The 57,671-nt window shown below is 63.7% G+C and carries 40 protein-coding genes (2 of these 40 only partly in view); 12 read left to right on the top strand and 28 right to left on the bottom strand.

From position 1 onward, the window contains the following. Positions 1–437 carry the 3' portion of a TetR/AcrR family transcriptional regulator gene (locus tag BLT42_RS01460; protein ID WP_176780195.1) on the top strand. It extends 265 nt beyond the left edge of the window, so 437 of the gene's 702 nt are visible here — the last part of the coding sequence; its start codon lies off the left edge, out of view; its stop codon occupies positions 435–437. Between the two features lie 12 nt (positions 438–449). On the opposite strand, the gene BLT42_RS01455 is transcribed toward BLT42_RS01460, so the two are convergent. Beyond that, on the bottom strand, positions 450–1,274 hold the full coding sequence (locus BLT42_RS01455; protein ID WP_091765659.1) for an enoyl-CoA hydratase-related protein: 825 nt from the start codon (positions 1,272–1,274) through the stop codon (positions 450–452). A gap of 372 nt (positions 1,275–1,646) precedes the next feature. On the opposite strand from BLT42_RS01455, the gene BLT42_RS01450 reads away from it, so the two are divergent. From BLT42_RS01450 to BLT42_RS01425, 6 genes are read left to right on the top strand one after another with little or no spacing between them, the layout of a single operon-like run. Then, positions 1,647–3,464 (top strand): acyclic terpene utilization AtuA family protein, encoded by a 1,818-nt coding sequence (locus tag BLT42_RS01450; RefSeq protein WP_091765656.1) that lies wholly within the window; start codon positions 1,647–1,649, stop codon positions 3,462–3,464. Beyond that, positions 3,461–5,083 (top strand): acyl-CoA carboxylase subunit beta, encoded by a 1,623-nt coding sequence (locus BLT42_RS01445; protein WP_091765652.1) that lies wholly within the window; start codon positions 3,461–3,463, stop codon positions 5,081–5,083. Before BLT42_RS01450 ends, BLT42_RS01445 begins: the two co-directional genes overlap by 4 nt. Before the next feature lie 5 nt (positions 5,084–5,088). Next, a complete protein-coding gene (locus BLT42_RS01440) occupies positions 5,089–5,904 on the top strand; it encodes an enoyl-CoA hydratase/isomerase family protein (RefSeq protein WP_233342251.1) in 816 nt (271 codons plus the stop codon). Further along, on the top strand, positions 5,905–7,932 hold the full coding sequence (locus BLT42_RS01435) for an acetyl/propionyl/methylcrotonyl-CoA carboxylase subunit alpha (RefSeq protein WP_233342250.1): 2,028 nt from the start codon (positions 5,905–5,907) through the stop codon (positions 7,930–7,932). After that, entirely contained in the window at positions 7,929–9,071 is a 1,143-nt protein-coding gene (locus BLT42_RS01430; RefSeq protein ID WP_091765648.1) for an NAD(P)H-dependent flavin oxidoreductase, read from the top strand. Before BLT42_RS01435 ends, BLT42_RS01430 begins: the two co-directional genes overlap by 4 nt. A gap of 2 nt (positions 9,072–9,073) precedes the next feature. Continuing rightward, positions 9,074–9,874, top strand: coding sequence for a TIGR03084 family metal-binding protein (locus BLT42_RS01425; RefSeq protein WP_091765645.1), 801 nt, complete (start codon positions 9,074–9,076; stop codon positions 9,872–9,874). 124 nt (positions 9,875–9,998) lie between these two features. Here the strand turns inward: BLT42_RS01425 and BLT42_RS01420 are convergent, their stop codons facing one another. The 17 genes from BLT42_RS01420 to BLT42_RS01340 form a co-directional block, all read right to left on the bottom strand. Next, on the bottom strand, positions 9,999–11,162 hold the full coding sequence (locus BLT42_RS01420; protein ID WP_143023996.1) for a hypothetical protein: 1,164 nt from the start codon (positions 11,160–11,162) through the stop codon (positions 9,999–10,001). A gap of 30 nt (positions 11,163–11,192) precedes the next feature. Next, positions 11,193–11,642, bottom strand: coding sequence for a hypothetical protein (locus BLT42_RS01415; protein WP_143023995.1), 450 nt, complete (start codon positions 11,640–11,642; stop codon positions 11,193–11,195). A 145-nt stretch (positions 11,643–11,787) separates the two neighbouring features. Then, the gene (locus tag BLT42_RS01410) at positions 11,788–13,053 is read right to left on the bottom strand and encodes a tetratricopeptide repeat protein (RefSeq protein WP_176780194.1); all 1,266 of its coding nucleotides are present in this window, start codon (positions 13,051–13,053) and stop codon (positions 11,788–11,790) included. Then, positions 13,043–14,269, bottom strand: a complete 1,227-nt coding sequence (locus BLT42_RS01405; RefSeq protein ID WP_091765632.1) for an SEL1-like repeat protein — start codon at positions 14,267–14,269, stop codon at positions 13,043–13,045. Before BLT42_RS01405 ends, BLT42_RS01410 begins: the two co-directional genes overlap by 11 nt. Then, positions 14,266–17,394 (bottom strand): FG-GAP-like repeat-containing protein, encoded by a 3,129-nt coding sequence (locus BLT42_RS01400; protein WP_091765629.1) that lies wholly within the window; start codon positions 17,392–17,394, stop codon positions 14,266–14,268. The genes BLT42_RS01405 and BLT42_RS01400 overlap by 4 nt, the downstream gene beginning before the upstream one ends. Then, the gene (locus tag BLT42_RS01395) at positions 17,391–18,146 is read right to left on the bottom strand and encodes a type II secretion system protein GspK (protein WP_176780193.1); all 756 of its coding nucleotides are present in this window, start codon (positions 18,144–18,146) and stop codon (positions 17,391–17,393) included. Before BLT42_RS01395 ends, BLT42_RS01400 begins: the two co-directional genes overlap by 4 nt. Positions 18,147–18,205: 59 nt before the next feature. Then, on the bottom strand, positions 18,206–20,203 hold the full coding sequence (gspD, locus tag BLT42_RS01390; RefSeq protein ID WP_091765622.1) for a type II secretion system secretin GspD: 1,998 nt from the start codon (positions 20,201–20,203) through the stop codon (positions 18,206–18,208). A gap of 140 nt (positions 20,204–20,343) precedes the next feature. Continuing rightward, the gene (locus BLT42_RS01385) at positions 20,344–20,757 is read right to left on the bottom strand and encodes a hypothetical protein (protein WP_143023994.1); all 414 of its coding nucleotides are present in this window, start codon (positions 20,755–20,757) and stop codon (positions 20,344–20,346) included. Continuing rightward, positions 20,747–21,322 carry a hypothetical protein gene (locus tag BLT42_RS01380; RefSeq protein WP_091765616.1) on the bottom strand — a complete coding sequence of 192 codons (576 nt, stop codon included), beginning with the start codon at positions 21,320–21,322 and terminating at the stop codon, positions 20,747–20,749. The genes BLT42_RS01385 and BLT42_RS01380 overlap by 11 nt, the downstream gene beginning before the upstream one ends. Further along, on the bottom strand, positions 21,319–22,284 hold the full coding sequence (locus tag BLT42_RS01375; RefSeq protein ID WP_143023993.1) for a hypothetical protein: 966 nt from the start codon (positions 22,282–22,284) through the stop codon (positions 21,319–21,321). Before BLT42_RS01375 ends, BLT42_RS01380 begins: the two co-directional genes overlap by 4 nt. Continuing rightward, positions 22,281–22,904, bottom strand: coding sequence for a hypothetical protein (locus BLT42_RS01370; RefSeq protein ID WP_091765610.1), 624 nt, complete (start codon positions 22,902–22,904; stop codon positions 22,281–22,283). Before BLT42_RS01370 ends, BLT42_RS01375 begins: the two co-directional genes overlap by 4 nt. Beyond that, a complete protein-coding gene (locus tag BLT42_RS01365; RefSeq protein ID WP_091765605.1) occupies positions 22,901–23,281 on the bottom strand; it encodes a hypothetical protein in 381 nt (126 codons plus the stop codon). Before BLT42_RS01365 ends, BLT42_RS01370 begins: the two co-directional genes overlap by 4 nt. Then, a complete protein-coding gene (locus tag BLT42_RS01360) occupies positions 23,271–23,741 on the bottom strand; it encodes a type II secretion system protein (RefSeq protein WP_267887686.1) in 471 nt (156 codons plus the stop codon). Before BLT42_RS01360 ends, BLT42_RS01365 begins: the two co-directional genes overlap by 11 nt. Further along, a complete protein-coding gene (gspG, locus tag BLT42_RS01355) occupies positions 23,719–24,153 on the bottom strand; it encodes a type II secretion system major pseudopilin GspG (protein WP_091765599.1) in 435 nt (144 codons plus the stop codon). The genes BLT42_RS01360 and gspG overlap by 23 nt, the downstream gene beginning before the upstream one ends. Before the next feature lies 1 nt (position 24,154). Beyond that, positions 24,155–25,393, bottom strand: coding sequence for a type II secretion system F family protein (locus BLT42_RS01350; protein WP_091765596.1), 1,239 nt, complete (start codon positions 25,391–25,393; stop codon positions 24,155–24,157). Further along, positions 25,386–26,978, bottom strand: a complete 1,593-nt coding sequence (locus BLT42_RS01345) for a GspE/PulE family protein (protein WP_091765593.1) — start codon at positions 26,976–26,978, stop codon at positions 25,386–25,388. The genes BLT42_RS01350 and BLT42_RS01345 overlap by 8 nt, the downstream gene beginning before the upstream one ends. A gap of 165 nt (positions 26,979–27,143) precedes the next feature. Further along, the gene (locus BLT42_RS01340) at positions 27,144–36,059 is read right to left on the bottom strand and encodes an Ig-like domain-containing protein (RefSeq protein ID WP_233342249.1); all 8,916 of its coding nucleotides are present in this window, start codon (positions 36,057–36,059) and stop codon (positions 27,144–27,146) included. Positions 36,060–36,468: 409 nt separating this feature from the next. Here BLT42_RS01340 and BLT42_RS01335 point away from each other — a divergent pair, with 409 nt between their 5' ends. Together BLT42_RS01335 and BLT42_RS01330 are read left to right on the top strand one after the other, a co-directional pair. Further along, entirely contained in the window at positions 36,469–37,701 is a 1,233-nt protein-coding gene (locus tag BLT42_RS01335) for an acetyl-CoA acetyltransferase (RefSeq protein WP_091765587.1), read from the top strand. A gap of 4 nt (positions 37,702–37,705) precedes the next feature. Continuing rightward, the gene (locus BLT42_RS01330) at positions 37,706–38,914 is read left to right on the top strand and encodes an acetyl-CoA C-acyltransferase (protein WP_091765584.1); all 1,209 of its coding nucleotides are present in this window, start codon (positions 37,706–37,708) and stop codon (positions 38,912–38,914) included. A 58-nt stretch (positions 38,915–38,972) separates the two neighbouring features. On the opposite strand, the gene BLT42_RS01325 is transcribed toward BLT42_RS01330, so the two are convergent. After that, complete coding sequence (locus tag BLT42_RS01325) at positions 38,973–39,929, bottom strand: winged helix-turn-helix transcriptional regulator (RefSeq protein ID WP_091765869.1); 957 nt, start codon at positions 39,927–39,929, stop codon at positions 38,973–38,975. 348 nt (positions 39,930–40,277) lie between these two features. On the opposite strand from BLT42_RS01325, the gene BLT42_RS01320 reads away from it, so the two are divergent. Further along, positions 40,278–41,081: a DUF1295 domain-containing protein gene (locus BLT42_RS01320; RefSeq protein WP_091765581.1), complete on the top strand. Its 804-nt coding sequence runs from the start codon at positions 40,278–40,280 to the stop codon at positions 41,079–41,081. Beyond that, entirely contained in the window at positions 41,081–42,559 is a 1,479-nt protein-coding gene (locus BLT42_RS01315) for a carotenoid oxygenase family protein (protein WP_091765578.1), read from the top strand. The genes BLT42_RS01320 and BLT42_RS01315 overlap by 1 nt, the downstream gene beginning before the upstream one ends. 75 nt (positions 42,560–42,634) lie before the next feature. Here BLT42_RS01315 and gabT read toward each other — a convergent pair whose 3' ends face one another. From gabT to BLT42_RS01270, 9 genes are all read right to left on the bottom strand, one after another. Further along, positions 42,635–43,909 (bottom strand): 4-aminobutyrate--2-oxoglutarate transaminase, encoded by a 1,275-nt coding sequence (gene gabT, locus BLT42_RS01310; RefSeq protein ID WP_091765575.1) that lies wholly within the window; start codon positions 43,907–43,909, stop codon positions 42,635–42,637. Between the two features lie 20 nt (positions 43,910–43,929). Further along, positions 43,930–45,387, bottom strand: coding sequence for an NAD-dependent succinate-semialdehyde dehydrogenase (locus BLT42_RS01305; RefSeq protein ID WP_091765573.1), 1,458 nt, complete (start codon positions 45,385–45,387; stop codon positions 43,930–43,932). Between the two features lie 105 nt (positions 45,388–45,492). After that, the gene (locus BLT42_RS01300) at positions 45,493–46,689 is read right to left on the bottom strand and encodes an MFS transporter (RefSeq protein ID WP_091765570.1); all 1,197 of its coding nucleotides are present in this window, start codon (positions 46,687–46,689) and stop codon (positions 45,493–45,495) included. Continuing rightward, entirely contained in the window at positions 46,686–48,857 is a 2,172-nt protein-coding gene (locus BLT42_RS01295) for a serine hydrolase (protein WP_091765567.1), read from the bottom strand. Before BLT42_RS01295 ends, BLT42_RS01300 begins: the two co-directional genes overlap by 4 nt. Then, a complete protein-coding gene (locus BLT42_RS01290; RefSeq protein ID WP_091765564.1) occupies positions 48,854–50,422 on the bottom strand; it encodes a tetratricopeptide repeat-containing sulfotransferase family protein in 1,569 nt (522 codons plus the stop codon). The genes BLT42_RS01295 and BLT42_RS01290 overlap by 4 nt, the downstream gene beginning before the upstream one ends. Positions 50,423–50,475: 53 nt before the next feature. Further along, positions 50,476–52,863 carry a TonB-dependent receptor gene (locus BLT42_RS01285; protein WP_233342248.1) on the bottom strand — a complete coding sequence of 796 codons (2,388 nt, stop codon included), beginning with the start codon at positions 52,861–52,863 and terminating at the stop codon, positions 50,476–50,478. Positions 52,864–52,926: 63 nt separating this feature from the next. Then, complete coding sequence (locus BLT42_RS01280; protein WP_091765561.1) at positions 52,927–53,847, bottom strand: carbon-nitrogen hydrolase family protein; 921 nt, start codon at positions 53,845–53,847, stop codon at positions 52,927–52,929. A gap of 133 nt (positions 53,848–53,980) precedes the next feature. Then, the gene (pdxR, locus tag BLT42_RS01275) at positions 53,981–55,852 is read right to left on the bottom strand and encodes a MocR-like pyridoxine biosynthesis transcription factor PdxR (RefSeq protein WP_091765558.1); all 1,872 of its coding nucleotides are present in this window, start codon (positions 55,850–55,852) and stop codon (positions 53,981–53,983) included. Between the two features lie 240 nt (positions 55,853–56,092). Beyond that, positions 56,093–56,842 (bottom strand): metallophosphoesterase family protein, encoded by a 750-nt coding sequence (locus BLT42_RS01270; RefSeq protein WP_233342247.1) that lies wholly within the window; start codon positions 56,840–56,842, stop codon positions 56,093–56,095. 558 nt (positions 56,843–57,400) lie between these two features. Here BLT42_RS01270 and BLT42_RS15200 point away from each other — a divergent pair. Then, positions 57,401–57,671: the 5' portion of a transglutaminase-like cysteine peptidase gene (locus BLT42_RS15200; protein WP_233342246.1), read on the top strand. It continues 203 nt past the right edge of the window; 271 of the gene's 474 nt are visible here — the first part of the coding sequence; the start codon lies at positions 57,401–57,403; its stop codon lies beyond the right edge, outside the window.

Here is a 57,671-nt window from a genome sequence, read left to right as displayed (position 1 = left end):
AAGCGCTGGCGCGCTATCACCTGACCAGCATGATCGAGAAGTGGAAGCTGATCGAACTCGGCTTCTCTATCCGCTACCAGCCGGGCATCAAGATCGGCGATGATCTCGATTTCAAGCGCGCCTATACGGCGGTGTTCGACGAATTGATCGAAAGCGGCATTGCCGTCGGACATATCCAGCCAAAAACCGAGATCTGGTACCTGCGCGACCAATTCTACGGCACGCTGGAATATGCCGCCCGCACCATCATGCTCCACGGCGCCTGCAAGCCCGACATGGATCTGGCGATCGAGCAATTGATGCACACATTCAAGCGCAGCTATGCCGCTACCGAAAACATGCCCACCACTGACCAGGTCGCCAACCTGTCGGACCGGCTTGAAACGGCTGTCGCCCGGCTCGAGGCGCTGGCCAGCACCGATGAAGACGGCGCCTGACAGCGCTCTGCGCTATTCGCCGGAAGCGTCCGGCCCGGCCATTGACTGAAAGACCGCCTCGCGCTTTTCCATCCGCGCGGTCAGGGCTTCGCCAACCTCGGCTGGCGAAAACATGCCGGCATTCCAGTCCGCAATGAAGCGCAGGCCATCGGCCAGGGCGGCGTCGCGGGCATTTTGCAAACTGCGCTTGATGCCCACCGTCATCAGAGGCGACTTGCTGGCAATAGTCTCGGCGATCTCCGCCGCGCGTGCCCGGCACGCCGCATCATCGGCCTCGATCGATGAAACCAGGCCATAGCGCGCCGCTTCCGCCGCCGGCATGCGCCGGCCTGTCAGCGCCATATCGCACATCACGCCATAGGGCAGCGCGTGAACGCCGCGCTGCAAACTGCCGAGGTCGGCGACGATAGCGATATTGGTCTCCTCAATGCCAAAACTGGCATTTTGCGAGCAGACCCGGATGTCGCAGGCCAGGACCAGGTCCAGCCCACCACCCAGACAGGCGCCCTGAATGGCCGCGATAACGGCAAAATTGGCCTGCTCCAGCTTGGTCAGCGTCTCCTGCAGCACCAGGAGGTTGGCGCGAAACTGGAAACGGTCATGGGCGGAATCGCTCTTGCCAAGCGATGTGAACGCGTCGGTATCCATGCCCGAACAGAAATGCCGCCCCTCGGATTCGATCAGCAGGACACGCGTCTGGCCGGCCTGATTGAGGGCATCAATCGCCAACGGGAAGTCACGCCAGAAGGCCGATCCCAGCGCATTGGCCCGCTCGGGGCGCGTCAGGGTCAGGCGGGCAATCGCGCCGTCCTGTACAATGGAAAAAGCGTCGGACATTCAATCCCCCAATTGGGCCCTGGAAGCGGCCGGGCCTTGTCGGCAGAGCATAGCAGGCAAGGGTGCCAGATGTGAAACACCCGACAGCAGACCACCTCACGGCCGACACCCCTCCTGTCCCGCCCCGAAGTGAAGCCGGCGCGGGCCGCACTCAAGGTAGCGCCAGTCGCCCAGGATCAAGCCGAATGAACCGACCTCATCGACTCCCCTGGCTAGCTATCACAGGGTGAAGAGGGCGCACTACAGATCAATAATATTGATCAACCCAAAAAACTGAGTTTAACTCACTCGACAATAACCACGCCTGTCAGATGTCCGAAACGGGCTGCACCGCAGGCGCGCATTCGCCGCCCGAGTTGGCACGGAGATCCGATGACAAAGAATGCGATCCGTATTGGAGGAGCCAGCGGCTATTGGGGCGACAGCGCCATGGCCGTCCCGCAATTGCTGGCGGGCGGATCACTGGACTACCTCGTCTTCGACTATCTCGCTGAAATCACCATGTCGATCCTGGCCCGTGCCCGCGCCCGCGATCCGGGAGCCGGTTATGCGACCGATTTTGTAACCGCCGCCCTCGCCCCGAATATCGACGCTATCGCGGCCCGGGGCGTGCGCGTCATCTCCAATGCCGGCGGGGTCAATCCCGAGGCTTGCGGCGCCGCTGTCCGCGCCTTGATCGAAAAAGCGGGGCTGAAGTTGAAGGTCGCCGTGATCACCGGTGACGACCTCTTGCCTCGCGCGGCAGAACTGGCCCGGGGCGGGTTGACGGAAATGTTCACAGCCGAGGCCTTCCCGCCACTCGACAGGATTGCCAGCCTGAACGCCTATCTCGGAGCCTTCCCCATCGCGGCTGCGCTCGATGCCGGCGCCGATATCGTGATTACCGGCCGCTGCGTCGACAGCGCCGTCACGCTGGGCGCCTGCATCCATGCCTTTGACTGGTCGCGCCAGGATTATGACCGGCTCGCGAGCGGCAGTCTTGCCGGCCATGTGCTGGAATGCGGCCCACAAGCGACGGGGGGCAATTTCACCGATTGGGAGAGCGTCGCGACCGGGATTGCCGAGATCGGCTATCCCATCGCCGAGATCAAACCCGATGGCCACTTCACCGTCAGCAAGCCCGCCGGCACGGGGGGATGTGTCAGCGTCGGCACGGTCTCGGAACAAATGCTCTACGAGATTGGCGACCCGCAGGACTATGCCCTGCCCGATGTGCGTTGCGATTTCTCACAGGTGACGATCGTGCAGGCAGGTCCGGACCAGGTCGTCATCAGCGGTGCCCGCGGCGGACCTCCGCCGGCAGCATACAAGGCCAGCCTGACCTGGCAGGATGGCTGGCGTGCGGGCCTCTATCTGAGCTTTTACGGATTGGATGCCAGCCGCAAGGCGCAGGGTTTCGCCGACGCGGCACTCGCCCGGGCCGGCACCATCCTGCGCAAGTTGAACGCCCCGCCGTTTAGCGAAACCAGTACGGAAATTCTGGGCAGTGAGAGCCAGTTCGGGGCCTTCGGCCGCGGCAGCGATGCGCGTGAGGTTGTGCTCAAGCTCGCAGCCCGGCATGCCGACGCCGCCGGTGCCGGCCTGCTGCTACGAGAAGCCGCCGGACTGGGGCTGGCATCGCCGCCCGGTCTTTCCGGCTTTCAGGGCGGGCGGCCGAAACCCTCACCGGTCACCCGGCTTTTCTCCTGCCTTTGCCCGCGGGAAATGATCGATATCGGCATCGAGCTGGATGGCAAGCCGCTCGACTATGCAGAGCCCCCGCTCACGAAGGCCCCCGCACCAACGCTCGCCCGGCCAGAGCCCCCCGCCAAACCCGGCACCGCGCCGGATATCGTTCGCGTGCCCCTGATTGCGCTGGCCTGGGGGCGTTCAGGCGACAAGGGCAATAACGCCAATATCGGCATTATCGCGCGCGAACCGGCGTTTCTGCCGCCGATCTGGCACGGGCTGACGACGGACATCGTGGCGGAGCGCTTTGCGCACTTCCTCGACGGCCCGGTGGAACGCTTCTTCCTGCCGGGCAGCCATGCGATCAATTTTCTGTTGCACGATGTACTCGGTGGCGGCGGCATTGCCAGCCTGCGCAATGACCCTCAGGGCAAGGGCTATGCCCAGATCCTGCTGGCGACACCGATCGAGATCCCGGTCGAGCTGGCGCAACGCTTCAACCTCACAGAGGCCATGGCATGACAGCTTTCCAGACCAGCACTGATCCGCAACGGCCTGATTTCGCACAGAACCGGGCCGATATGCTGGCCCTGATCGACCGGCTGGAAACCCTGAATGGCCGCGCGGCCATCGCCTCGGAACGACGCCGGGAGCGGTTCGAAAAGCGGGGACAACTCACCCCGCGCGACCGGCTCGCCCGATTGCTCGATCCGGGCATGCCCTTCCTGGCGATCGGCAATCTCGCCGGCTATATGGTCGATACCCAGGACGAGGCGAAATCCATCCCCGGTTCGACGCTGATCGCGGGAATTGGCTATGTCTCCGGCGTGCGCTGCGTCGTCACGGTCGATGATAGCGGCATCCGGGCCGGGGCGATCATGGCCGGCAGCGGCTATAAGCTACGCCGGGCCGAAGAGATCGCCCTGCAACAGAAACTCCCCTTTATTCATCTGGTTGAGAGCGCCGGCGGTGATCTGCTGAACTATGATGTCGGCAGTTTCGCGCTCAGCGGCGCCCTGTTCGCCAATCTGGCGCGCCTCTCCAAGGCCGGCATACCGACCATCGCCATCCTGCATGGCTCCTCGACGGCCGGCGGCGCCTATATGCCGGGCCTGTCCGATTATGTCGTCGCCGTGAAGGATCGCGGCAAGGCTTTCCTGGCTGGCCCGCCCTTGCTCAAGGCCGCGACCGGCGAGATCGCGACCGATGAGGAATTGGGCGGAGCGCAGATGCACAGCGAGACCTCCGGTCTGGTCGAGTATCTGGCGGCCAGTGATGATGAAGCGGTCGCCATGGTCCGCGAACTGGTCGGGCGCTTTGACTGGAATGCCAATTGCCCCGAGCGGCGGCCGGTGGCGTTCGAAGAACCCCGGCTGGATATCGGCGAGCTGGCCGGCATCGTCCCGGTCGATTATCGCAGACCCTATGATGTCCGCGAAGTCGTCGCGCGTATCGTGGACGGCTCGGATTTCTCTGATTTCAAACCGGGTTTCGGTGTCTCGACGGTCTGCCTGCAAGCCTCCATTTATGGCTATCCTTGCGGGATTATCGGCAATAATGGCCCGATCGATCCGCAGGGGGCCAACAAGGCCGCGCAATTCATCCAGCTTTGCGACCAGGCCGCTACGCCATTGATTTTCCTGCAAAACACAACCGGATATCTGGTCGGGCGTGAATACGAGCAGGCTGGCATGATCAAGCATGGGTCCAAGATGATCCAGGCGGTGACCAATGCCTCCGTGCCACGCCTCACCCTGATGATCGGGGCCAGTTATGGCGCCGGGAATTACGGCATGTGCGGGCGCGGTTTCGACCCGGACTTCCTCTTCTCCTGGCCCAATGCCTCGATGGGCGTGATGGGCGGTGAACAGGCGGCGACGGTTATGGGTATTGTCGCAGAGGAGGCTGCCCAGACACGCGGTTTCGAACTCGACCCGGCGATGATGGCCGAGCAATCGAAACAGCTGGCGGAGCATTTCAATCGCCAGTCGGATGCTTTCTACACCTCGGGTCATATGCTCGATGACGGCATGATCGATCCGCGCGATACCCGCAAGGCGCTTGGTTTCATGCTGGGCATTGTTTGGGAAGCGGCTCACCGGTCCTTGCGGCCCAATAGTTTTGGCGTGGCGAGGCTGTGAGAACAATGCGTACAATCAATGAATTACCCCAAACCAGCACGATTGATCAGGAGCTGGAAGGCGGCTGGCTGACGCTCTGGTTCAATACGCCGGACAACCGCAACGCTCTCTCCGCCGAGCTGTCGGCAGAGCTGATGGCGGTGCTCGAAGCGGTACGCCCGAGGCGTGATATTCGCGGCGTAACCCTGCGTGGACGCAACGGAATTTTCTGTTCGGGCGGCGATCTCAAGGGCTTCAGAACCGAGCTGCAGGGCCAGGGTGATCGCGGCGCGGTGATCGAGGCGAGCCGGCAGGCCGGCGCCTTGTTCAATACGGTGAATACGTTGCCGCAAACCGTCATCGTGATCGTCGAAGGGGCTGCCATGGCAGGCGGTTTCGGACTGGTCTGCTGCGCGGATCTGGTGATCGTGACAGCCGATGCGCGCTTTGCTCTGACGGAAACCACGCTGGGAATTCCGCCGGCACAGATTGCGCGTTTCGTGGTGCAGCGCCTGGGTCTGTCAACGGCGCGGCGGCTGATGCTGACGGCGGCTCGCTTCAAGGGGGCCGAAGCCCAAACGATTGGTTTGGCAGACTTTCTGGCACCGGAGGCCAGCGACATCGCGCCTCTGGAAGCCGCGATCCGGGAGCAGGTTTTGCGCTGTGCACCGCAGGCGAATGCCGTCACCAAGGCGCTGGTTCTCGCCACTCAGAACACGCCGCCGGACGCGATGACCCAGCTCGCCGCGGAGGGCTTTGCCGATTGCATGCTGGGCGATGAGGCGCGCGAGGGCATTGCGGCCTTTATCGAAAAACGCAGGCCTGTCTGGGCCGGGGAGTAGATGATGACCGCCTCTCCCTTCCGCTCCATCCTGATCGCCAATCGTGGTGAAATAGCCTGCCGTATCATCGCTACAGCCCGCCGGCTGGGTTACCGCACGATTGCTGTTCATTCGCCGGTCGACAGCTGTTCGCCACATGTCCGCCTCGCCGATGATGCCGTCCTGCTCGGACCGGATGCGGCGGCGCAATCCTATCTCTCGATCGAACGCCTGATCGAGGCCGCCATGTCGAGCGGCGCCGAGGCCATCCATCCCGGCTATGGCTTCCTCTCCGAGAATGCGGATTTCGCCCGGGCCTGCCTCGAGGCCGGCCTGGTCTTCATCGGACCCTCGCCGGAGGCGATTGCGGTGATGGGCGACAAGGCGGTCGCGAAACGGCGCATGGTCGCGGCGGGTGTGCCCTGCCTGCCCGGCTATCAGGACAGTGACCAGTCGGACGAGGCCTTCCTGGCGGCGTCGAGTTCCATCGGCTATCCGATCATGATCAAGGCGGCAGCCGGGGGTGGCGGGCGCGGGATGCGGCGGGTCGAGAATGAGGCGGAGCTGATCGCGGCCCTGCCACTGGCACGCTCAGAAGCGCAGCAGGCCTTCGGGGCGTCGGACCTGATCCTGGAGCGGGCGCTGGACCAGCCGCGCCATGTCGAGATCCAGATTTTCTGCGACAGCCAGGGCCATGCGATCCATCTGGGCGAGCGCGATTGTTCGGTGCAGAGACGGCACCAGAAAGTGCTCGAGGAATCGCCCTGCCCGGCGATGACGGACGCCCTGCGTGCGAAGATGGGGGCGGCCGCCGTGCTCGCTGCGCAATCGGTTGATTATGTCGGGGCCGGCACGGTGGAATACATGCTGGAGGCCGATGGGCGTTTCCATTTCCTGGAGATGAATACGCGGCTCCAGGTCGAGCATCCGGTGACGGAAATGGTGACGGGGCTGGACCTGGTCGAGCTGCAATTGCGCGTCGCCAGTGGTGCGCCGCTGGGCCTCACCCAGAAAGATATCCGGCTCGCCGGCCATGCCATTGAGGCACGGCTCTATGCCGAGGACCCGGCGCAGGGCTTCCTGCCCTGTTCAGGCGATATCGAGCGCTGGATTGCACCGGCTGGCGAGGGCATTCGCGTCGATGCCGGAATTGAATCGGGCAGCGCGGTCTCACCCCATTATGATCCGATGATCGCCAAGATCATCGCCTGGGGCCCCAGCCGCGCCATTGCCTGCCAGCGGCTTGAGGGGGCGCTGCAGGCGACGGGCATTGCCGGGCTGCAGACCAATCGCGATTTCCTGCTCGCCGCCGTGCGCGAACCGGCTTTCCAGTCTGGCGAAGCGACGACGGCCTTCATCGGCGAGATGTTGCCCGGTGGCGAATTCAAACCGGCGGGTCTGCCGGGCGGCGTCCTGGCGGCGGCCGGCGTGCTGCAATTACGGCAGGCCGCGCGCGACGCGCTTCAGACCGCGAATGCCCTGCCCGCTGCGCTGCTGGGCTGGCACAGCGCCGGCCGTCTGACCTCCAGCTTTGCCTATCGGATCGAGGGCATGGATCTACCCGTGACCGCCTCAGCCGTCTCGCTCGGGCGAGACGCCTACCGGGTGCAGCTTGCCGACAATTTCCACCTCGTCGAGATCATCACGGAAAGCCCGGGACAGGCCCGCCTGATGATTGACGGCAAACGCCAGCGAGCCCGTTTCGAACATCTCGACCGGGCACGGATTTTCCTGATGATCGGCGATCACGCCGTCACCCTGGGCAATCAGGTCGGCGCCCCGCAGGCGCGCGGTGAAACGGCGGCATCGGGACAGGTAGCGGCGCCGATGCACGGCCTGCTGGTCGAGATCTGCATCGCTACCGGCGACCGGGTCGCGAAGGGCGAGCGCATCGCCATTCTCGAAGCCATGAAAATGCAACATGAAATCCGCGCCGATCTCGATGGTACAATCCGCGAGATCGGACAGGCGAGCGGCAGCCAGGTCAAATCCGGCCAGCTCCTCTTCGTCATCGAACCCGACACGACAAAACAGGACGACGCACCATGAAATCTCCGATCTGCACCATGCTGGGCATCGAATTTCCGCTGCTCGGTTTCAGCCATTGCCGCGATGTGGTCGCGGCCGTCACCAATGCCGGCGGAATGGGGATTTTCGGCGCCGTCAATCTGCCGCCCGACCGGCTCGAGGAAGAGCTCGCCTGGATCGACGCCCATGTCGACGGCAAGCCTTACGGCGTCGATTTGATCGTGCCCAACCGCTTCGAGGGCAAGGGTACAGCGCTCGACCCGGAACGCCTGCTCGGCGCGGTGCCGGACACCCACAAGGATTTCGCCTCCGAAGTGCTCGGCCGCTATGGCATTGATGCCAGCTCGATTGAGTCGGGACGCGGCGAATTCCTGCAATTCGCCGAGAACCTGACCGAAGAGGGCGCCATGGCCTCGCTGAAGGTCGCCTTCAAACACCCGATCAAGCTGATCGCCAATGCGCTGGGCATTCCGCCCGATTACATGCTCAGCATGGCGAAGGAGCACGGCGTCGCGGTGGCGGCCCTGGTTGGCACCAAGGAACACGCGATCAAACAGGTCGAGGCCGGGGTCGATATCCTGGTCGTCGCCGGCGGCGAGGCCGGCGGGCATTGCGGCGAGGTTTCGACCATGGTGCTGGTGCCGGAAGTGCATGAAGCGATCCAGCCCTATGGCAATGTGCCCATACTGGCTGCAGGCGGCATTACCACCGGGCGCCAGATGGCGGCGGCGATGGCGATGGGTGCGTCGGGGGCCTGGTGCGGCTCGGTCTGGCTGACGACGGCGGAGGCCGAGACCAGCCCGGTGGTGAAGGAGAAAATGCTCGCCGCCGCCTCGCGCGACACGGTCCGCTCGAAATCACGCACCGGCAAACCCTCGCGGCAATTACGCTCGCCCTGGACGGAGGCCTGGGACCAGGAAGGCCCTGTGCCTCTGCCCATGCCATTGCAGGCACTGGTCAGCGAACCGGCCCTGCAGAAGATCCGCGACCTCTCCGGCGGCGGTCATGAAGGCGCGATGGCGCTCGACACCTATTGGGTCGGGCAAGGCGTGGGTTTGATGAACCAGGCCATGTCGACCGGCGCCGTGGTGCAATGTTTCAAGGAAGACTTTGTTGCCGCTTTTGAGCGTCTGTCGAACTTTCTCGAAATGGAGGGCTGAGCATGCACGCCATCGCCGATGATTTCCGGGCCGAGAACCTGGCCCTCAAGACCCTGCTCGATCCGCTCACAGACGCCCAGTTCGACCAGCCCACCCTGTTCAAGGCCTGGACGATCAATGACATATTGCGCCACCTGCACTTCTGGAACCGTGCCGCCTATCTGCAGGTCCATGACGAAGCCGAGCTTGAACGCCTGCTTGGACGGGTCTTCAGCCTGACCGACCCGGGCGGGATGCGCACGCTGGAGCGTGAAATGTTTGGCGGATTGAGCGGCCATGCCCTGCTCGATGAATGGTCCGGCTTTGCCGAACAACTCGCGGCGAGCTTTGCCGAGATTGATCCGAAGACGCGCCTGAAATGGGCCGGACCGGCGATGAGTGCCCGCTCCAGCCTGACGGCGCGTCAGATGGAGACCTGGGCCCATGGCCAGGCCGCTTTCGATGCGCTCGGTGTCACCCGGATCAATACCGACCGCATCCGCAATATCGTGCAATTGGGCGCCAATACCTTCGCCTGGACCTTCCGCGTCAATGGACTGCCCCTGCCCGAAGCCCGGCCCTTCCTCTCACTCACCGCACCATCGGGCGAGACCTGGACCTGGGGGGAGCCGGATCCGGCCAATATGATTAGCGGCACGGCCGAAGCTTTCTGCCAGGTCGTGACCCAGGTGCGCAATATCGCCGATGTCGAGCTGGACACAGCTGGTGAGACTGCCGCGGCCTGGATGGCCAGGGCGCAATGCTTCGCCGGCCCGCCCGAGACACCGCCGGCACCAGGCCTGAGGCGACCGGCCGACGGCTGAGCGCCGGGACGGGTCGGGCCCCACGGACAGGGAGCGGCAGAACCGCCAAAGAAACGACCGCCCTCCCCGATCAGGGAAGGCGGCCGCAGGGTCTCGATTGAGCGTCGACTGACCGTTCAGCAGATCAGGGCTGAACTTCCGCGACTTGTTGTTCAAGCGCGGCCAGGCGCGTGTTCAATTGCTCGATATAGATGTGTGCGACTTCCAGCTCGTGCAGCATGCCGCCGGCCTTCTGGGTCACGTTGAAGGGCTCATTGGGGCTCGTTGGACCGACCGCGTCGAGATAACGGTTTTCCCACATGGCAGCCGCGTGATCCTCGATCGAAGGCACCTGAAAATACTCAGGATCGAAGGTCAGGTCACAGGGGCCAGGATTACAGGTTGGGCCGACCGTTGTGATACCGCTGGCATCGATCGTGGCCCAGACATCACTCGGTCCGGTCAAGCGGATCTCGGAGTTTGCCAGGATGAGCTGGGTCATCTTGGTGCTTCCATCGCCGCTCAGGCCAACGATCCGACGGTTCTGACTGTCCGACTCAAGCCGGAGCTGAACGCCGTCATTATCGGTGCTGGTCAGGTGAATGAACTTGTTTCCGGCACCGGTAAACCGCGCGATTGACGCGCTCGTTGAGGTCACATGCAGTGGCGAGGTTGGAGCAGACGTGCCCAGTCCGACATTGCCGGTGCTGTCGAGATAGAGCGTATCCTGAGGCGTGGAGGGCTCGATCCGGAAGCCAAGCCGGCTACCATTCGTTACGTCGCGGACGAAGAAATTGGCCTCATTGCCGCCGACATCCCAGATCTGGGAGGTAAAGCCGCTGGTACCATCCTGGTGGAGACGCATGGTTGGCGTATTGCCGTCCGTCACGTGCAGCTGGACCAGGGGAGAAGCGGTCCCCATGCCAACATTGCCGTTGGCGGCGACATACAGGGAGTTGCTGGGCGCGTCGGCCAGGATCCGGAACGGTATCCGGCCGGCGTCACTGTCCTCAATCGCGAAATAATTCGCGCCACCATTACCGGTGTCATTCACCACAATGCGCCAGTCACGGGTCGGAAAGCTGGCTGAAACACTGGTATCGTTGAAATGGATCCGGAGATTGTTTTCCTTCAGTCGAAGCGTGTCGAACCCGAAATTTTCGCCATTATTGCAGTCATTGCCGACGCAGAGACTGAAAGTGATGATGACGTCATCGAGATGCTGGATGTCTGCTTTCGCCTGGCTCGCCATCCCCATAAGGGCAGCGGCAGCAATAACGGCAGCGCTCGTCGTGTTCATGAATTTCATCAGCTTCATCCCCAGATAATTTAAGTGCGATCAGCGCTCAGACGCTGCCGGATCCATTTGTAGAATTTGGCCATTCACCACGCGAAACGAGCCGGACATCGAAGTGCCGACCAATGCCGGGCGCGCCCGTCCGGAACGGCCATCAGCCCCGGCGACAGGTGGCGTGGCCAAGACTTGTTGCTCAGTCGTCGCCGCCGTCATTTCGTAAGTATAGAGCCCGTCGGGCACCGAGCCGAAATCGGCCAGGCGGAAGGTCGGAGCCACACGCGCAGACTCGACCTGACCATGATATCCATTCGGCCCGGTCACGCTAAGCGTATAATTGCTCAGGGAGGGGTCGGCGGTAAAACTCAGACGCGAACCGATGAATTGTTCCGTAAACCCGTCCTGCATCGAGAGACCAGGCTGTTGCGCCACGGCCGACGCCGTGATCAACCCAGCCGTCAGGACCGATGCCGCCAATAGCTTTAACGTATTCATTGAGCCCGCCCCCTGCATTGTCACATACGCAGTGTTCACACTGCATCGCCGGTTTTATACACCAAGCCTGCAATAACGACACCCCCGGTGACGCAATTATTTTGACGTTTCGCGCCCAGCCTCGCCCCTCTGCCGTCGCGGCCCGTCATTCAGAGCCTTCGAGCAAGACGGCAACGCGCTGCTGGGCCTGCCGCAATTGCGTGGCGCTCATTTCGGCCGCCAGGGCGTCGCGAACCTCGGCCGCGGCGGGGACGGCGGCCAGCGCGGCGCGGCTCGTCCAGACATAGGCATGCCCGTAATCCTGGGGCAGGTTGCGGCCATGGGCATACATCAGGCCGAGCATGAATTGGGCCGAACCCAGGCCGGCCCCGGCTGCGCGCTCCATGCGCTCAAGGCCGGCGGGAACATCCTGGCGAACCCCGGCGCCATTGAGATAACGCAGCGCCGTCACATACAGTGCGACCGGATCACCGCTATTGGCGGCCTGCTCACTGGCTGGATTGAGGGGCTGGCTCCAGTCCGGTTCGGCCAGGCGGGCATCATAGGGGAAGCCGACCCGCTCGAGCATCGCTGAAAGCGTCAGCCCGCGCGCACGCCGCGCCTGTTCCAGCAGGCGCACGGATTGCGCCTCATCGACGGCGACGCCAAAACCGCTGGCATACATCACCGACAGATTGGTCAGCGCCTCGCGTTGCCCCTGTTCAGCGGCCACGGAAAACAACTCGAAGGCGAGCTCATAATCGCGCTCGACATCCTCACCGCGAACATAGATCAGCCCGAGATTATTCTGGGCACGCGCATCGCCGCCTTCGCTGGCCTGCGAGAAAAGCTCGATCGCCCGGTCGGCATCGCGCTCGACACCCCGGCCCTCAAGATAGAGGACGCCAAGGCTTGTCATGGCATCGAGATCGCCCTGGTCCGCGGCGCGCTGATACCAGTTCGCCGCCGCCTCAGGCCGGGCTTCGCCGCCCAGGCCGGTTTCCAGCGCCCGCGCCAGGTCCGACTGATAGCCCGGCACGCCGGTCATCGCCGCCGCCGTCAGGTATTCAAATGCCCGCTCGGCGTCGCGCGGCACAGCCTGGCCCTCGGCGTAGGCGCGGCCCAGTGCGTTTTGTGCGGACATGCTCCCGAGGTCCGCGGCCCTGCGGTAATAGTCCATCGCGGTGCCAAAATTCTGCGGCACGCCCAGCCCGCGCAGATAGAGATCGGCCAGCAGGGCCTGCGCCTCGGCGACGTCACGCAGGGCGGGCGATGCCAGTTGCTCGTGCGCATCGCCATAATGGCCCTGCTCGATGGCGCGGGTGGCGCGTGCGACCACGCCGTCCGCGCCTGCAACCGGTTGGGCCTGTGCGATGCCGGACATCGCCAGGCTGACAAGCACTGCGCAGAGAAGGCCAGACCTAGTCGTCACGATGGGCGGCCCTCCACTCGGTGGCCTGAGCCTGCGCGCGGGCCAGATCCTCGGGGCTGAGGAATTGGGCGAAGACTGTCCGCTCATCGGCGGCACCCGGCACACCGGCGGCGGCGGCCAGATTGGCCCAGACATGCGCGGCGACATAATCCTGGGTCACGCCATTCCCGGTCGCATAGCGCCGGGCCATGGCGAGCTGGGCCTGAGGCGAGCCGGCCTCAGCAGCACGGCGATAATTCTCCAGCGCCAGCGCCGAGTTCTGTGGCAGGACCTCGCCGGTGTCGTAGAATTCGGCCAACTGGTTGAGGACGTCAGCATCACCGGTTTCCGCAGCAGCCTCCAGCCAGGCGACGGCGCCGTCAACATCGGCGCGGGCCGCATCAGCGACCCAGCCGGTCACCTCCTGCGAGCTGCGCCCTTCCAGCACACCATTGATGGCGAGATTGCCAAGCCGGGCCCCCGTGCCGGGCGCGTCGGCCGAATTCGCATTCAGATACCAGCGGATCGCCTCCGGCAGATTGACCTCGGTGCCGCGGCCGGTTTCGTAGAACAGACCAACGGCCGCCTGCGCCCGGACAAGCCCGCCTTCGGCCGCGGCGAGATACCAGCGAAACGCCTCGGCATCATTAACGGCGACGCCGGTTCCCGAGGTATAGACATAGCCAAGATTGGACTGGGCCCGCAGATCGCCCGCTTCAGCGGCGGCGGTGAGCAGGGCAATGCCGCGCGCGACATCCTGGGTCACATCGGTTCCGGTCAGATAATAGGATCCCAGCACGGCCTGTGCGTCGGGCTCGTCCAGCGCCGCAGCCCGCTCATACCAGGGCACGCCGGCGGCGTTTGTTTCGGCACTCCGGGCGCGTTCGAGATAGATTTCCACCAAAGGCGCGCGGGCAGGCGAAAAGTCCTGCCCCATGGCCCGCACGAGCCATTCGATCGCCGTGTCCTCGTCAGCCTCGACCCCCTGGCCCACGCGATACATCAGGCCCAGCCGGAATTGCGCCAGCGGCACACCCTGTTCGGCCAGACCGGTCAGGATTTCCGCGACCCGTGCATAATCCGTATCGGCATAGGCCGATTCAGCTTCCGCCATCGTCGCTTCAACCTGTTCCGGATCCAGTGCCGGCCGGCTGTCGCCGGAAAAAAGACTCCAGGCCGCGATGCCCGCCAGGACGGCGATCCCCGCCACGGCACCAATTATCAAACGCATATTCATGGCCGGCTGTCCTCCAACGGGGCTTGCCCCTGATCAATGTCTGTACGGGTAATCCGATAGGTCGCGCCCGCCTGCAATGGCTCGTCGATCCGCGTCACGCCGCCATCGGCCCAGCGGATCGTCGCGCTGTCGATCTGCGTCGCCTCACCCAGTCCGAAATGGGCCAGCGGCGCGTCAAACGACATATAGCCGCCACCCAGCTGCACTTCGCGCATCTGCATCTGTTCGCCATTCTCACCATAGCGGATCTCGACGCGGGCGCCGATGCCGTCACGATTGCCGATCCGGTCGTCAAACTCAAAGCCGATGGCACGGGTATCGCGCGCATTGTTGAGGAACACCACGGCCGGCCCGTTGACGGGAACGGTGATCATGTCGAGATCGCCGTCATGATCGATATCGGTCACCGTCGCCGCTGCGGTGATGAGGTAATCGCTCAAACCCCAGGCCTCGGTGACTTCCTCAAATCCGGTGCCGCCATTATTGCGCAGGAAGATATTGGACGGCGTCACCTCATTGGGCACCCAGGTGCCATTGACGATATAGACGTCCTGCCAGCCATCATTGTCGAAATCGGCGATCGAGACATCCCAGCTCCAGCCGCCAACCTCCAGGCCCAGCGCATGGGCCTGTTCGGTATAACTGCCGTCACCGGCGGGCTGCAGCAGGACGTTGCGGGCGAGGATTTGCGGGATGGCCGCATCCTGTTCGCTGCTCGTCATCGGCCGCGATGGCTGGAAATGAATGTCGCAATACTGCCGCGCGCGGATCTGCCCGACCGGGACCAGCGCACACATGTCCGGGTTCCGGTTCTGGATTGCGATATCCTTGATCAGCATGCCGCGGCATTCAGAGCGATAGGGTTCGGCCAGCGGGGCGCAATGATTGGCGAAGGACGGATCGAGCGCATTGCCGGGCCGGTACCAGTTCTTGATATCCATATTCTGCTGACACACGGCCCGGTCGGCCTCGCGCAATATGCCGTCGCAATAGTCTTCGATCGGCTGCATTCTGAGGCGGCTGGAAACCCCCGAGGCCCGGCCGGCGATCTGGGCCAGATAGATCTCGGGCTCACCATTATTCGTCAGATCATTGGCCGAGACCGACATGGTTGTCGTCGTGGTCATCGGGATGCGGCCATCCTGGCGCGTCATCGCGCTGAAACCGCCATCGCCATCGCCGAGATAGAAATAGTCAGGCACTTCGAAATCATTGCCGACCAGCAAATCCTGGGTGCCGTTATTGTCGAGATCGCTGAGCAGGATGGACAAGGTCTCGCCGGGAATGCCGGGCAGGTCCGCGAACACATCGCCGGAGAGTGCGCCGCCATCATTGAATACAATCCGGTTGCGCGATTCCTCGCCGGGAATGCGCCGATACCAGCCGGCCGCCCAATTCCCCAGCGCCACATCAAGATCGCCATCGCGATCAACATCACCAAAGCTCAATGCCATGGCCAGGATGGCGTCCTCACGATTGCTCACCGGCCGCAGACCGTCCGGATCAAACCGGCCATCGCGATTGGGCAGGACATAGAGACCCTGCTGGTAAGTGGCGAGAAACAGGTCGAGCCAGCCATCGCCATCGATATCGACCAGCACGGCATTGAAGACCGGCAAATCGGCCACGGCGCCGATCTCGCTCTGCCCGGCCTCGAACTGGCCACTGCCATCATTGAGATAGATATGCAGACCGGCGCGGGTCGAGGCGAAAACCAGATCGGCATCGCCATCGCGGTCGATATCGCCGGAGGTGATGGCGCGGCCTTCCCAGAAGGGCGGCCACATATCGGCAAAGGAAAACTCGACCGGGTGATCAATCCCGATCTGCCAGGCCTCGAGCCGGGTAAACGCCGTCTCGCCGCGCGGCGCTGACGAAGCCGCATAGGGCAGACGTTCCAGGCTGATGAATCCGGCCGCGTCCGGCCCCGCCTGGGCCGCGGCAGGCAGCAGGGACTGCGCCGGTTCGGCAGCCGCTTCGGAGACCAGCATTTCGATTGCCCGGCGGGTCTGGAAATCGCGATAGGCTTCCGCCCCGAGCCCGGCGGCAAAGCCCAGCCCCATAACGATCCCCCCCAGCATGACAGCCGCCCGCCAGCCGACCGACGTTCCGACGATCAGGAAGGAATAGATGCTGTAACTGCCGAGCGTGAAGACCAGTGCCATGATGAAGCCATGGCTGGCACCGCCATTGAGCAGCGCACCGGACAGCACGACATCAAAGCCGATCGGCACCGGCATGAACGTCCCGATCACCGCGACGACAGCCACCCCCAGCGGGCCGAAATCGCCGAGCGCCAGGCCTTGCGGCGGCATCAGCGTGCCGGCAATGGCGCCGAGCAATCCGGCCAGCAACATCAGCGGCAAGGTCGTTTTCAGGATGAACCAGAGGTTCCGGGCAAAATCGAGCCCGAAATGAAGCACCGCCTGGGGAAAGGATTCGATCGGCAAATCATCCGCTTCATCGAGCGCGGGCGCCATGGGTGCGCGCTCGCTGCCGGTCACATTGCTGAGCAGTTTCTCGCGCGGGATGAAGCGGCACAGGATCGGCACGGCGACCAGGATCACGAACAGGCTCAGGACCAGTTTGGTTGCGGCGATATAAAAGGGCAGGAGCGAGAATGACATCGTCATTACGACGATATTCAGCGTCGGCGAGGCGATCATGGCCGACAATGTCGTCTCGGCCCGGGAGCCGCCCTGATACAGCCCCTTCGCGATCGGCGCGGCACAATTGACGCACACGCCAAGCGGTGCGCCGAGGAACATGCCGTAAAGGGAATTGGAGAAGGGCAGCCGGAAGTTCCGCCGCCGCAAATAACCGAGCAGGGTCAGGAAGGCGGCGCCGAACAACAGGCCGAACGTCATCCCCTTCTTGTTGGTGTCGATCCAGTTGACCGTGGAATAGGCGATGCGCTGCATCACCGAGAGACCGCGCTCGATCGGCAGGACCGCCTCGAAACCGAGCGGATCCTCCAGCTGGATCGCGCCGCCCATCATCGCCTTCTCGTCGAGCGAGGGATAGCGCGAGCCCGTCCAGAACATATAGGCGAGCGTCGCGATCAGCAGCGCTGCGAAAATCAGCCGTCTGGAGTGAGCCCTGGATACGGGATTCATCATGCTCATGCCGGTTCTCCCCCTGCTGGAACCGCTGCGCCGCACCCGCCCGGATCAAACTCCCGAACCGGAAAGGCAACCCAGTCGAACGGCCGGGCACGATTGGCGCCAAACAGGGCCAGCGCCGCGAGGCGGCCGGCGCCGCCATCGGGCTGGACCAGCTCGGCCTGAAACGCGACACGGACGCCATCCATCGAACCGGCGACATCGGAACCTGCCAGATCGACCTCCCCGGCGGGCGTGCCGCCAAACACGGTGATATAGGGCGCTGCGCAGGCCAGTCGCTGCGGTGTCATGTCGAGCACCTGGACCAGCTCCGCCACGGTAATAAAGGGCCGATTCTGCGGCGCCTTCAGCGAGCCCGCCGGATAATCGGCGCGTTCGGCGCCGTATTGACGCGCCATCTCGTCATTATCGCGCCAGTCGAGAATCTGGTCAGCCAGACGCCGGGCCGCAGTCTCGCTTTCGCCCAACCGGGTAAAGAGCGCGATCCAGGCTTCGTCATTCGCCATATTGATGTCGAGCCGGCTTTGGGATGGCGCCAGGCCCACGCGAACCCGCTGGCCGTCAACGGTTACGCTGCGCGGCAGGCTGGCGATATAGCTGCGCCCGACAAGCGCCGTGTCATAGGCCACAAGGTCGAGCGCGGAGAGCATGGCTTCCCGTTCGGAAAGCAGGCTCCGGCGCCCGTTGCCCAGGCGCAATTCGGTCTGGGTCATGGCCATGACACCGGCCAGGATGACGGCGAGAAGCACCGACATCCAAAGGACGAAAATAATCGCCGATCCGGTCTGACTCGTATGCCTCCGTGCGATGCTCATCACTCAAACAGGTCGCTGCGCCTGGCTTCCAGTGCTTCCAGTTCGCGCCGGACATGCAGCAATACATTCGCGGCATCCTCGTCCGTCGTTATGATCCGCGGCGTCAGGAAGATGACCAGTTCGCTGCGCTCGCTGCTGATGTCGCGGTTCTTGAAAACATTCCCCAGGCCGGGAATACGGCCCAGCAGCGGAATCGCGGCTTCATTGTCGGAATGAGCCTCGCGGATCAGACCGCCCAGCGCCACCGTATTATCGCTGCGCACGGCAACCGTGCTGGTGAATTCCAGTTTCTGGATGGTCGGTGAATCGATCCCGGACGTCGTCGTCGGGCGCACACTGCTCACCTCCTGCATCACATCGAGCACCACCATGCCGCTGGCATTGATGCGCGGCGTGACTTCCAGGATCACGCCGGTCTGACGCAATTCGATGGAGGAGACCAACGGCGCATTTGACTCGCTGACGGAGCTGGCGGTCTGGGTCACGATCGGCACTTCATCGCCGACCTGGAGATGCGCGGTCTGATTATTCTGGACCATGATCGAGGGCGCCGACAGCACGGTCACGTCAGTGATCGAATTGAGCGCATTCAGGGTCGCGCGCAGATCCGTGCCGGCGAAGGCGTAATTGAAGCCGGGGAAGACCGGATTGGTCGTGCCGTTGACATCATCGGTGAAGCTGGTGGTCGAGACACCGGAACCGGTCTGGTTTTCGAAATACCAGCGCACACCAAAGCTCAGCCCGTCGACCAGCCGGACCTCGGCGATGGTCGCCTCGATCAGAACCTGTGGCGGCATCACGTCCATGCGCTGCACCAGTTCGAGAATTTCCCGGTATTCCTGGTCGGTGGCGCGGATGATCAGGGCATTATTGAGCAGATCAGGAATGATCGCCAGCCGGCCCTCTGGTCCACGCGAAGTATCGCCAGCCGAACCGGACGCGGCATTGTCGTCGCCGGAATGCTGAGGCCCGAAGGACGCAGCCCCGCCGGTCTCGCCACCGGCAAAGGCCGCCGTGATCTGCGAGGCCAGCGTCGCGGCCGGTGTATTGCGCACCACATAATAGCGCAGACGCCGCTCATCGCCGCCCGAAGGCCGGTCGAACCGTGTGATCCAGGCCCCGATCTGTTCGAACTGGGCGCGATCGCGCGTGACGACAAACAGGAGGTTGAGGCGCGGCAGGGCGATCGTCGTTGTCGCACCGGTTCCGCCACCCAGGCCCGCAAGCACGGAATCGACTTCGCTCTTGGCCGTCTCGGCATTCACATATTGCAGCTCATACATGCCGAAAATGCGATTGGTCAGGAAGGGGCGGTCAAAGGTCTGGATGGCGTCGACCGCACTCTCGACCTCACCGGCAGGGCCGGCGATGACCAATACGCCCTCCGCATCGTGCGGAATGACATCAACCCGTTCCGACAGGAAGGGGTCGATCAGGGCCAGGATGGAACTTGGATTGGTGTGGGTGACCGGCACAACACGGCCGCCATAGCCCAGCGACGTCGAATATTCCGACAGGCTCGCCTGCGCCTCACCCTCACGGGTCAGGAGAAAGCCGGCCTCGCGTTCGATCAGGGCAAAGCCGGATTCGCTCAGAACGGTTTCCAGCGCCGCGAGGGCAACTCGGGCCGAGGTCGGCTCCGGCGATGTCAGGGTGATGCGTCCCTCAACGCCGGCAGCGACCAGAACCGGCCGGCCGAGCGCGTCGGAAATGATTGTGCGCACAGCATCGGCGACCGGCGCATCAACGAAATTCAGGCGCAGGGTGCGGTTGTCGAGGCTGCGATCTCCGGAGACATTGGTGGCGGGCGTACCGCGCTGCTGGTCGAAATAGACCAGGCGTTCGCCGCCGCGGTCATCGGGATCGCTCTCGGATTGGACCGTGTCCGCTTCAGGCGTCGCGGACGGGCCCGGAACGGCGATTTCGCGGGCGCTTTGCGCAGCCTGCACAGGCGCCGCAGGGTATTGGCCCGCATGAATGCCGCGAGCGTCGGGCATTACCAGGGAGCAGCCCTGCAATGCCAGTACCGAAAGAATGGCTATGCCACCGCGCCAACACCGCAAAATCACGCCCGTATCTCCCCCAGAATTCCCGTTGAGGGACCATATGCCCAATCCCCCGAAACCTCCAGCCTCACTCACCGGTCGAGGCGCAGGGTGATTTCATTTCCGTCACGCACCAGCCGGATATGGTCGGCTTCGATGGCCATCGCCTCATAACCGTCCAGGGTGCCGCCTACTGCCAGAGAGCGGGTCCCGCCCTGCCCGGCAATCATTGCCAGCATCCGGCCATCCACCTCGACCAGTCCGACCAGTGTGTAGCCCGCCAGGTCATCGACAGGAGCCGTTTGCCGGATCGGCACCGCCGTCGGCGGCTGCATCCGCGCTTCCAGCCAGTTGGCCCAGGGGGCCGGATCGAGCGGTCCCGGTTCCACGACCGGCGCTGGCGCGGCTCGCAGCGGCGGCGCCAGGCCGATCGGAAGGAAGGAAAGCCCACTCAGCACAATCAGGGTCAGGACCGCGCCGGACCAAAGCATGTCGCTACGACTCATCATCGGCCTCCGTCACATAGCGGCGACGCAATTGCAGGCGTCCACGCACCCGGCCCTCAGGCTGACCGGACAGAGCGTTGAGGCTGAGGTCGGCGATCCGGATCTGGCTGTATTCCAGGGCCGCAAAGGCGCGTAGAACATCACCCAGGGCGCCGGAAAACCGGACTTCGCCAACCAGTTCGGTGACAGTCCCGCCGAGCGAGGATTGCTGCACGCTGGGCGCCTGCAACAAATGGGCGCCGGCGTCGATCAGGACCTCGGCAATCTGGTCGAGATCGGCATCCAGCGCCTGGCGTGCCAGATCGGGGTCGCTGTAGGCGCGCAGGGAGTCTTCAGTCTCGCCATTGGCCGCATACCAGGCCGTCACCGCATCATATTGGTCATTCACCCGCAGGGTCAGGGCCGACACATCGCGGCGCAATTGGTCCGCGCGCTGCCATGCCCCGATCACACTGAATGCGGATATCAAAAGCGGCACCGCGACGAGCAAGGCCAGCGCACCGAGAATCGCCCAGGCCAGAAGCCGGCGCAGACGGGCGTCCAGGGAGGCGAATACGGTCGTCATGACGCGTCCTCCAGCGGCAATTCCAGCCGCACACGCCCGGCGTCACCGGAATCATCAGCAGCGTCAGCGCGGGGTCCCTCAATCAGAAGCGTGTCCGGCGTCTCGAGCGTGATCGCCTGGATGGCCAGCCCGGCCGGCTCCTGCAGGGCCAGATCACGCAAGGCGTCGACAATACGCGCCAGCGCAATACTGCCGCTCCCGGCCTGGATGGCCTGATCGGCGCGCTGGATTTCGAGATCGGCGTCGCGCAGGCCGCGGGCGAAGCTGATCAGCTCGGCGCGCTGCAATTCCAGACCGTCCGCTTCGCGGGAAAATCGCTCGGCCCAGGCCATGCAGGCGAGTACACAGGCAGCGACCAGCGCCAGCATGCCGGGCCCGCGCCCGATCTGGTGCCCGGCGCGTGCGGACTGGCCGCTGGAGAACTGAAAGCCCGGCTGACCGGACGCGTCAACCGCGCCCACTATGCTCCAATGCCCCCGCGCCTCCGGCAGGGCCTCGATCGCCTGCTCCAGACGCTGGGTGCGGATCACCGAGACCTCGACCTGATAGCCGCCCGCCTCGAGCGGCGCGACGATCCGGGACGCGAAACTGGCCTGCTCCACCGGGATGGGGCTGAACTCATTGAGACGCAATTCGAGCGCCGCGCGGCCCCGGCGCGCGACACTGTCGCTGACCGTCAACACGCGGCGATACTGGTCGGTCTCGGGCAATTCGAGCTGGAGATTGGCCGTTCTGCCAGGATCAGCGGCGGCATCCAGCGAGGCTTCACCGAGCAGGGAGCGATAGCGGACACCGGCCTCGGTCACGCGGGAATCCGCGCCGAGCCGGCACAGACGTGCGTCCGGCTGGCGGCCGAAATTGCGCAGCGCGGCCGGGAGCGAGGCACGCGCGGTCGCCAGCGCCCAGGCCAGAATGGCGCTGCCGTCATGCGTCAATCGTCCCAGAATCGTGTTCGCCGTCACTCGGTATCCCCCAGGCAGACACCTTGCCCAGAATCGAAGCGGCAATCAAACGCGCCTGCACCGCCAATGCGCGCTTCAATCCGTTTGGCGCTGCCATTGCGGGCCTGGATGTCCAGGGCCACGATTTGGGGCGGAGCGGGCTGATCCCAGACTGACTGCCAGGCCTGTCCGCGGCCATCATCAGCGTCGCCGAAATAGGAGAAGCGGGCCCGCTCGACATCCTCGACCAGGACAAAGCGATAGGCGTTCGACGGTGTCCCGGCACGGTGCGGCAGCGTCAATTCCAGCTGGCCGGAATCATAGTCCAGCCTCACCGGTTCGGGAAAGTCGGCGGCCGTCGCCAGGGTAAGGAAACTGAGCGATGTCGCCGAGCCGCGAAATTGTCCCTGCCCGTCCGAGCGCGGGGCCCGATAGGCCCGCAATAACAGTTCGCGCATCAGATCTTCGATCGCCGCGTGGGTCTCGAGGCCTTCGACCAGGCCCGCCGCCCGGGCCTCGACCCGCACAGCGGTTCTGACCGCTGGCACAAGCACGGCCGCGATCCCGGCCAGGATGACGACCGCGATCAAGGCCTCCATCAGGGTAAAGCCCGCCGCCGTGTCGCGCTCCGACCGGTTCATGGCTGCGCTTCCTGCGCCAGCGAGCCATCCTCGAGATAGATCAGGTCAAGGGCGAGCAAGGGCGCAACATGTTCGATATGCGCCCGCGTCAGAACAGCCCCAGTGCGCGGGTCAACGGGCCGGTCGACGGCCGAGATATCGATCCGCCAGCCGGGATAGTCGGCGGCGATATTGGCCGCTGGGTCTCCGGCGCGCAGCCGGGCGGAGATATTGGCGCCTTCCAGCAGCACATTCTGCATCCGGGAAGCGCCCTGCGCGCCGCGCAGGGCGCCCGCCATGCCCGTCATCGCCGTGGTCACCACAGCCGCCGCAATCACCGAGGCGACCAGCACTTCGGTCAGGGCGTAGCCGCCATCCTTGCTGTTGCTAGCCGGCATGGACGCGCCCCGTCACCGGATCGATCCGCACCGCAATCCTGTCAGCCCCGCGCATGATCTCCACTTCGACATCCGGCGACGCGACCGTGCGCGCCGGCAGGGCAAGACCGGTCGCTGTCTGCCAATAGCCGGCCTGGCGTATGCGCCAGCGCGCCGTCACGTCGCGCGGCCAGACGCGCTCGATATCGAGCGCCTCAATGGCATAGCCTTCGGGCGACAGGCTGATCCGGGTTTCCCGGCCAAGGCTGCGGGCCGCCAGGCTGGCCCGGCGCAGATCGGACACCAGAAGTTCCGCTGCACGCTGATGGCGCAGATGCGCCAGCGAGCCGGACAGGGCGACGCCGGACAATGTCGCGATGGCAGCAAAGATACTCAGCGCGATCAGCAATTCCAGCAGGGTCATGCCCCGTTCGGAGCCGGACGATCCGCGCCGGGGATCAGCTGCGTGACAGATCACCATCTTCGCCCTCGCCGCCAACTTCGCCATCGCGCCCGAGTGTGGACAGGGTGAAGCGATCGCCCGGCTCGACGCGCAGATAGAGATAGGGCCGGCCCCAGGGATCATTGAACCCGGAACTATTGCCGAAATAGGGTCCGCGCCACATCACACTCTCCTCGGGCGCCTCCATCAACGCCTCAAGCCCCTCATCCATATCGGGATAGCGGCCCATATCGAGATAGAAGAGCTCAAGCGAGGTCGCGATCGAGGATAATTGCGCCTGGGCGACATCGGTCTTCGACCGACCGAGATAACCAATCACCCGCGGCGCCACGATGGTCGCCAGCAGGGCCAGGATCACCAGCACCACCAAGAGTTCGAACAGGGTGATACCGCGTTCGCTGGATCTCGCGGCGGGAGCCGGCTTCGTCATGTCAGTAAACCACTTCATTGAGACTCAGGACCCCCGACATCACCGCAGCAATCACGCCGCCCACACACAGGCCGAGTATGGCGATCATCACCGGTCCGATCAATTCAACCGACCGCTTGAGCATATTGCGCACTTCGCGGTCATGCAGCTGCGCCGCGCGGGTCAGCATGGCGTCAAGCCGGCCGGTCTTCTCGCCAAGCTCGATGAAACGCAGGGCCTGGCCCGGCAGGACGTTTTCACGACCCAGCGCAACCGACAGGCTTTCACCGGCCCGCACGGCGTCGCCGGCACGGGCATAACGCGCCTGCAATTCGCTCGAAGCAATGGCGCTGCGGGCGACGGCTTCTGCCCGCGACAGGGGTTGGCCGCTGGTCAGCAAGAGGCCGAGCGTCCGGCAATAGCGCGCGGCCTCCAGCGTGCGCAGGGTCACGCCGAGGACAGGAACCAGCTGCAGCAGACGATCAAGCCCGTTGCGGAATTGCCGCGCCAGCAGCCGGACGCCAATCGCCAGAGCAATCATCAGGGGCGGGATCCAGACGGCATAGGCACGCAGGAAGGCCCCGGCGGCGAGCACGAAAGCGGTCTCCGGCGGCGGTGCGACGCCAGCGTCGAGGAAGATGGTCTCGAATTGCGGCAGAACGAAAAATGACAGGAAGACCAGGGTCAGGCTGATCAGGACCACGAGCGCCATCGGATAGATCATCTGGCCGATGAGATCCTGACGCAGGCTGCGCTCATCCTCCATCTGCGCTGCCAGCTCGACCAGATTCTTGGCCAGCAGGCCCGAAGCCTCACCGGCCCGCACAAGCGCGATGAGGAGACGCGGAAACTGCCCGCTATCGGCTTCCAGCGCCTGGCTGAAGGCCTCGCCATTGCGGACCTGGTCCTCGATCCGCACCAGTGCGGCGCGCAGGACCGGGCGCTTTTCGCGCTGGGCCAGGCTGGCGAGCGCGTCGCGCAGGGGAATACCGGCGTCGATCAACTCGGCAATACCTCGGGTAAAATCGAGAACTTCCGACGACACCAGATGCGCCCGCCGACCACTGAACAGGCCGCCATCCGAGCCGGCGCGGGTCATTTCCAGCGGCGTGCCGCCGAGCGCTCTCAGCTTGAGCAGGGCCTCGGCCTCGGTGCGACCCACGACTTCGCCGCGCAGCAGACGGCCATCGGGCTGCTCAATCGTGTAGCGCCAGCTTTCCGGCCGTCCTGTACCCGGTGCGCCAGGCCGCGGATCAGGCACGTCCCACCGCCCGATTGACTTCGGCCATCGTGGTCAGACCGGAATCCACCTTGTTGCGCCCGTCCTGGGACATCGGGATGAAGCCTTGCTGGAGCAGGAGCTGGGCAAGCCCCGGACCCGAGGCAGCGTGGCGGATCGCCTCGCGCACGGCTTCGTCGACCTCAAAACCCTCGGCAATCGCGACGCGCCCGAGAAAGCCGCTATCCTGACAGGCCGCGCAGCCACGCCCCGAACAGCTTGGACAGGTCCGCCGCACCAGGCGCTGGGCGAAGACGCCGACAAGGGTCGAAGATAGAAGATAGTCCTCAACACCCATGTCGAGCAGGCGGATAATCGCCGATGCGGCGTCATTGGTGTGCAGGGTCGAGAGCACGAGATGCCCGGTCATGGCCGCCTGGACCGCAGTCTGCGCCGTCTCGGTATCGCGGATTTCGCCGACCATCACCACATCGGGATCATGGCGCAGGAAAGAGCGCAATGCGCTGGCGAATGAGACCCCGATCAGCGGATTGGTCTGCGATTGTGCGATGCCGGAAAGGCGGTATTCGATCGGGTCTTCAATGGTGAGGATCTTGCGTTCGCCATCGGCGAGCTGGCGCAGGAAGGAATACAGCGTGGTCGTCTTGCCGCTCCCGGTTGGCCCGGTGACCAGGATCAGGCCATGGGGGCGCTGCAGCACCGATTCCGCGACCGCCTTTACCTGCGCCGGCAGACCGAGATCGTCGAGCCCCTGGAGACTGGCTTCCGGGTCGAGCAGGCGGACCACCATGCTTTCGCCGTGCTGGGCGGGCACGACCGAGACACGCAGATCGATCGCCCGTCCGGCGACCGGCAGGGAAAAGCGTCCGTCCTGGGGCCGCCGGCGTTCGGCAATATCCAGTTCGGCCAGGACCTTGATGCGCGAGATCGCGGCGAGGGCCTGGGCCGTATCAAGATTTTCCATATCGCGCAGAACGCCGTCAACGCGAAGCCGGACCGCAGCTTCGCGTGGTCCCGGTTCGATATGAATATCGGTGGCCCGTGCGCTGGCCGCGGCCGTGATGAGACGATTGACCAACCGCACGACCGGTGCGGTGCTCGCCATATCCTTGAGCCGGTCAAAGTCGGCCGTGACGTCAAACTCGCGGTCGCTGGCCTGACCGGCCCGGTCATTGAAGCGCCGCTGATAGAGCGCATTGAATTGCGAGGGTGTGGTGACGACCGGACGAACCGGACGGCCAAGCGCAAAGGCCAGGCCGCGCAGGCCCTCATCGCGCAACGGATCAATCACCGCTGCGACCACTCCATCGGATTCGATAGAAATCGGGATGGCCCGCTCGGTCAGGATGAAGTCCGCATTGAGGTCCGGGTCGCGATCGGCGATCGAGCCGGGATCCACTGCGGACAGGTCGAGGCAGAGCTCGCAATCGGCAGAAGTGGCGAAGTACCGGGCCAGAAAAGCTTCCGTCAGCAGGCCGAGCTGGGTGAGGACCTGGTCGATCGGCTCCCCGGTGCGGCTCAGCAGGGCATCGGCATGAGCCGCCTCGGCCGCGGTCAAATGCCCGGCCGCCGTCATTTCCCGCAATCTGGCCCGATCGATTTCCATGCTCACAGACTAATACATTTCGCGGGTTTGTGTACGCCCCATTGCGGCGGCGCCATGGGTGGATCGACAGGCTGTAGACGCTGACTGTCCCGGCCCGAAAACCAGCCGGCCCGCCAAAGAGGCGGGCCGGACACGGTATTCAGTTCGGCCGAACCCGGCCGGCGCCTATTCCATACTCAGGGGCAGGCGGATACGCAGCATGGCGTTATTGGCTTCAAAATCGCCAAGTCCGAGACCGATAATCCCGATTTCACCGGAGATCAGCCCGCCATTGGGCAGTTCGGCTGTGAGGCCGAAGCGGGCATCAGCCCGGAGTCCGCCAATGCCCTGAAGATTGCCGGCGGCATTGTAGACATCGGCATCATCATAATCCCACAGGGCCGTGAGCCGGACATAAGGCTCGAAATAGCCACCCTCGGCATTGACGAAGCGGTAGGCGAGCTCCGGTCCGGCATTGATCCGGCCAAGCGTGATTTCCTGACTCGGGATCAGGAAGCCGAGCGTATCGGTGTAAGAGTCCTGCTCTTCATTGAAGTAGGCGATGCCGATCTGTGGCGAAAGGCGCCAGTTTCCGGAGGTCATTTCACCGGTCAGATTGGCCTCAACCAACCAGCGGCTGGTCTCGAAGGCATCGGTATACAGGCCGATCGGATTGACATCATTCTCCGAGCGTCCCCAGGCACCGCGTGCATCGAGATACACATTCTCGGCGAGACGGGCGACCATATAGGGCCCGGCCAGCCAGCCATCGCCGCTCACTTCGCTGCGATAGGTGCCAGTGACAGTCTCGGCGTGATCCCATTGCAGCAGGGCTCCGACGAGCAGGTCCTCGGACGCCATCATGTCGACACCGAGATAGTAGAGCCCGAAGGTCGAGCTGGCATCGAGGCCGGCGCGATTGTCATCGATGCTGGTATAGGTCGCCTGGGCCCAGACATCGAGGCTGGCGATGCCGGTCTGGCCGTCGAGATTGAACTGGGTCGCTCCCGGCATTTGCGGTTGGCCATTTTCCGCCGCCTGGCGGATCGCTGACAGGCTGGTCGACAGATCGGCCGAGAAGCGGCCATCGGCATAGTCGGCGGCAAAGCGGTTCGGCGTTGCCGACATCCGGCTGCCACGCATCCGGCCCGACAATTCTGGCGAATTGGTCAGGATCTGATCGGCACGAGCCGCCATAAAGCTGCGGATTGCGCTTTGCGTGATCTCACGGATGAAGTCCTCATCGCGCCGATTGGCAAAGGTACAGACCATGCTCTCCTCGGGATCGAGGTCGATGACCATGGTGCCGGTGTCGAGGTCGAAGGTAGACCCCCCATCGGTATCGCCGGTACAGCTCATCGAATTCAGGGCCCAACCTTCCGAGGTCGTCTGGGTCAGGCTGTAAGTGCCACGAAGCACGGTGAGCGCGCCGGAGCTGGCGGTACCGGCCACCGTTGAAAGCGACAGACCGTCCAGCTGAGCCAGGGTGGAGGTATAGTTGAAGACACCGTCACCGGCCTGCGAGGGGGCCGTCGTGGCGATAATCGTCAACGTGCCCTCACGCGGCTGCAGCGTGATCGTGACCGGGATGGTCACCACATTGAGTGTATTGGCGCTCGCGCCCAGGGGCTTTTGCGCCGGGGTCCCGGTCTCGGTAATGGTGATATTCGCCGTATAGCTACCGGGAGCCAGATCGAGGACGCCGTCATTGAAGGTGATGGTGAATTCGAGCGAACCCTCGGCCGGAATAGACCCGGATGTCGGATCCACATCGAGCCATGTCACGTCGGTTGCCGCCGTGAAGGTGAAGGGCGAGCCACCCGTATTCGACAGGGAGAAGCTCGTGCTGACGCCCGCCGGATTATCGATCGCGGAATCCAGCGCCAGCTCCACCGTTGGAATGGCGGTCTCATCAATCTCCGGATCGGCGATCGCAGCGAATGTGCAGGTCACCGAGTCAGCCGGAGCCAGGACGATGGTGACGGCACCGGTTGTCCCGTCGACCGAAGTCGTGCCGCCGGAACAGCTGGCTCCGTCAGCGCTGAATCCGTCTTCGGCTGCTGGCGTGATCGTGTAACTACCCGCGATGAGATCGGTGAAAGCGCGCGAGCCGGTCTGGCCGGAGGTTGCGATGGCGAAACTGCCGAGATCGCCGGTGAAATCGAACTCACCGTCAACGGCGCCCTCGACGGTCTGGGCGATCGTGATGCCACCCCGGCGCAATTCGACGCTGAAGAGATCCGGCGTCGTCGAATCTGCGAGCAGATTACCGGCGACATCGGCAGCACCGGAGACGGTGACATCGATATCATCAGCCATCAGGCCGCTATCGAGCAGGTCATAGCTGGCCGTGTAGACGGTATCGCCACTGGACCAGGCGGAAGACTGCAGGCTCAGCGTGGCCGAGAGATCAGCGCCAACGAAGGCGAAGTCAGGCTCAACTGCGGAATCAAGCGCTTCAGAGAAGGTCGCCGCAATCGTGAAGCTGGTCCCGATATCGCTGACAGTCAGATCGCTGTCGGAGACAATGACCGACAGGACGGTTGGCGCGCTGATATCGGCATTGATGCTCAGCTGGGAAGCGGCCGTATTGGCGTTGCCGGCAGGATCGCTGGCGACACCGGCTGCGACGTCAACGGTAACCGGACCATCAGCGGCCGGTGTGATCGTCGCGGTGTAGGCCGCACCGGATCCGGCGAAGGCCGAGGCCGCACCATTGGCCACCACGATATCGCCAACGGCAAAGCCGCTGACGCTTTCGGTGAAGGTAAAGCTGGCGGTAAAGGCGCCCGTCTGGGTGCCGGCCGGGCCGGTAATCACCAAGCCCGGCGCCGTGCCGTCGCTGGTGATCGAAAACTGGCTCGCCGCGAGATTGTCATTGCCGGCACTGTCCTGGGCTGCCGCAGCAGCGACATCGACGGTGACAGCACCATCACCGGCCGGGGTAATCGTCGCCGAATAGGTGGTGCCCGCACCGGCGAAGGCCGAGGCGGCGCCATTGCCAACATTGAGATCGCCGAGGCCAAAGCCGCTGACGGATTCCGAGAACACAACACTGAGCGTGAAGGCACCGGAGACCGGGTCAGACGAGGCGGTCGACAACACAACGGTCGGGGCCGTGCCATCGCTGGTAATCGAGAACTGGCTCGCAGCGACATTGTCATTGCCGGCGCTGTCCTGTGCGGCGGCGGCGGCAACATCAACAGTTACCAGGCCATCGGCGGCCGGAGTGATGGTCGCCGAATAGGTGTCGCCCGAGCCGGCAAGGGCGGAGGCCGCACCATTGCCGATGTTCAGATCGGCGAGACCAAAGCCGGTGACGGATTCAGAGAAGACAATATCGAGCGTGAAGGCGCCGGAGACAGGGTCGCCGCTGACCGTCGACAGAACCAGCGTCGGCAGCGTGCCGTCATTGGTGATGGAGAACTGGGTCGCAGCGTTGTTGTCATTGCCGGCGCTGTCCTGGGCGGCGGCCGCCGCAACATCGACTGTCACCGCGCCATCCGCTGACGGCGTGATGGTCGCCGAATAGGTCGTGCCCGAGCCTGCGAAGGCGGAGGCCACACCATTGCCCACCGTCAGATCGCCGGCGGCGAAGCCGGTAACAGATTCCGAGAAGACAACATCAAGCGTGAAGGCGCCGGAAACCGGATCGCCGCTGAGGGTCGACAGCACGAGGGTCGGCGCGGTCTCGTCATTGGTGATCGAGAACTGCGTCGCAGCCGTATTGCCATTGCCGGCACTGTCCTGGGCGGCCGCAGCCGCGACATCGACGGTGACCGCACCATCACCGGACGGGGTAATGGTCGCGGAATAGGTGGTGCCCGTACCGGCGAACGCCGAGGCGGCACCATTGCCAACGCTCAGATCGCCCACGGCAAAGCCGGTGACGGATTCCGAGAAGACAATATCCAGCGTAAAGGCGCCGGAGACCGGGTCAGCCGATACCGTCGAGAGCGCGACAGTCGGTGCCGTACCATCCCGGGTGATCGAGAACTGGGTCGCGGCACTATTGGCATTGCCGGCGGCATCCTGGGCGGCAGCGGCGGCGACATCAACGGTCACCAGGCCATCGCCGGCCGGGGTAATCGTCACTGAATAAGTGTCACCGGAACCGGCGAAAGCCGAGGCCGCACCATTGCCAACACTCAGATCGCCCACGGCAAAGCCGGTGACAGATTCCGAGAAGACAACATCAAGCGTGAAGGCGCCGGAGACAGGATCGGTCGAGACCGATGACAGGACGACACTCGGTCCGGTCTCGTCATTGGTGATCGAGAACTGGGTGGCAGCCGTATTGTCATTGCCCGCCGAATCCTGGGCCGCAGCGGCGGCGACATCAACAGTGACAGCGCCATCGCCGGCCGGCGTAATCGTCGCGGAATAGGTCGTGCCCGAGCCGGCGAAGGCCGAGGCCGCACCATTGCCCACCGTCAGATCGCCGACGGCAAAGCCGGTGACGGATTCCGAGAACACGATATCAAGCGTGAAGGCACCGGCGACCGGATCAGCGGAGACTGTCGACAGCACCACGCTCGGAGCGGTTTCGTCATTGGTGATCGAGAACTGGGTTGCAGCTGTATTGTCATTGCCCGCCGCGTCCTGGGCGGCAGCGGCGGCGACATCGACAGTCACCGCGCCATCGGCAGCCGGCGTGATCGTGGCCGAATAGGTGGTGCCCGCACCGGCGAAGGCCGAGGCTGCACCATTCCCGACCGTCAGGTCACCAATAGCAAAGCCGGTGACGGATTCGGAGAAGACGATGTCAAGCGTGAAGCCCCCGGAGACCGGGTCAGTGGCGACGCTCGACAGGACCACAGACGGTGCGGCCGTATCCTTGGTCGCCGTATCGGTCTCGTCGGCACCAATATTGCCGAGCACATCGGTCAGGGCGGCCGTCAGGGTGACGGTCCCGTCGCCAAGGCCGGAGCCATCAAGGCCGGAGATCGTGCCTGCGGCCGCGGACACAAGGACGCTGTCGGAAATCGAGGCGCCGCCACCATCGCTGGAGATGGTGTAATCGAGCGTCGCACCGACCTCGAAGCCGGTATAGCTGAACGACAGCGCCGTCTCATTGCCGGAGTTGATCGGATCCTGGTCGAGGGAGACAGCATAGCCGGATGGCGCTGTAATATCGGCCGTGATGGAGAATTGGGCGGCAACCAGATTGGGGTTACCGGCCGCATCGCCGACCTTGCCGGGGGCCATATCGACAGTCACGACACCCGAAGCCGACGGCGTGATGGTGACGGTATAGGCCGCGCCGGAGCCGGCCAGGCCGGAAGCTGTGCCATTGCCGACGGTCAGATCGCTGGCGGCGAAACCCGTCACCGCTTCATCGAAGGTTACATTCAGCACGAACGACCCGGAGAAGGGATCGGCGGCGGCCGAGGCGAGGGTCGGCGTCGCTCCGGTTTCATCGTTGGTGATCGAATACTGGGCCGCAACCAGGCTGGCGCCCGCACTGACGTCCACAGCTGCAGCCGCAGCGATGTCAACCGTGACGGCGCCATCGGCGGCAGGCGTGATCGTGGCTGTATAGGCGGTGCCGCTGCCGGCGAAATTGCTCGCCGCACCATTTCCGACCGTCAGATCGGTAATGTCGAAGCCGGTCACCGGCTCGTTGAAATTGACCACGATATCGAAGGCACCCGAAACCGTTCCGGACAGGGCGCTGGTGATGACGGGTTGCGGCAATTGCTGGTTCACGGTGATCGAGAACTGGGCCGCGGCCGTATTCCCGCCGCCGGTGCTGCTGGTGGCCGCGGAGCCGGCGATGTCCACCGTCAGGGTTCCATCACGCGTGGGCGCGATGGTTACGGCATAGACCGCGCCCGACCCGCTGAATGTCGAAACTTCACCGCCAGAGACCGACAGGTCCGCGATGGTGAAGCCCGTCACATCCTCCGAAAATGTCACGGTCAGGTCGAAAGTCGACGCGGTGACGGGATCGGCGGCCGCAGATGCGATCACGACTGTCGGGATTGATGGCACCACGGCGACCGGGATGACCAGATCGGGGCCCAGACGATTCGGGGCGCCGCCGGCCACTGCGGTCGCGGATGAAGCGGGAAGGCCGATAACGAGATCCACGCCGCCTGTCGCACTGACAAAGAAACTATAGGTCGAACCCGCACCGCCGAAGGCGACTGGGGCCCCTCCGCCGGTTACGACAAAATCTGGGCCGGCGAGCCCCGCTACGTCCTCGTCGAACGCAACCGAAATCGGGATGAAGCCTGCGCCTGTAATCGACGGCGTGGTACTCGTGATCGTGGCAATCGGCCCGAGTGAGGCGGCCGTAACGGAGTATTGGGGCGCGGCGCTGTTATTGATGGCACCACCGTTTTGAGCGGCCCCGGAGGCGACGTCGACCGTGATCGGCCCCGCGGCAACCGGTACAATCGTGACGGTATAGACAGCACCGGTGCCCGCAAATGAAGAGGCCACACCATTGCTGACGACAATGTCATCGATGGTAAAGCCCGTGACATTTTCAGAGAAGGTGAATGTGGCTGTGAAGGCGTCCGCGAGCGGGCCGGCCGGACCGGTAATCGCCAGGGTCGGCGAACCGAGCACGGCGGCGATCGAGTATTGCGTCGCCGCGGTATTGCCATTGCCGGCCAGATCATTGGCTGCACCAGCGAGCACATCAACGGTCACCGTTCCGTCAGCGGTCGGCAGGATGGTGGCGGTGTAGACAGCACCCGAGCCGCTCATCGCGGTGACGCTGCCATTGCCGACCGTCAAGGTCGACCCGACAACGCTGCTCATGGGCTCGGAAAAGGTCAGGGTGACATTGAAGGCACCGGCGAGGGGGGCTACAGCGGCGCTGGTAATGGCGACGGTCGGAGCGCCAGTATCGGCGGTCACGGAAAACTGCGTCGCAGCCGTGTTGGCATTGAGGTCGACGTCCTGCGCGACTCCGGCCGGCACGTCGACTGACACCACACCATCGGCAATCGGCGTCACGGTGAAGCTATAGACATTGCCGGAAATCGACTCGCTCGAGCGCGTGCCATTGACGATAACGATTTCGTCGAACAGGAAACCTGTGACCGGCTCGGAGAAAGTGACCGTCACCGGAAAGGCTGCCCCGCTGACGAGACCGGCGGCGGTGCTCGATGCGATCACCACGGTTGGCGCACCATTGGCGGTCGACGCGATCGAGAACTGGGTCACGGCCGTATTGTCATTGCCCGCAGTATCCTGGAAGGCACCATCGGCAACGTCCACAGTCAGCGTGCCGACAGCGGTGGGCGTGATCGTGGCGGTCAGGTCATCTCCCGAGCGCTGGAGATTGGAGGCGACACCATTGACCACGGTCAGGTCACTGAGCGTGAATCCGACGGCGGTTTCAGAAAAATCGAGCAGAAGCGTGAACGGCGCGCTGACCGGACCGACAGCCGCACTGGTCATCGTCAGGGTCGGCGCAACCACATCGGCCTGGAGGGTCAGGGTCGCCGCGGCACTATTGTCGCGCCCGCCGGCATCCTGGGCCACAGCAGCAGGAATGTCGACTTTGACCGTGCCCGTTGCAACCGGCAGAATCGTCACAAGATAGACGCCGTCCGAACCTGAAAAATCGGTCGCGGTGGCGTTCGTCAGCACCAGGTCCCCGACGACGAAGTCGACGACCGGCTTGGAGAAGGTGATGGTCGCGGCAAAGCTCGCACCGACCGGGGAGACCTCCGCAGTCGTGATAGCAACACTCGGGGCGGTGATGTCGGCCTCAACCTGGAGGAGGTTGGAGATCGTGTTGGCATTCGTGTCTACATCGATCACCGCGGCGGCCGAAACGCGAATCGACAACGTCCCCGAACCCGTCGGGGTCAGGATCGCCGTGTAGGTTGTCCCCGAACCCGCGACACTGTCGACGGTGAAGTTCCCCGCAGCAAGGAAATCACCGACATCAAATCCGGTGACAGCCTCATTGAAGACGACATCGACAGTGAAGGGACCGCTGACCGGCTCGACCGCACTGGTCGAAACAACGACAGAGGGAGCATCCGTGTTGGCGCTATAGAATTGCGACGCCGCCACATTCGTATTTCCGGCAATATCCGAAACCTGTGCGGCATCATAAGTGAGGACGACCGCGCCGTTAGTCTGCCCCAGATCCGGCGTCAGAGTGAAGCTGTAGAGCTGGTTCGAAACCTGGACGAAACTGGAGATAGCGGCATTGGTGACCCCGATCTGGCCGGAGGCAACGCCCGATACAATTTCATCAAATTGCAGATAGACGGTGATCGGTCCCTCAATCGTGGTGTCCGGTTCGCCATCGATGAATTCCGGCTGGGGGGAGGTCTCATCGTACAGCACAGTCAGTGTGGGGGCCGCATTGCTTTCGGTACCCACACCATTGACCGCAGCAGCGGCAGGAATACTGACGGTGACATCACCATCAACGACCGGCGTGATGGTCACGGAATAGCTGGCGCCGGAACCGGCAAAGGCGGAAGCCGCACCATTGCCGACGACCAGGTCGCTGCTATCGAAACCGGTGACCGACGCATCGAATGTGATCGTCGCCACAAAGGGGGCATTGGTCGGGTTGGCCGCGGTCGTGATCGTCGGCGTTGGACGGGCCGAGTTCGGGCCGGGACAGCTATTATCGAGAGCACTGGCGTCAAAGGCGAGGCTCGCCATCTGGAAGCCATCGCTCTCATAGAGATCGCCGACAGTATAGATTGGCGAACCGGTATTCTGATTGTAGGCGACAAGGGTATAGGCCGAACCATCAGTAGGGGTCTGGGTCGTCGGCGCGGTAATTACCGTCGTCGTGCTGGCAGCGGACGCTGAAATACTCTGGCTGGACGACCCGATGATCGTACCGGTGCCATCAAGCAGAAAGAGGGAATATGTATCGAGCGAGCCCGTATCGGCGCTCTGAAACGTGGCGGTAAAACTGACACCGAAGCTTGAGGGACTTGCCGCGGTGCACTGGCCATTTGTCCCGAGGCTGGCACCACCATTGATGGTGCCGCTGGCGGCTTGGGCCGGAACCGAGAGCGCGAGCCCGCCCGCGAGCGCCAGCACTGCAGCGCCAACGCCGGCGCCGAGGCGCTTCAAACCATTCGAAATGCCCGTTTTGCAAGCGAACACACGTGATTTGACTCGTTCGAGATTGGCCATGCTACCCCCTTCACCCCTGATTTCATTCACTCTAGCAGGTTCGGTTCACATAATATAGCGGAGCTGGGGCGTCATGACGCATTTTTCTGCGCTGTCTGTGAGAAGGATCGCCGACAGGCTGGTCTTCGCGGGCCGGCGCCGCTGACGCACGACCTTTGATTGTGGCGACGCCTGCGGCATCAGCGGCCACGCCTGCAACCCGTCTCCGATTGACAATGACGTGGTAGGTTTTAATAAGAAAGTGACTAATATCCCGAGCCTGGCGAAATCGAGTTGGATCGCAAACAATCCCCTGCCCCGGTTCGCGACCCGCCCTGCTGAGCAGCAATCTGACCCAACAGGGAAAGCGGGACACACCCACCCAGGAGGCCTGAACACGATGCCCGAACCCGTTTTCATTCTCGGCGGAGCGCAAAGCGATTTTGCCCGCAACTGGACGCGCGACAATAAGGGTCTGTTCGAGTTGATCTCGGAAACCACGCAGGCCGGGCTTGAGGCTGCGGATTTGGCGGCGCGCGATGTCGATGTCATCCATATCGGCAATTTCGCCGGCGAGCTCTTCTGCGGCCAGGGCCTGATCGGCGGCATGATGGCCCATGTCGATCCGGATTTTGAGGGCAAGCCAACCAGCCGCCATGAGGCGGCCTGCGCCTCCGGCTCGATGGCGATCATGGCGGCGATGGCGGATATCGAGGCTGGCCGCTATGGACTGGCGGCAGTGGTTGGCGTCGAACTGATGCGCAATGTGCCCGGTCAGCGCGCCGCCGAAATTCTCGGCGCCGCGGCCTGGGCTGATCGCGAAGCGCTGGGTGCACGCTATCTCTGGCCGGCCATGTTCTCCGACCTCGCCGAGGAATATGACCAGCGCTACGGGCTCGACCGGCGGCACCTGGCCGAGATCTCGCGCATCAATTTTGACAATGCCAAGCGCAATCCGGCCGCCCAGTCGCGCGCCTGGAGCTTCACCGAAGCCAGTTTTGAGGCCGATGATGACGCCAATCCGGTGGTTGAAGGCTGGATGCGGCGCAGCGATTGCGGCCAGGTGACGGATGGCGCAGCAACGATCTTCCTGGCCTCCGGGGCCGTGGCGCAGGAATATGCGACCCGGCGCGGCCTCGATCTGGCCGACATCCCCCGTTTCAAGGGCTGGGGCCATACAACGGCGCCGCTGATGATGGAAACCAAGCTGGCGAAGAGCCGTGAGAGCGGCGGCTACATGTTTCCCTGGGTGCGCAAGGCCATTACCGATGCTTGCGGCCGGGCCGGGATCACCGAGACCCGCCAGCTTGATGCCATCGAAACCCATGACTGCTTCTCGATCACCGAATACATGGCGATCGAGCATTTCGGCCTCACGGCGCCGGGCGAGGCCTGGAAGGCCATTGAAGCCGGCATTATCGCGCCCGGCGGCGCGCTGCCGGTCAACCCATCCGGCGGGCTGATCGGGCTGGGGCATCCGGTCGGTGCAACCGGGGTGCGCATGGCGCTCGATGCCTGGCGCCAGACCTCGGGCCGCAGCGGCGACACCCAGGTCGAGGGCGCCCGCACGGTGGCGACCTATAATGTCGGCGGCTCGACCACGGCCAGCGCCTGTTTCGTGATCGGGGTCTGAGCCGATGGCGGGGATTTTCCTCTTTGAGGCTGTGCGCACACCGCGCGGCAAGGGCAAGCCGGGCGGCGCCCTCTCCGGCCTGACGCCACACGAGCTGGTCAGCCAGCTGGCGGGTGCCCTGCGCTCACGCCTGGGCGAGACTGCGCTTGATCAGGTCACCTCCCTGACACTGGGCTGTGTCGGCCAGATCGGCGCCCAGGGCGGGCAATTGGCACTGGTCAGCAAGCTGCACGCAGATTTACCGCCCGGGATGACCAGCCGGACGGTCAATAATTATTGCGTCTCCGGCCTGACGGCGACGCGCCTGGCGGCCCTGGAGGCGGCAGCGACCGGCGATGACCGGCTGCGTCTGGCCGGCGGCGTCGAGATGATGTCTCTCGTGCCATTCCTCGCCGACCACGCACACTATTACGACGACCCCGACACGGCGCGCGCCCTGCGCTATGTGCCGGTTCCGCTCTCGGCCGATCTGATGGCGACGATGGAGGGGATATCGCGTGAGGCGCTCGACGCGATCACCGTCCGCTCGCACCAGCGCGCCGCTCAGGCCTGGGCCCGGGGCGGGCTGGATGAGGTCATCCCGGTGCACGGCCCCGATGGCACCGTCCTGCTGGCGCAGGATGAATCGGTCAGGCCCGACACGTCCATGGCATCACTGGCCCGCCTCGCCCCGGCCTTCGTGGAGATGGGGGCGCAGGGCTTTGATGATGTGATGCTGGCCGCCCGGCCCGAACTCGCGGCAATCGAACACCTGCACACCCTGGCGCATTGCCCCCCGATCGCCGATGGCGCGGCCCTCGTCCTGCTCGGCAGCGCCCGCGCCGGCGCGGCGGCCGGGCTCAAGCCGCGCGCCATTTTCCGCGCCGCGACCGAGGCCAGCGCCGATCCGGTGCTGCAGCTCACCGCCGGTTTCGCCGCCATGGACGCCGCTCTGAAGGAGAGCGGGCTGAGGCTTGAAGACATCGACCGGATTGAATTCATGGAGGCCTTCGCCGCGACCCCGGTCAAGTCCGAGCGCGACTACGCCCCGGACCCGGCCAAGGTCAATCCGGAAGGCGGTCATCTCGCCATGGGCCATCCGATGGGGGCCAGCGGGGCAATCCTGCTGACGACGCTGCTCGCTGGCCTCGAACGCGATGGCGGCAAGCTGGGACTGGCCGTTCTGCATGGCGGTTCCGGCGTCGGCGCCGCGATCATCATCGAGCGCGTCTGAAACCGGCAAGGGGCGGGCCTGAGCGGTTCAGCCCGTCCAAAACCCGATCCGGCGCCAATTATGGTGCAGCTGGCGCGCTGTGCGGGCGGCCCTCGACAACCTCATAGCTCACGCTCTCCGGCTGCACCGCCTCCTGGCAGGCCGAGCAGGCGACGATCGCGTCCAGTTCATGGCCACAGGGTGTGTGCGTCAGCTGAAGCGGCGGCCCCTCCGGCGACACATAATAGGTATCGCCCCATTGCAGGAGCATGAGCAGGATTGAGTAATAGTCGATGCCCTTGGCGGTCAGCCGGTATTCGAACCGGGCCGGCCGTTCGCTGTAGGGATGCAGGGCGAGAACACCGATCGTGCACAGCCAGCTGAGACGTTCCGACAGGATATTGGTCGCGATCGCCGTGTCCTCGCAGATCTCGTCGAACTTGCGCAGGCCGGTGAAGATCGAACGCAGGACCAGGCTGGCCCAGCGATCCCCGGTGATCTGGGCGACATGGTCCAGCAGGGTGGATTCGGCCGGCCGATCAGCGGCCATGTCCCGATAGCGCCGGCGGCGGCTATAGGTTGCCGACATCAGACCAACGCCGGGCCCTTCGGCCCAGGCCACATCACGCGCCGTCACTTCCTGCTGGCAGGCCGAGCAGATCGGGGTCGGGTCGAACACGGCGCCGCAGGTCCTGTGGCGCAGGATGATCTCGATCTTCCCCTCGGGCGGGGCCCATTTGCGCTCCCACCGCAACATCATCAGCGATGTCCAATACAGGTCACGGCCCTTTTTGGTGAGATGATATTCGAACCGGCGCGGAGCCTGGGAGTAGAGATGTTTCTCGAAGATATCGGCCGCGACGAGCCGCTTGAGCCGGTCGCTGAGCAGGGGTTTGAGCAGGCCGGTCCGGGTCCGCAGGTCCTGGAAGCGCCGCGCGCCCAGCCAGCTGGCCTCCAGGATGAGCAGGGTCGAGGTATCGCCGATCACCTCGAGGCTGCGCCAGATCGAGCAGGTGCGAATAAACTTCCTGGCCATTGGCGCCTCGTCGAATGCGCCCGCCACAACCGAACGCAAGATTGCGGATCGGGCCCGCGCCCCACAGACTGACTCTGCCATCGGTATTACCACACAACCCACGACCTGCGCCCCGCTTCATCAGTATCGGGCCGGCGGGCCGCTGCGGTCCGGGACGCCGGCCGGAATTGACAGCGCCGCGACCCGCAATATAGGCTCACAGCCGAATTGCATAACAAGACCCACTCGGGCGATATGCCCGTCCCGCACAAAAACGCCCGGTCGCGCGGTTCATCCCGACAATCCCGGTACCGGCATGATCGATTTTCCTGCACAACCAGTGGCAGACCAGGCGAACGGAGACGAAAAATGGGCGATGTGATGATGCTGTTGGGGAGTAATCTCATCCTGCTGATCGGCATGATGCTCATACTCTGGGCGATCAGTATCCCGTTGAAGGATGTCAGCTTTATCGATTCCTTCTGGGCCTTCGGCTTCGTTCTGGTCGTCGGGTTGAGCTTCCTCCTGACCCCGGACAGTGCTCCCGGCCGGCGCCTGCTCCTGCTGGGCCTGACCGCGATCTGGGGGCTGCGTCTGGGCGGGTATCTGTTCTGGCGCTGGCGCAAGGAAGGTCCCGACAAGCGCTATGCCGCCATGTTCAAGCACGTCAAACCGGAGCAGAAGCACTGGCACAGCTTCAAATTCGTCTTCATGCTGCAGGCCGTCCTGTTGTGGATCGTCTCGCTGCCGGTGCAGCTGGGACAGGTCTCGGCGACCCCCGCTGCGCTCGGCCCGCTGGCCTTCGCCGGTGCGGCCCTCGCCGTGATCGGGATCTTCTTCGAAAGCGTCGGCGACTGGCAGATGGCGAAGTTCAAGGCTGGCCCTGAAAGCGCCGGCAAGGTGATGGATCGCGGTCTGTGGCGCTATACCCGCCATCCGAATTATTTCGGCGATGCCTGTGTCTGGTGGGGTCTCTTCCTGATCGCAGCCGAGACCGGGATCGGCTGGGCCGCCATTATCGGTCCGATCCTGATGACAGTCCTGCTGGTGAAATGGAGCGGCGCCGCTCTGCTGGAGCGCGGGCTGAAGCGTTCGCGCCCCGATTATGACGCCTATATCGCCCGCACCAGCGGCTTTATCCCGATGCCCCCGAAATCCGGAGACCCGTCCTGATGAGCGCTATCAAGATCAACACGATTGCCCACACGCCGCCCGATCCGCGCCATCCCTATATGTCGGGCGCCTGGACGCCGAATTTCGACGAGTATGATGCCGACAAGATGGAGGTGATCGGCGAGATCCCGAGCGATATTGACGGGGTCTATGTGCGCAATACGGAAAACCCGGTGCATGGCTCGATCGGGCTCTACCATCCCTTTGACGGCGACGGGATGATCCATGCGATCTCCTTCCGCGACGGCCAGGCCGCCTATCATAACCGTCTGGTCCGCACCAAGGCCTTCGCCGCCGAGGCCGAGGCGGGCAAGGCGCTCTGGGCCGGCATCGCCGAGAATCCACGCCTCTCCACCCGCCCGGGCTGGGGCGCGCATGGCTCGGTCAAGGACAGTTCCTCGACCGATGTCGTGGTCCATGCCGGCAAGATATTGTCGACCTTCTACCAGTGCGGCGAGGGCTACCGGCTCGACCCGTACACGCTGGAGCAATTCGGCACGGAAAGCTGGGTGCCGCTGGACGGTATCTCGGCCCATCCCAAGGTCGATGAAGAGACCGGCGAATTGCTGTTCTTCAACTATTCCACCCACGCGCCCTACATGCATTACGGCGTCGTCGGGCCGGACAACAAGCTCAAGCATTACATCCCGATCCCGCTGCCGGGGCCGCGCCTGCCGCACGATATGGCCTTTACCAGGAAATATTCGATCTTCGCCGACCTGCCGCTCTTCTGGGATCCCGAGGCGCTGGCAAAGGGGCGCCATGCGACCCGTTTCCACCGCGATATGCCGACCCGGTTCGCGATCGTCCCGCGCTATGGCTCACCCGAGCAGATCAAATGGTTCGAGGCCGACCCGACCTATGTCCTGCACTGGATGAATGCCTGGGAAGAGGGCGATGAAATCGTCCTCGACGGCTATTTCCAGGAACAGCCCGTCCCCGGCGCGCTGGAGATCAATCATCCCGATCCGCGCATGGGGCATTTGATGGCCTTCGTCGACGAGAATTCCTTCAAGCCGAAACTGCATCGCTGGCGCTTCAACATGAAGACCGGGGCCTGCACGGAAGGCCATCTCGACGACCGCATCCTGGAATTCGGAACGTTCAATCAGGAGCGTGCCGGCACCAAGACCCGCTATGCCTATTCGACCACGACCAAGCCGGGCTGGTTCCTCTTCACGGGCGCGGTCAAGCATGATGACGAGACCGGCCAGTCGCAAAGCCTGTCCTTCGGTGAAGGGCGCTATGGCAGCGAAGCCCCGTTTGCACCGCGCATCGGAGCAGTGGACGAGGATGACGGCTATCTCGTCTCCTTCATCACCGACATGGTTGAAGACCGGTCGGAATGCGTGCTGATCGACGCCAAAAATTTCGAGGCCGGACCGGTCTGCCGCATCATCCTGCCACACCGGATATCCAGTGGCACCCATGCCGCCTGGGCCGATGGCCCGCGCCTGCGCGCCGCACAGGCTGGCTGACGGCCTGCACACAGGTTCGCGCCCTGACGGGAGTTTCGCCGTCAGGGCGCTTGAACCTTGCCGTCGGCAATGGCGCTAGCTGGACGCCTTGATCGCGGCTTCGAGCGCGTCGAGGCCTTCATCGAGCGTGTCGAAACCAATCGTCAGCGGGGTGAGGAAGCGGATGACATTGCCGCGCACGCCGCAGGACAGGAGCAGCAGACCGCGCTGGCGGGCCTGCGCGACAATGCGGGCGGTGCGGCCCGGATCGGGGCGTGTGGCATCGCCATCCTCGACCATCTCAATCGCCGTCATGGCGCCGAGCGTGCGGATATCGCCAATGCCGGTATCGGACTGACGGATCGCTTCACAGCGGCGCACAATGCGGTCGCCGATTTCGACGGCGCGTTCGCACAGGCCTTCCTCAGCGATGACATCGAGTACAGCCAGGCCGGCCGCACAGCCGAGCGGTGAGCCGCCATAGGTACCGCCCAGACCGCCGGGCGCGGGTGCGTCCATGATCTCGGCCTTGCCGATGACACCGGAGATCGGGAAACCGCCGGCCATGGCCTTGGCGATGGTCATCAGGTCCGGCTCGATATCGGCATATTCGGTCGCAAACATGCGGCCGGTGCGGGCAAAGCCGGTCTGGATCTCGTCGACGATCATGAGAATACCGTGCTCGTCACAGATCGCGCGCAGGGCCTGCATGAAGGCCGGGGATGCGGCATAGAAACCGCCCTCGCCCTGGACGGGCTCGATGATGATGGCGGCGACGCGGGCCGGATCGACATCGGCCTTGAAGAGCTGGTGCAGCGCCTTGAGCGAGTCCGCTTCCTCAATACCGATATAGGGCGCGGGGAATGGCGCGTGGAAGACCTCGCCGGGGAAAGGCCCGAAACCAAGCTTGTAGGGCGCGACCTTGCCGGTCAGCGCCATACCCATCATCGTGCGCCCATGGAATCCGCCGGCAAAGGCGATGACCGCCGGACGGCCTGTGGCCGCGCGGGCGATCTTGACGGCATTCTCGACCGCTTCGGCGCCGGTGCTCAGGAAGATCGTCTTCTTCGGCGTCGGTCCCGGTGCCAGCTTGTTGAGCTTCTCGGCCAGCCGGACATAGCTCTCATAAGGCGTGACCTGGAAACAGACATGCGAGAAATTATCGAGCTGGGCGGCGACGGCGGCCTTCACCCTGGGGTGATTATGGCCGGTATTGGTGACGGCGATCCCGGCCGCGAAATCGATATAGCGATTATCCTCGATATCCCAGATTTCGGCATTGAGCGCGCGTTTGGCGAAGACCGGATGCATGACGCCGACACCACGCGGAGTGGCGGCCTGACGTTCGGCCCAGAGTGTTGAATTTGTCATTGTCTGATCTCCCCCGGCGCTCAGGCCGACAGGCCTCCCATCAACATGTATTTGGTGTCGAGATAATCCTCGAGACCCTGGCGCGAACCTTCGCGGCCAAAGCCCGATTGCTTGACGCCGCCGAACGGCGCGGCGGCCGAGGACATGATGCCCTCATTGATACCGACCATGCCGTATTCCAGCGCCTCACCGACGCGCCAGGCGCGGCCGAGATCACGGGTGAAGAGATAGGCGGCGAGGCCGTAAATCGTGTCATTGGCCAGGGCGATCACCTCGGCCTCGGTCTTAAAGCCGATCAATGGCGCGACCGGTCCGAAAATCTCTTCCTGGGCGACGCTCATCTCCGGCGTGACGCCTTCGATCACGGTCGGCTGGTAGAACAGCTCGCCAGCGGCGTGCCTGGCACCGCCGGCCAGGACCCTGGCGCCCGCCTCCCGGGCCTCGGCGACAAGGCGCTCGGTCTTGGCAAAGCCGGCCTCATTGATCAACGGGCCGACTTCGCAGCCCGCCATCTCACCATCGCCGACTTTGAGGGCCGCAACGCGCGCAGCCAGCCGCCTGGCGAATTCCGGCATGATGCCCGACTGGACGAACATCCGGTTGGCGCAAACGCAGGTCTGGCCGGCATTGCGAAATTTCGACGCCATCGCGCCCTCGATCGCCGCATCGAGATCGGCATCGTCAAACACGATGAAGGGCGCATTGCCGCCGAGCTCCATCGACGCCTTTTTCACCGTCGCAGCCGATTGCTGCAATAGCAGGCGGCCAACAGCGGTCGAGCCGGTGAAGGTGATCTTGCGCACGTCCGGGCTGGCGGTCAGCTCACCGCCAACCTCGGCGGCCCGCGTCGAGGTGACGATATTGAACACACCGGCGGGTACACCGGCCTCAATGCCGAGTTGGGCCGCGATCAGCGCCGAGAGCGGGGTCTCGGCGGCTGGTTTGGCGACCATGGTGCAACCGGCGGCGAGCGCCGCGGCGGCCTTGCGCATCAGCATCGCATTGGGAAAATTCCACGGCGTGATCGCGGCACAGACCCCGACCGGCTGTTTGGTCACAAGAATGCGATTATTGGCCGAGGCAGAGGGAATGATTTCGCCATAGATACGCTTCGCTTCCTCGGCGAACCATTCCAGATAGGAGGCGCCATAAAGGATTTCGCCGCGCGCCTCGGTGAGCGGTTTGCCATTCTCTCGGGTCAGGATCAGGGCCAGTTCGTCGGCGCGCTCGACCATCAGATCGCGCCAGCGCCGCAGGATCGCGCCGCGCGGACCAGCCGGCAAGGCCGCCCAGCCGGCCTGCGCCGCCTTGGCCGCGGCAATCGCGGCGCGCGTCTCGGTGACGCCGCAATCGGCGACTGAAGCGATGACGGCACCGGTCGCCGGATTGGTGACGTCGAAACGGCGTCCATCCTCCGCGTCGCACCAATGGCCGCCGATATAAGCCTGGGTTGGGCAAGCCGGTAGTGTGGCCAACATGGCAGTCCCTCTCGACATGATAAGGCGTCAAATGAAATCCGGGGCCAGTTTACGGCTTCGTGCCGGCCGCCATAGGGCCAGTTTGGGCCAGCGGATCGAACCAGATCAGAGGGTGGCCTCGGCGCGCTTGCGATCGAGTATTCGCGCCGGCAACAGCATGACCAGACCGCTCACGCCCAGCCCGATCAGGGCCAGATTGATCAGGCCGGGGAAACCGCCATCGGTCGAGAGCGCCCAGCCGGCGACCATGGGGCCGGAGGCCAGTCCGAGCTTGGAGATGAATCCGCCAAAGGCCGAGGCCTGGCCCGCCTTGTCGAACTCGGCCGTCATGCCGAGCAGATAGGCGATGACAAATCCCCAGGTGATGCCGGTGCCGCAATTGGCGACCATATAGGCGATCGGGCTGCCGCTGTAATGGAAGATGGCGGTCCCCACGAGGGTCAGCGCCATCGCGGCCGCCAGCAGACGCAAACGCCCGAAACGCAGGCCGAACACCATCACCAGTAGAGGCCCGGCCAGGGCGACCCAGGTCGCCAGCCCGAGCGCCAGCGAGACATAGCCGCGCTCAAGCCCGTAATCGAGGCCAAGCCGGATGATATAGGCGAGCAGGCCCATATTGGCGGCCTGGAACAGGAAAATCGCCAGCAGGGTCAACAGAAGCGGCGTCCATTGCACCTTGCCGTCGGCGGCGGGGTCCTTGATCCGGGCCGGATAGGCCGAGAGGAAGGGCAGCATGGCCAGGGTGACAGCACTGAACAGGGCCAGGGCGATAAACAGCGCCTGGGTGCCGTAGAGCGGCGCCAGGGGTGGCAAGACCATCACCGCCAGACCGCCGAGACCGAATTGTACGAAGAGCAACATGCCGAAACTGCGGTCGGGATTGGCGGTGCGGGCGATGACGGCAAAACCGGTTCCCGTGAGCACGCCGCCGAAAACGCCATGGATCAGGCGCACCGGGAACATGACGTCATAACTGGCAATGCTGATCGAGGCGAGATCGATCGCGATCAACACGATCAGGCAGCCCAGCGCCAGCGCTTTCCAGGGCAGGCGTTTGACCAGGAAGACCGAGAGCAGCGCACCGGCAGCGGCGCCATAGATATTGACCGAGCCAATCTGTCCGGCCTGGCCTTCGGTAAAGCCCAGCCCGCTGACCAGGCCATCGACGATGGCGGCCATGATATTGACGTAGAACAGGCCGGCTGTGGCGAGGAATGCCAGCATGACGGCGGCGATCAGCCCGTTGGGGGGCGCCTTGGGCAGACCGCGCGGCCCGGTGACGGCTTCATTGGCTTCACTCATGGCACGGCCTCACAAAAGGGTTGGATGGCATTCGATTGGGCCACGGCCCGGCGCCAGGAGAATTCGCGCCCGTCACTGGCATAGAGATAGACATGACCATTGGGGATCAGGGTGACGGATATGCCGCCATAGCCCGACATGGTCGGGATCCAGACATCATGGTCACAGCCGAGATAATGGCCCGCATTATAGGCCCAGAAACCGGCCCGATAACGCAGATTGTCCTCGATCGACGGCAGGCCGCGATCATCGGGATTGCGTTGCAGGGCGGCGGCGAGCAGGCCCTGGTCGAGCCAGGCCTCGCCATCAATCACGCCGTCGGCCTGAAGAAAGAGCGCCATCCGGGCCATGTCATCCGCCGACAGGGTCAGACCCCAGCCGGTGAAGGCCTGGGCCTCGGCATCGCGGGTGCGGCGGGTCTGCATCGCCAGCGGCGAAAGCGACAGCGCCTGCCAGATCGGCACCAGCAGCGTGTCGTAGACATCGGCATCGGCCACGCCGCTCTGCTGGCGCAGATAGGCCTGCATGGCGGTGCCGAGCAGATAAGTGTCGGTGGTGTGATAAACCCATGTGCTGCCGGGCTCGGCCTGGCGGGGGTGCATGGCACAGGCGCGCGCGACTTTTTCGGCATGGGTTTCGACCGTCAGGAAATCCCAGGTCGGGGCCGAGGCCTCGTCGAGATCATAGACGTCCGAGGTATAATTCCCGGTCGCCATGTCGAGCGCCTGTTCGAAGGTGACATCACCCCAGCGCGCGGCCGTGCATTGCGGCACATAATCAGCGATCAGCGCCTGACGCGCCCCCGGATAGAGCTGCTCCAGCCGCATCAGGCCAATCCCGCCAACCACGGACTTCGCCACGGAATAGGAGGGCAAGGGCGTCACATCGCAATACGGGTCCGGCCCCTGACGAGTCGGGCAGTCGCCCGCAAAGAAACGGCCATCGGCAACCAGGGCAAAGGCGGTCATGTTTTCCGGTGTCACTTCAAGCGGCGAGCCGATTTCGGCGAGGTCGACCTGGGGATGGGCCAGCGCCAGATCACCAAGCGGCGAACGCGGCAGGCGCGCCGCGCGCTCGCTGCGCCAGGCCTGTCGTACAGCCCCCGCGACGACAGCAGCGGCTTCACCCGGCTCGAAGCTGACGGGCAGACGCGCCAGAAGATCGAACTGCAGGTAGGCGCAGGTCTGGGCACCGAACTGCACAACCGCCTGCGAGATCTCGCCACTCTCGCGATACAGGAAACTCATCAACCCGTTCTGGACGCAATTGGCATTGCGTTCCTGCAGCGCCACCGGCAGGGCTGCGCGCATCCAGCCCTCGCCATCACCACCATCCCAGATCCGGCCCGGCTGGAAAATCCATTCCCACTCCGGATGATCACCTTGCTGCGGCCCGCGCTGAACCGGGATCAGGTCCTGCCCGTCACTGAGCAGGTCGATCGCGAAGGCAGGCAATTCGTCAAGCCGGTCGGCGCGCGATGCGGCGTCGAATTCATCAAGCAAGAGCGCGAACCGGTCGGCGCGGTGGGCCGTCGCCAGCACCAGCCGCCCATTGAGGCTCGCCGATGAGGACGCCACGTCGTCCGGCGCCGCGAAAGCGGACGTCGAATAGGGCCCTGACAGCGGTGCCACCGCGAACAGGGTCTGCGCCGCCAGCGCCGGTGTCAGCGCCGCGAGCGGGGTTTGTCCGGTGACGCGAATATTATCCACCCAGCATGTGTCATTGGCTGCATTGCCCGCAGCGCGCAGGCGCACCAGCATGGCGCGCTCCATCTCTGCCGCCGGCAGGTCGCCGCCGACTGATGTCAGGGTGACGCCGTCATCCTGCCCGTCTTCAATACGGCCGATCCCGGTCCAGTCCTGGCCGTCGAAACTGGTTTCGAGCTGGCAGGCATCATCGCCCTCCAGCCCTTCGGCGGCGAAGTCGGCGGAGATCCGGATCGCCTGCCCGGCCGGGATCTGCACCGCCGCCGCAACCCAGGCATTGCGCTGCAGCCGCAGCGAGAAATTGCCCGCATACTCCGTGATCCGGATCTCGCCCCGCCCGGCATCGCCGCGCCAGCCCTCAGCATTGCCGTCCTGGAAGTCCTCGGACATCAGGGTCTGGGCCATGGCCGGCGCATTCAGCCCGGCCAGCAGCCCCAGGGTCACAATCGCGGTCCGTATCATGATGTCACTCCAAGCATCTCGGCCAGCGGCGCCAGTTCGCGCTCATAGCGGCGCCAGCGCCCCACCGCGCTGCCATACAGCGGCTGGCGCACCTGTGCCGCGCTCGCCGTCGCTGTCGGGCTCGCATTCTTGTGGAAGTCGAGACAGGCCGGGTCCCAGTCGACACCGACATGATCCAGCAGGCGACGCGTCTCGCCCTCCTGGTCGGTGATGATGTCCTCGTAATTCACATCGAGGATCCGACCCGGCAGCACGCGGCGCCAGTGATCCATCAACCGGTCCTTGGCGCGCATGTATTGGGCCAGATCCGAGAAGTCGTAGGAGAAGGGATAACCCATCCGGAAAAGCGCCTTGTACATCCCCAGGGCATTGTCCATCGGATCGCGATTGAGGTGGATGATGCGCGCATTCGGCAGCGCCGCGGCGATCAGACCAATATAGAGAAAATTAGCCGGGGCCTTGTCGATGAAGAATGGCAGGTCAGCCCGACGCTCGCTGACGCGTAACAGGTAGTCAGCAGCAAGCTTGCGCATGTCCAGGGCGCCAGACCTTGAAACCATGTCCGATTTATCGCGGCTGCCACGGGTCAGACCGGTCAGCGCCAGCGGCCAGTCATTGAGCTCGCCCAAGCTTTCGATCAAGGGATGGGCGCTGAGAATCCGGTCGACCAGGGTTGTGCCACTTCGCGGCAAACCCAGTACGAAAACAGGGCTTTGGGCATTATCGCACGGGCGTTGCCGGGCGAAAAACCCGGCATCAAAAACCTCGGCAATCCGCGCCATTGTCGCGACATCGCCCTCGACCCGATAGGCCATCATCGCCCGCCGGGCCTCGGCGCCCCGCTTCAGCGCGACAAAGCTTTCCTCAAACTGACCGAGATTTTCCAGTTCCAAAGCAAGGGCATAGTTCAACTGAACCTCGCCCAGCCGGGTCCGTTTCGGCGCCTTGAGCATGCGCTGGATCTCGGCGAGATGATTATCCTCCACCGTCTGCTTTCGCAGCGTCGCGCGGTTGTAATACGCGTCATAATCATGCGGCGTCCGGGCCAGTAATTGATTGAATTCACGTTCGGATTCTTCAAGCTTGCCGGTCGCGATCAAGCTCGAGGCAAAATTATACCGGATCGCCGGCTGCTCCGGATCAAGCGCCACCGCCTGCCGCGCACACCGCTCCGCCGCCTCGAAGGCTCCGCACTGGGTATAGGACTCACTGAGCCGGCTCATCCAGGCCGAATCCTGACCCGCCTCGGCCTCCATCACACCCAGATTATCCATAGCCTCCCGGATCGCTCCAAGATGCACCAGGGCCTCAACATCGAGCAGGCGAACGAGGGGGGAATTGGGCGCCAGTACAAGCGCTTGCGACAAATGCTGGCGCATGGCGGCATGGTCACCGCCCATCTGTTCCAGCCGCGCGGCCGCAATCCAGGCCTCGACATATCCCGGCTCGTCACGCAGCAGCGCCGTGAGCATGGACCGCGCCGGCCCGAGCTGCCGGGCACGCAGGGCGCGGTCGATCTCGGCCATTCGGGTCTTGGGTGCGGGATTGGCGATCAGACTATCCATGGAAGCAGCGACGGGGTGACCGTCTCGGTCGGCCACCCCGTCATCCTATCCGATCAGAAGTTATAGCGCAGCGTCGCGCCAATCGTTCTGGGCAGTGAGATCATCTGCTTGTTGGCATTACCGAAATAACCCTCAGCCGGAGCCGTTCCCATATAGGCCTCGGTGAAGATGCCGGTGATGCCTTCCTCATTGGTGATGTTCTTCACCCAGAAAGACAGATCCACCGCATCACGCGAGAAGGTCGTCGTCAGATTCCAGATCGAGAACCCGTCGATCGGCACATTGAAGGTCGGCGACGTGCTGACCGCATTGGTCGTTTCCGACTGGTAATAGCCATCCAGACGGGTGAAGGACGACCAGTTCGCCAGCTGTGTCGTGTAATCAAGCGACCAGTTGAGCTGATGCTCCGGCGTCCCCGGGAGCATGGCGCCCTCAAGGGCTATCGGGGCCGCTGGCGCCGGGCGGTCCGGCGCATGGAAGTCTGCCCCGAGCTCGGCATTGATATAGGCATAGCCCAGCGAGTAGTGCCAATCATTGCCGATGAAGCCGTCGATCGATGCTTCCAGGCCCATCGAGCTGGCCTCGCTGGCATTCTGCACCGCGAAGAAACCCCACCACGTCGAGGCGGTGTTAAACTGCGGGTCAGTCCAGTCGACGTAAAAGACGCTGACATCATAGCGGAAATCGCCGCGATCACCCTTGAAGCCAATCTCGTAATTGACCACGGAATCGGAGGTGTAGAACTGCCAGCGCGGATCCTCGGCGAAGACGCCAGTGAGCGGAACGGCATTTGATCCACCGCGGCGATAACCCTCGGAAATCGTGCCGTAGAGCATGTCCTCATCGGAGAAACGCCAAGCCATGTTGAACTTGAACAAGACATCATTCTCGGACGATGACAGGTCGGCATTCACTTCCGGGAAGAGCCCCGCCCAGAGCGGCAAGGCCATGAAGGTGTCATTGTCCGACTCATTGTTGAAGTAGCGCGCGCCGAGGGTCAGATCGAGATCGTCGCTGGCATGCCAGGTCAGTTCACCGAACAGAGCCGTTTCGGTGAAATTCTCGATCCGGCGATAATCCCAGTCCTGATCGCCCGTGACCGCACCCGCGGCGAAGGGAATCCAGGCGTCCCACCACTGCTTGAAGCCGACCAGATAGCTTTGCTGCGTCGATTCCATTTGCTGCTGCCGGTAGAAGCCGCCAACGACATAGTCGAAATTGCCACCATCATCGGTCACCAGGCGGATTTCCTGCACCACTGCCTCATCGGCATAGGTCCGGATCGCGGTCGCCATTGGACGCGGGTAGTTATAATAAAGCCCGAGCCAACCCGCCTGAGCATAGAAGCCCGTGTTTTCGCTGGCACTATCGCCATTGTGATCATAGTGCGACGTCGATGAGGTCAGGGTCGCAAAACCCAGATCCATCTCCATCTCGAGCGAGCTCATATTGATGTCGCGCGAGGATGGCTCGAGCTGGATCGACCCGTTTTCGTAATCGCCATAGGCATTGCCGAAACCGTCAACACCGACAGTCTGCTGCCGGCGTCCACCGACATCGTCGGACTGCCGCGCATGCACCAGACGCAGGGAGAAGGTATCGGTTGGCTCCCACAGGAAAGTCGCCCGGCCCATCCAGGTTTCGACTGTGTCGGCATCCTCAACAGAGCGATAGGAGGCGGCCGGATCGAGGACCCCGCCAGGCGCAACCGGCACGCCATTGCCGTCCAGCTCATAGACATTCACATAGTCGGTGATGCCCGGATAATCGCCGAAGCTACCGACCAGGCGCAGTGCGGCCCGCTCGCCGAGCGGGACGTTGAGCACGCCGTCGAGGCCATAGCCCCAGTCCTCGGAGCCTTCAACATTCGAAGTCGTGCCACTGATATAGCCATTTACTTCGCCGAAATCGGGGTCGCGCGTGATGTAGCGGATCGTGCCGCCCAACGAACCGGAGCCGTACAATGTGCCTTGCGGGCCGCGCAGGACTTCAACGCGATCAAGATCACGCAGCGTGAAACCGGCGAAGACCGGCGTGTCGTTGATATAGGTCGAGACCGAGGCCACTGACGACACGGCGTAGTCGCCCAGGCCGTTACCATCAACGGCAAGGCCACGGATACGCGCAGCGTTCAGCGTACCCGAATTGCGGGCGCCCCGATCAACGACGGCGATACCCGGAATGGAGCGAAGAAGCTCGGCCTCATCAATGATATTGCCGCGCTCGATATCACCACCGCCGACGGCGGAAATATTGTAGGGAACGTCCGAAACGCTCTCTTCACGGCGCGTCGCCGTCACGGTGATAGTTTCGCGCCGGCTGTCGGCTTGCTCGTCCTGCGCGTAGGCCGGCGTAAAGGCTCCGCCCGCCAGGGCCGTTGTGCCCAGCAACACGGCCATAATGGTCGACCGGCCAGCGAATTCATGTGCAAATTTTCTCATAACATCACCCTGTATTGCCCGTTGATCCGGGCCCCTGTATCGATCCGGTCCAGGCCGGTCCCCTCACTCGATGATCGAAAGCCTGGGCCTTGACGCCCGGCCTTCCCCCTTGCCATCATCGGCTGATCCCTCGTTCTGCCTTTGTGGCTTAATCAGCGGCCCCAGGTCGGACATCCCCGCCTGCCGCGCCGCCGGATCCGCGTGCAACGGGAACTGTACCGGTGCATCGCGGAAACTCTTGAGAACCTGGCCGAGGCCATTCCAGCCACGCTCGCGCATCCGGCGGGCCTGTTCGAGATCCAGCTCGAACGCCATCACCTCGCGGCCCGTGCCGGCCTCATGCAGTAATTCACCACCCGGCCCGTAAACCACGGAGCGGCCATTGCCTTGCTGGCCGGCCCCATTGATATCAACGAAATAGCACTGGTTGATCGCCGCATTGGCGCGGGCAATGGCCAGCTCGACATCGCGATCGACCGTATTGGTCATGGTCGGCAGGATGATGACTTCAGCACCCATCGCGCAAATCGTGCGGATCGCTTCCGGGAACCACATATCGTAACAGATCGCGATACCCACGCGGCCGATGCCGGGCACGTCAAACACGACATAATCAGTTCCCGACTCAACGCCACTCTCATAGGGCAGGAAGGGGAAAATCTTGTCGTAGCGGGCGATGATCTCGCCGTGCGGATCGATGACGGGTGTCGTGTTATAGATCTTGCCGTCGCGATGCTCATAGAGCGAGCCCGGAATCAGCCACATGCCGGTTTCCTGGGCGAGCGCCTGCAAGCGGCGCTCGGTCGGACCACCCGCGGCCTCCGCCTGGTCAAGGCTGGCACCATTAATCGCCAGCTCGCTGATCGCCACCATGATGATCCATGGAAAACGCTTCGCGATCGCGCGGACTTCGCGTTCTACAAGGTCGAGATTGCCGTCAACGGCTGCGTCGAGCTGAATGGCGGCAATCGAAAGCAACGACATGAACTTACCCCTGAGTGCGGTTGCGCAGCGCGATCATTCAAGGTCACGCACTTCGCCTTTTCCCGACCATGGCAGCGAAGCCTTTGCTGACTTAGAGCCAGATCGGGACCAACTATGGGGCCAGTTCACGGGGTCAGGGGTTTGTCTTCTGGCCGGCCGGATCGGCGGGTTCGACCGGATCTCGACTGAGAACGGCGGAATCGACCACGCGGCCCTGCTCGTCGAGCCAGGAGACGCGATCGCCTGAAATACGGACGTGAAACCCCATCGCTTCGCCAAAGGCCCAGTTACGCCACTGGCGAAACCATCTATCGCCCTCGACCCACCAGCGGCCGCTATCCTGCTCCTCGGCGCCATAGCCGGACCGGCCGGTCATGCTGCCATCCGCGGCGAGCATAATCGTGCAGAGTTCTCCATAGACCGTATTGTAGAGCAGCGTAGCGTTGCTCATCGCCGCCTCGAGCGTTTCCGGCCCGAGCCAGCCCGTTCCGGATTCGGCCATTGCGGCTGGCGCGGCAGAGTCGAGCTCCAACATCACCTGGGAGAGGGCCTCAATTCCGGCCCGGATTTCGCTGGCCGGAAGTCCTGTCACGCCGAGGCGGAACATATTCTTCGCCCCGTCGGGCAGGGCGAACCAATCATCCGCAGGCTCGATCAGTATGCCACGCGCCTTTGCGGCATGAACCAGCACGCGGGCGTCGAGATTCGCCGGACCACGGACCCAATATGTTGTGCCGCCCTCTACCGGCGCGACAGCGATTGATGACGGACGGTAATGGTTCAACGCATTTTGCAGCGCGATCAACCGTTCTTCGCTGACCCGCCGAAGACGGCGCAGCATCGCATCATAATGCCCCAGCGACAGGAAGAAGGCCGCTGCGCGCTGGTTGTTTGGCGATGGACGACGCGTCGTCAGGTCACGCAAGCGCCGGGCTTCATTGATGATACGCGCCGGCGCAACCATGAAACCAAGCCGGACGCCCGGCGCGAGGACTTTCGACAAGCTCGCGATATAGATTACCCGCCCCTCCTGATCGAGGCTGCGGAGGGCCGGCAAGGCGTCGCCGAGATAATTCATCTCGCACTCAAAATCGTCTTCCAGAATGAGGAAATCGCGTTCGCTGGCCATGGCAAGCAGCGCCTCGCGCCGGCGCATGGACATGGTTACCCCGGTCGGGCGTTGCCGGCTGGGCGAGACATAGACGATATCATTCCCTGGCAGACGGTCATCAACAACCAGACCCTCATCGTCGACCGGCTGGTGATGCAATTGCGCGCCATGCATGGCGAACATCTCGCGCAAATCAGGCAAGCCGGGCTCTTCCAGCGCAACCCGGGTTCTGGAATTGGCGAATAATTGGGCAACGAGAAAGAAGGCCTGCTGTTCGCCGACGGTAATCAGCAATTCATCCGGCCGCGCCCGAATGCCCCTGCGGGGCAACAGTTTGGTGCGGATTTCCTCGATCAGGGCCGGATCATCGACCTCGCCATTGTCGAGCGACCACTCCTCAACCTCATTGACCGCCAGGGCTAGGCGGCTGGATTCCCGCCACTCCGCGATCGGAAACAGCGTTTTGTCATAGCGCCCCTCGATGAAGGGGAAGGGGTATTTCTGCCAATCTGGGGGGCATTTATAACCATGAGACGGCGGCCGGACACCGCGCAGAAAGCGCGTCGCCGCTGCCCCCTCCCCGGCGTCCTCCGGACCGGCGATCAGCGACATTTTCCGGTCCGGCGCGGTCGCCTCGGCAACATAAATACCCGAACGTTGCCGCGCTTCCAGATGCCCCTCGGCGATCAATTGCTGATAGGCCAGGAAAACCGTATTGCGGGACACACCCAGTTCGTTGGCGAGCTTGCGCGATGACGGCAATTTGCGCCCGGCCGGGAATATGTCCGCGGCAATCGCTTCCATCACACGCCGTCGGATCTGCTCCTGCAAGGACAGGCTCAATCCCGGATCGATCCGGAACAGCGGGGCATAGGATTTTGCTGAACTCGTCATAGCTTACCGCAAGGTGAGGACCGTCAGTGACGATCGGCGCACAAACGTGACAGGCCTGCCGGCAAAAAGACAGGCTGATGCGCGGGATGTAGCGCGTGAGCTTCGAGGTCTCAACATAGCCGACGCTTCAGCTCTTTGCCCAAGATGGGATGCGTCCGGGAAGCGCGGGGGCCGGCACTGGACGGGCGCCTTGCGCACGCTCGGAACCGGGCCGGGATTTCGTCCCCCGCTCGAGCCCGGTCATGTGGAGATGAACCGGACCCCGGCGCTATCGATCCGGGCAGCGGTCAGAACCCCCGATGCGTAGGCACCTGTGTCGGTTCCGACCCGGCGCCGGTCTGCGACAGGACTGGGTTCAGGCGTGTGGCCATGGACAATAACATGGCTGAGTTTGCGGTCATCCTGCAGGAAAGCGTCCCGGATCCAGAGATACTCTGCCTCACTCTGGGCAAGAACCGGACGCGCCGGGTCTATGCCCGCATGAACGAAGAAATAGCCCCCCCTTTCCTCGAACAGAACAAGGTCACGGAAGAATTCAAGATGCGACGGGGGGAGCAGCGAACCCAGCTGGCGGCGGCTGTGTTCCCAGGCTGCGGGGTCGTCCGATGCACCACGCGGTGGCCTCACCCCATATGACAGCAAAGTATCCGTACCCCCGAACCGCTGCCAGGCAGCGCCGTGCCGGGCATCCTCGAGGAAAGCCAGTAACGTCGCCTCATGATTTCCCTTCAGGAATACCGGGCGCCGCCGGCTGACCCGGGGATCAGACAACAACACCTCCACGACGCCGGCCGATTCAGGCCCGCGGTCGATGTAGTCGCCCAGGAAGATCAGATCCGCCGTGCCCGCAGGGTCATCGCTATCGATCATCGCCAGGAGCTCGAGCAACAGGTCCCGGCGCCCGTGAATATCGCCAACGGCGTAGACCGTGCCGGGCAAGGCAGGACCCGCCCGCTCGCCAGTAAACCGCTTAAGAAATGAACCAATCACTCTGATGCTCCGGAACGTCCGCGTCTAGCTAGGCGACCTCCCGGGAAATAGCCAGTGCCGCCCGCCAATTTTGAGTTCTGAACAAATTCTTTATCCCGTTCGTCAAATTTGAAACAAACTACAGACGACTTGAATACTGAACGATAAGGATAATATCAATTAACCATGTAGCTTAGACATATTGAAATTCCGACATGCCACAAACAAGCCCAAAGAATATTGGGAGTGTGGACTGTGGTTATTGCAAATATACTTGCCAGCGGGCGAAAAGCGCTTCTGACCTTAGCGGTATGCAGCATGGCCGGCCTGGGCGCCGCGTGCACAACCACAACCCCAACCTCCGGTCCGATGATGCTGGCAGGCCCCGTCACGCCACCGGCAGGCGCACTTCACCTCTGCCAGGAGCAGCCGGAAGTTTGCGGATCATCCTCCGGGATCGCCGTTGCGGCCAGCGAGGAGCAGCCCCAAGTGGCCACAGGCGGGCGAGCCTCCTCAGACCCGTCGCACGCAAAGAGCCTTTCTGATTCAAGTCAGGTTGCGAGCCCACCCCCTCCACCGGTGATTGACCTTGCGACACCGGCCTCAACGGCCAGCTCGAACACCCGGCGCATATCCTCGGATGCCGACACAATGGCCCTGCTGGAGAGCGTCAACCGACAGGTCAACCGGGCCCTGCGCTGGCGCTCCGACCAGGAGATTTACGGCGAAGCCGAGCGCTGGGCGATGCCGCTGAGCGACGGGGCCGGCACTATAGATGGTCAGATTTACGGAGACTGTGAGGACTATGCGCTGGAAAAGCGGGCCGCCCTCATCCGCGCCGGCCTGCCAC

Origin of the sequence: Maricaulis salignorans (genome assembly GCF_900103475.1) — a bacterium.
GTDB classification, from domain to species: Bacteria; Pseudomonadota; Alphaproteobacteria; order Caulobacterales; family Maricaulaceae; genus Maricaulis; species Maricaulis salignorans.
This window is presented reverse-complemented; position numbering and strand designations above follow the sequence as displayed.

What these genes read in the sequence shown, in the direction of transcription:
- BLT42_RS01455 (WP_091765659.1), bottom strand. Translation starts at nt 1,274, where the DNA reads ATGTCCGACGCTTTTTCCATTGTACAGGACGGCGCGATTGCCCGCCTG.
- BLT42_RS01450 (WP_091765656.1), top strand. Translation starts at nt 1,647, where the DNA reads ATGACAAAGAATGCGATCCGTATTGGAGGAGCCAGCGGCTATTGGGGC.
- BLT42_RS01445 (WP_091765652.1), top strand. Translation starts at nt 3,461, where the DNA reads ATGACAGCTTTCCAGACCAGCACTGATCCGCAACGGCCTGATTTCGCA.
- BLT42_RS01440 (WP_233342251.1), top strand. Translation starts at nt 5,089, where the DNA reads ATGCGTACAATCAATGAATTACCCCAAACCAGCACGATTGATCAGGAG.
- BLT42_RS01435 (WP_233342250.1), top strand. Translation starts at nt 5,905, where the DNA reads ATGATGACCGCCTCTCCCTTCCGCTCCATCCTGATCGCCAATCGTGGT.
- BLT42_RS01430 (WP_091765648.1), top strand. Translation starts at nt 7,929, where the DNA reads ATGAAATCTCCGATCTGCACCATGCTGGGCATCGAATTTCCGCTGCTC.
- BLT42_RS01425 (WP_091765645.1), top strand. Translation starts at nt 9,074, where the DNA reads ATGCACGCCATCGCCGATGATTTCCGGGCCGAGAACCTGGCCCTCAAG.
- BLT42_RS01420 (WP_143023996.1), bottom strand. Translation starts at nt 11,162, where the DNA reads ATGAAATTCATGAACACGACGAGCGCTGCCGTTATTGCTGCCGCTGCC.
- BLT42_RS01415 (WP_143023995.1), bottom strand. Translation starts at nt 11,642, where the DNA reads ATGAATACGTTAAAGCTATTGGCGGCATCGGTCCTGACGGCTGGGTTG.
- BLT42_RS01405 (WP_091765632.1), bottom strand. Translation starts at nt 14,269, where the DNA reads ATGAATATGCGTTTGATAATTGGTGCCGTGGCGGGGATCGCCGTCCTG.
- BLT42_RS01400 (WP_091765629.1), bottom strand. Translation starts at nt 17,394, where the DNA reads ATGAGCATGATGAATCCCGTATCCAGGGCTCACTCCAGACGGCTGATT.
- BLT42_RS01395 (WP_176780193.1), bottom strand. Translation starts at nt 18,146, where the DNA reads ATGTCGGTGCTTCTCGCCGTCATCCTGGCCGGTGTCATGGCCATGACC.
- gspD (WP_091765622.1), bottom strand. Translation starts at nt 20,203, where the DNA reads ATGCCCGACGCTCGCGGCATTCATGCGGGCCAATACCCTGCGGCGCCT.
- BLT42_RS01385 (WP_143023994.1), bottom strand. Translation starts at nt 20,757, where the DNA reads ATGAGTCGTAGCGACATGCTTTGGTCCGGCGCGGTCCTGACCCTGATT.
- BLT42_RS01380 (WP_091765616.1), bottom strand. Translation starts at nt 21,322, where the DNA reads ATGACGACCGTATTCGCCTCCCTGGACGCCCGTCTGCGCCGGCTTCTG.
- BLT42_RS01370 (WP_091765610.1), bottom strand. Translation starts at nt 22,904, where the DNA reads ATGAACCGGTCGGAGCGCGACACGGCGGCGGGCTTTACCCTGATGGAG.
- BLT42_RS01365 (WP_091765605.1), bottom strand. Translation starts at nt 23,281, where the DNA reads ATGCCGGCTAGCAACAGCAAGGATGGCGGCTACGCCCTGACCGAAGTG.
- BLT42_RS01360 (WP_267887686.1), bottom strand. Translation starts at nt 23,741, where the DNA reads ATGGTGATCTGTCACGCAGCTGATCCCCGGCGCGGATCGTCCGGCTCC.
- gspG (WP_091765599.1), bottom strand. Translation starts at nt 24,153, where the DNA reads ATGACGAAGCCGGCTCCCGCCGCGAGATCCAGCGAACGCGGTATCACC.
- BLT42_RS01345 (WP_091765593.1), bottom strand. Translation starts at nt 26,978, where the DNA reads ATGGAAATCGATCGGGCCAGATTGCGGGAAATGACGGCGGCCGGGCAT.
- BLT42_RS01335 (WP_091765587.1), top strand. Translation starts at nt 36,469, where the DNA reads ATGCCCGAACCCGTTTTCATTCTCGGCGGAGCGCAAAGCGATTTTGCC.
- BLT42_RS01330 (WP_091765584.1), top strand. Translation starts at nt 37,706, where the DNA reads ATGGCGGGGATTTTCCTCTTTGAGGCTGTGCGCACACCGCGCGGCAAG.
- BLT42_RS01325 (WP_091765869.1), bottom strand. Translation starts at nt 39,929, where the DNA reads ATGGCCAGGAAGTTTATTCGCACCTGCTCGATCTGGCGCAGCCTCGAG.
- BLT42_RS01320 (WP_091765581.1), top strand. Translation starts at nt 40,278, where the DNA reads ATGGGCGATGTGATGATGCTGTTGGGGAGTAATCTCATCCTGCTGATC.
- BLT42_RS01315 (WP_091765578.1), top strand. Translation starts at nt 41,081, where the DNA reads ATGAGCGCTATCAAGATCAACACGATTGCCCACACGCCGCCCGATCCG.
- gabT (WP_091765575.1), bottom strand. Translation starts at nt 43,909, where the DNA reads ATGACAAATTCAACACTCTGGGCCGAACGTCAGGCCGCCACTCCGCGT.
- BLT42_RS01305 (WP_091765573.1), bottom strand. Translation starts at nt 45,387, where the DNA reads ATGTTGGCCACACTACCGGCTTGCCCAACCCAGGCTTATATCGGCGGC.
- BLT42_RS01300 (WP_091765570.1), bottom strand. Translation starts at nt 46,689, where the DNA reads ATGAGTGAAGCCAATGAAGCCGTCACCGGGCCGCGCGGTCTGCCCAAG.
- BLT42_RS01295 (WP_091765567.1), bottom strand. Translation starts at nt 48,857, where the DNA reads ATGATACGGACCGCGATTGTGACCCTGGGGCTGCTGGCCGGGCTGAAT.
- BLT42_RS01290 (WP_091765564.1), bottom strand. Translation starts at nt 50,422, where the DNA reads ATGGATAGTCTGATCGCCAATCCCGCACCCAAGACCCGAATGGCCGAG.
- BLT42_RS01285 (WP_233342248.1), bottom strand. Translation starts at nt 52,863, where the DNA reads ATGAGAAAATTTGCACATGAATTCGCTGGCCGGTCGACCATTATGGCC.
- BLT42_RS01280 (WP_091765561.1), bottom strand. Translation starts at nt 53,847, where the DNA reads ATGTCGTTGCTTTCGATTGCCGCCATTCAGCTCGACGCAGCCGTTGAC.
- pdxR (WP_091765558.1), bottom strand. Translation starts at nt 55,852, where the DNA reads ATGACGAGTTCAGCAAAATCCTATGCCCCGCTGTTCCGGATCGATCCG.